At 68.2% G+C, this 57,671-nt stretch carries 45 protein-coding genes, 1 tRNA gene, 1 pseudogene and 2 riboswitches (1 of these 49 running past the window's edge); of the genes and pseudogenes, 24 read left to right on the top strand and 23 right to left on the bottom strand.

What is annotated here, in order from left to right; genetic code table 11:
- From motB to flhD, 4 genes are all read right to left on the bottom strand, one after another.
- Positions 1-830, bottom strand: partial view of a flagellar motor protein MotB gene (motB, locus tag U5771_RS28300; protein WP_322027030.1) — the 5' portion only. The gene continues 190 nt to the left of window position 1, outside the view; the window shows 830 of its 1,020 coding nt (coding positions 1-830); its start codon is at positions 828-830; the stop codon falls past the left edge of the window.
- Between the two features lie 13 nt (positions 831-843).
- Entirely contained in the window at positions 844-1,704 is an 861-nt protein-coding gene (gene motA, locus U5771_RS28295; protein ID WP_124486860.1) for a flagellar motor stator protein MotA, read from the bottom strand.
- Between the two features lie 178 nt (positions 1,705-1,882).
- Positions 1,883-2,437: a flagellar transcriptional regulator FlhC gene (gene flhC, locus U5771_RS28290; RefSeq protein WP_124500307.1), complete on the bottom strand. Its 555-nt coding sequence runs from the start codon at positions 2,435-2,437 to the stop codon at positions 1,883-1,885.
- 94 nt (positions 2,438-2,531) lie between these two features.
- Complete coding sequence (gene flhD / locus U5771_RS28285; RefSeq protein ID WP_322027029.1) at positions 2,532-2,852, bottom strand: flagellar transcriptional regulator FlhD; 321 nt, start codon at positions 2,850-2,852, stop codon at positions 2,532-2,534.
- Positions 2,853-3,539: 687 nt separating this feature from the next.
- Here flhD and U5771_RS28280 point away from each other — a divergent pair.
- On the top strand, positions 3,540-4,604 hold the full coding sequence (locus U5771_RS28280; protein ID WP_322027028.1) for a glycosyltransferase family 4 protein: 1,065 nt from the start codon (positions 3,540-3,542) through the stop codon (positions 4,602-4,604).
- A gap of 108 nt (positions 4,605-4,712) precedes the next feature.
- Here U5771_RS28280 and U5771_RS28275 read toward each other — a convergent pair whose 3' ends face one another.
- On the bottom strand, positions 4,713-5,009 hold the full coding sequence (locus U5771_RS28275) for an H-NS histone family protein (RefSeq protein WP_006489320.1): 297 nt from the start codon (positions 5,007-5,009) through the stop codon (positions 4,713-4,715).
- Positions 5,010-5,308: 299 nt separating this feature from the next.
- On the opposite strand from U5771_RS28275, the gene aqpZ reads away from it, so the two are divergent.
- Positions 5,309-6,049 carry an aquaporin Z gene (gene aqpZ, locus U5771_RS28270; RefSeq protein WP_322027027.1) on the top strand — a complete coding sequence of 247 codons (741 nt, stop codon included), beginning with the start codon at positions 5,309-5,311 and terminating at the stop codon, positions 6,047-6,049.
- A gap of 105 nt (positions 6,050-6,154) precedes the next feature.
- Here aqpZ and U5771_RS28265 read toward each other — a convergent pair whose 3' ends face one another.
- Both U5771_RS28265 and U5771_RS28260 read right to left on the bottom strand, forming a co-directional pair.
- Complete coding sequence (locus tag U5771_RS28265; RefSeq protein WP_322027026.1) at positions 6,155-6,988, bottom strand: Cof-type HAD-IIB family hydrolase; 834 nt, start codon at positions 6,986-6,988, stop codon at positions 6,155-6,157.
- Between the two features lie 307 nt (positions 6,989-7,295).
- Positions 7,296-8,177 carry a BadF/BadG/BcrA/BcrD ATPase family protein gene (locus tag U5771_RS28260; protein WP_322027025.1) on the bottom strand — a complete coding sequence of 294 codons (882 nt, stop codon included), beginning with the start codon at positions 8,175-8,177 and terminating at the stop codon, positions 7,296-7,298.
- A 141-nt stretch (positions 8,178-8,318) separates the two neighbouring features.
- On the opposite strand from U5771_RS28260, the gene U5771_RS28255 reads away from it, so the two are divergent.
- On the top strand, positions 8,319-8,924 hold the full coding sequence (locus U5771_RS28255) for a DNA-3-methyladenine glycosylase I (RefSeq protein WP_322027024.1): 606 nt from the start codon (positions 8,319-8,321) through the stop codon (positions 8,922-8,924).
- A 395-nt stretch (positions 8,925-9,319) separates the two neighbouring features.
- Here the strand turns inward: U5771_RS28255 and rpsU are convergent, their stop codons facing one another.
- Positions 9,320-9,532 carry a 30S ribosomal protein S21 gene (gene rpsU, locus U5771_RS28250; protein ID WP_006401410.1) on the bottom strand — a complete coding sequence of 71 codons (213 nt, stop codon included), beginning with the start codon at positions 9,530-9,532 and terminating at the stop codon, positions 9,320-9,322.
- 546 nt (positions 9,533-10,078) lie between these two features.
- Here rpsU and U5771_RS28245 point away from each other — a divergent pair.
- The 3 genes from U5771_RS28245 to U5771_RS28235 all read left to right on the top strand — a co-directional run bounded on the left by U5771_RS28245 (position 10,079) and on the right by U5771_RS28235 (position 12,840).
- The gene (locus tag U5771_RS28245) at positions 10,079-10,897 is read left to right on the top strand and encodes a flagellin domain-containing protein (RefSeq protein ID WP_322027043.1); all 819 of its coding nucleotides are present in this window, start codon (positions 10,079-10,081) and stop codon (positions 10,895-10,897) included.
- A gap of 194 nt (positions 10,898-11,091) precedes the next feature.
- Positions 11,092-12,510: a flagellar filament capping protein FliD gene (gene fliD, locus U5771_RS28240; RefSeq protein ID WP_322027023.1), complete on the top strand. Its 1,419-nt coding sequence runs from the start codon at positions 11,092-11,094 to the stop codon at positions 12,508-12,510.
- Between the two features lie 33 nt (positions 12,511-12,543).
- Positions 12,544-12,840 (top strand): flagellar protein FliT, encoded by a 297-nt coding sequence (locus U5771_RS28235; RefSeq protein WP_322027022.1) that lies wholly within the window; start codon positions 12,544-12,546, stop codon positions 12,838-12,840.
- Between the two features lie 219 nt (positions 12,841-13,059).
- Here U5771_RS28235 and U5771_RS28230 read toward each other — a convergent pair whose 3' ends face one another.
- The 4 genes and pseudogenes from U5771_RS28230 to U5771_RS28215 form a co-directional block, all read right to left on the bottom strand.
- Positions 13,060-15,546, bottom strand: a complete 2,487-nt coding sequence (locus U5771_RS28230; protein ID WP_322027021.1) for a tetratricopeptide repeat protein — start codon at positions 15,544-15,546, stop codon at positions 13,060-13,062.
- Positions 15,543-17,741, bottom strand: a complete 2,199-nt coding sequence (locus U5771_RS28225) for a tetratricopeptide repeat protein (RefSeq protein WP_322027020.1) — start codon at positions 17,739-17,741, stop codon at positions 15,543-15,545. Before U5771_RS28225 ends, U5771_RS28230 begins: the two co-directional genes overlap by 4 nt.
- A gap of 82 nt (positions 17,742-17,823) precedes the next feature.
- Positions 17,824-18,090: pseudogene (locus tag U5771_RS28220) on the bottom strand (NAD-dependent epimerase/dehydratase family protein); the annotation flags it as partial.
- On the bottom strand, positions 18,087-19,874 hold the full coding sequence (locus U5771_RS28215) for a tetratricopeptide repeat protein (protein ID WP_322027019.1): 1,788 nt from the start codon (positions 19,872-19,874) through the stop codon (positions 18,087-18,089). The pseudogene U5771_RS28220 and the gene U5771_RS28215, both read right to left, overlap by 4 nt.
- A gap of 549 nt (positions 19,875-20,423) precedes the next feature.
- Here U5771_RS28215 and U5771_RS28210 point away from each other — a divergent pair.
- The 6 genes from U5771_RS28210 to U5771_RS28185 are packed head-to-tail and all read left to right on the top strand — an operon-like array spanning position 20,424 to position 28,538.
- Positions 20,424-21,209: a TylF/MycF/NovP-related O-methyltransferase gene (locus U5771_RS28210; RefSeq protein ID WP_322027018.1), complete on the top strand. Its 786-nt coding sequence runs from the start codon at positions 20,424-20,426 to the stop codon at positions 21,207-21,209.
- Positions 21,206-22,591 carry an FAD-dependent oxidoreductase gene (locus U5771_RS28205; protein WP_322027017.1) on the top strand — a complete coding sequence of 462 codons (1,386 nt, stop codon included), beginning with the start codon at positions 21,206-21,208 and terminating at the stop codon, positions 22,589-22,591. Before U5771_RS28210 ends, U5771_RS28205 begins: the two co-directional genes overlap by 4 nt.
- Positions 22,588-23,310, top strand: coding sequence for a WbqC family protein (locus tag U5771_RS28200; protein WP_415859443.1), 723 nt, complete (start codon positions 22,588-22,590; stop codon positions 23,308-23,310). The genes U5771_RS28205 and U5771_RS28200 overlap by 4 nt, the downstream gene beginning before the upstream one ends.
- A 10-nt stretch (positions 23,311-23,320) precedes the next feature.
- Complete coding sequence (locus tag U5771_RS28195; RefSeq protein WP_322027015.1) at positions 23,321-23,968, top strand: class I SAM-dependent methyltransferase; 648 nt, start codon at positions 23,321-23,323, stop codon at positions 23,966-23,968.
- 47 nt (positions 23,969-24,015) lie between these two features.
- Positions 24,016-25,173, top strand: a complete 1,158-nt coding sequence (gene rffA, locus U5771_RS28190; RefSeq protein ID WP_322027014.1) for a dTDP-4-amino-4,6-dideoxygalactose transaminase — start codon at positions 24,016-24,018, stop codon at positions 25,171-25,173.
- A 2-nt stretch (positions 25,174-25,175) separates the two neighbouring features.
- Positions 25,176-28,538: a glycosyltransferase family protein gene (locus U5771_RS28185; protein WP_322027013.1), complete on the top strand. Its 3,363-nt coding sequence runs from the start codon at positions 25,176-25,178 to the stop codon at positions 28,536-28,538.
- Between the two features lie 793 nt (positions 28,539-29,331).
- On the opposite strand, the gene U5771_RS28180 is transcribed toward U5771_RS28185, so the two are convergent.
- Positions 29,332-29,407: transfer RNA gene (locus U5771_RS28180), tRNA-Arg, on the bottom strand.
- Positions 29,408-29,668: 261 nt separating this feature from the next.
- Between U5771_RS28180 and U5771_RS28175 the strand changes: the two genes are divergently transcribed.
- Positions 29,669-30,568: a c-type cytochrome gene (locus U5771_RS28175; protein WP_322027012.1), complete on the top strand. Its 900-nt coding sequence runs from the start codon at positions 29,669-29,671 to the stop codon at positions 30,566-30,568.
- 97 nt (positions 30,569-30,665) lie between these two features.
- On the opposite strand, the gene U5771_RS28170 is transcribed toward U5771_RS28175, so the two are convergent.
- Complete coding sequence (locus U5771_RS28170; RefSeq protein ID WP_322027011.1) at positions 30,666-32,753, bottom strand: UvrD-helicase domain-containing protein; 2,088 nt, start codon at positions 32,751-32,753, stop codon at positions 30,666-30,668.
- Between the two features lie 494 nt (positions 32,754-33,247).
- Here U5771_RS28170 and U5771_RS28165 point away from each other — a divergent pair, with 494 nt between their 5' ends.
- From U5771_RS28165 to U5771_RS28135, 7 genes are all read left to right on the top strand, one after another.
- Complete coding sequence (locus U5771_RS28165; RefSeq protein ID WP_322027010.1) at positions 33,248-34,300, top strand: oxidoreductase; 1,053 nt, start codon at positions 33,248-33,250, stop codon at positions 34,298-34,300.
- A 204-nt stretch (positions 34,301-34,504) separates the two neighbouring features.
- The gene (locus U5771_RS28160) at positions 34,505-34,873 is read left to right on the top strand and encodes a hypothetical protein (protein ID WP_059465055.1); all 369 of its coding nucleotides are present in this window, start codon (positions 34,505-34,507) and stop codon (positions 34,871-34,873) included.
- 111 nt (positions 34,874-34,984) lie between these two features.
- A riboswitch (glycine riboswitch) is annotated at positions 34,985-35,089 on the top strand.
- A gap of 31 nt (positions 35,090-35,120) precedes the next feature.
- Positions 35,121-35,254, top strand: a riboswitch (glycine riboswitch).
- 86 nt (positions 35,255-35,340) lie between these two features.
- Positions 35,341-36,459, top strand: a complete 1,119-nt coding sequence (gene gcvT, locus U5771_RS28155; RefSeq protein ID WP_322027009.1) for a glycine cleavage system aminomethyltransferase GcvT — start codon at positions 35,341-35,343, stop codon at positions 36,457-36,459.
- Between the two features lie 127 nt (positions 36,460-36,586).
- The gene (gene gcvH / locus U5771_RS28150) at positions 36,587-36,967 is read left to right on the top strand and encodes a glycine cleavage system protein GcvH (RefSeq protein ID WP_014895535.1); all 381 of its coding nucleotides are present in this window, start codon (positions 36,587-36,589) and stop codon (positions 36,965-36,967) included.
- A 62-nt stretch (positions 36,968-37,029) separates the two neighbouring features.
- Complete coding sequence (gene gcvP, locus U5771_RS28145) at positions 37,030-39,957, top strand: aminomethyl-transferring glycine dehydrogenase (protein ID WP_322027008.1); 2,928 nt, start codon at positions 37,030-37,032, stop codon at positions 39,955-39,957.
- A 152-nt stretch (positions 39,958-40,109) separates the two neighbouring features.
- On the top strand, positions 40,110-41,246 hold the full coding sequence (locus U5771_RS28140; RefSeq protein ID WP_322027007.1) for an alginate lyase family protein: 1,137 nt from the start codon (positions 40,110-40,112) through the stop codon (positions 41,244-41,246).
- Positions 41,247-41,276: 30 nt separating this feature from the next.
- Positions 41,277-42,665, top strand: coding sequence for an L-serine ammonia-lyase (locus U5771_RS28135; protein ID WP_322027006.1), 1,389 nt, complete (start codon positions 41,277-41,279; stop codon positions 42,663-42,665).
- A 67-nt stretch (positions 42,666-42,732) separates the two neighbouring features.
- Here the strand turns inward: U5771_RS28135 and U5771_RS28130 are convergent, their stop codons facing one another.
- Complete coding sequence (locus tag U5771_RS28130; protein WP_322027005.1) at positions 42,733-43,134, bottom strand: type II toxin-antitoxin system VapC family toxin; 402 nt, start codon at positions 43,132-43,134, stop codon at positions 42,733-42,735.
- Entirely contained in the window at positions 43,134-43,370 is a 237-nt protein-coding gene (vapB, locus tag U5771_RS28125) for a type II toxin-antitoxin system VapB family antitoxin (RefSeq protein ID WP_322027004.1), read from the bottom strand. The genes U5771_RS28130 and vapB overlap by 1 nt, the downstream gene beginning before the upstream one ends.
- Positions 43,371-43,791: 421 nt before the next feature.
- Here vapB and U5771_RS28120 point away from each other — a divergent pair, with 421 nt between their 5' ends.
- Positions 43,792-45,495, top strand: coding sequence for a thiamine pyrophosphate-binding protein (locus U5771_RS28120; protein WP_322027003.1), 1,704 nt, complete (start codon positions 43,792-43,794; stop codon positions 45,493-45,495).
- Positions 45,492-46,586 carry an ADP-heptose--LPS heptosyltransferase gene (locus U5771_RS28115; protein WP_322027002.1) on the top strand — a complete coding sequence of 365 codons (1,095 nt, stop codon included), beginning with the start codon at positions 45,492-45,494 and terminating at the stop codon, positions 46,584-46,586. Before U5771_RS28120 ends, U5771_RS28115 begins: the two co-directional genes overlap by 4 nt.
- A 69-nt stretch (positions 46,587-46,655) precedes the next feature.
- Here the strand turns inward: U5771_RS28115 and U5771_RS28110 are convergent, their stop codons facing one another.
- The 3 genes from U5771_RS28110 to U5771_RS28100 all read right to left on the bottom strand — a co-directional run bounded on the left by U5771_RS28110 (position 46,656) and on the right by U5771_RS28100 (position 50,305).
- Complete coding sequence (locus tag U5771_RS28110; RefSeq protein ID WP_322027001.1) at positions 46,656-47,690, bottom strand: helix-turn-helix domain-containing protein; 1,035 nt, start codon at positions 47,688-47,690, stop codon at positions 46,656-46,658.
- Positions 47,691-47,875: 185 nt separating this feature from the next.
- Positions 47,876-48,424 (bottom strand): pyridoxamine 5'-phosphate oxidase family protein, encoded by a 549-nt coding sequence (locus U5771_RS28105; RefSeq protein ID WP_322027000.1) that lies wholly within the window; start codon positions 48,422-48,424, stop codon positions 47,876-47,878.
- A 354-nt stretch (positions 48,425-48,778) separates the two neighbouring features.
- Complete coding sequence (locus U5771_RS28100) at positions 48,779-50,305, bottom strand: aldehyde dehydrogenase family protein (RefSeq protein WP_322026999.1); 1,527 nt, start codon at positions 50,303-50,305, stop codon at positions 48,779-48,781.
- 318 nt (positions 50,306-50,623) lie between these two features.
- On the opposite strand from U5771_RS28100, the gene U5771_RS28095 reads away from it, so the two are divergent.
- On the top strand, positions 50,624-51,052 hold the full coding sequence (locus tag U5771_RS28095; RefSeq protein ID WP_415859442.1) for a pyridoxamine 5'-phosphate oxidase family protein: 429 nt from the start codon (positions 50,624-50,626) through the stop codon (positions 51,050-51,052).
- Positions 51,053-51,140: 88 nt separating this feature from the next.
- On the opposite strand, the gene U5771_RS28090 is transcribed toward U5771_RS28095, so the two are convergent.
- Positions 51,141-52,748 (bottom strand): MFS transporter, encoded by a 1,608-nt coding sequence (locus U5771_RS28090; protein ID WP_322026998.1) that lies wholly within the window; start codon positions 52,746-52,748, stop codon positions 51,141-51,143.
- A gap of 150 nt (positions 52,749-52,898) precedes the next feature.
- On the opposite strand from U5771_RS28090, the gene U5771_RS28085 reads away from it, so the two are divergent.
- Positions 52,899-53,783, top strand: coding sequence for a LysR family transcriptional regulator (locus tag U5771_RS28085; RefSeq protein ID WP_322026997.1), 885 nt, complete (start codon positions 52,899-52,901; stop codon positions 53,781-53,783).
- 41 nt (positions 53,784-53,824) lie between these two features.
- Here the strand turns inward: U5771_RS28085 and eutC are convergent, their stop codons facing one another.
- The 3 genes from eutC to eat all read right to left on the bottom strand — a co-directional run bounded on the left by eutC (position 53,825) and on the right by eat (position 57,534).
- The gene (gene eutC / locus U5771_RS28080) at positions 53,825-54,616 is read right to left on the bottom strand and encodes an ethanolamine ammonia-lyase subunit EutC (RefSeq protein WP_322026996.1); all 792 of its coding nucleotides are present in this window, start codon (positions 54,614-54,616) and stop codon (positions 53,825-53,827) included.
- Positions 54,613-56,010, bottom strand: a complete 1,398-nt coding sequence (locus U5771_RS28075; RefSeq protein WP_322026995.1) for an ethanolamine ammonia-lyase subunit EutB — start codon at positions 56,008-56,010, stop codon at positions 54,613-54,615. The genes eutC and U5771_RS28075 overlap by 4 nt, the downstream gene beginning before the upstream one ends.
- A 111-nt stretch (positions 56,011-56,121) precedes the next feature.
- Positions 56,122-57,534, bottom strand: coding sequence for an ethanolamine permease (gene eat, locus U5771_RS28070; protein ID WP_322026994.1), 1,413 nt, complete (start codon positions 57,532-57,534; stop codon positions 56,122-56,124).
- Positions 57,535-57,671: the final 137 nt, after the last annotated feature.

Raw genomic sequence — 57,671 nt, 5'->3', positions numbered from 1 at the left:
TCCGGATCGAGCGGATCGGCCTTGTTCAGGTTCTGCGTCGACGCGAGGCCGAGCACGCGCAGCACCTTCGCCTCGTCCATGCCGCCCGCGATCAGCTCGCGGCGCGACGCGTTCGCGCGGTCGGCCGACAGCTCCCAGTTGCTGTAGCCGCCTTCGCCGCCCGCGTACGGCACCGCGTCGGTGTGGCCCTGGACGATGATCCGGTTCGGCACGTCGTTCAGCGTCTTGCCGATCTCGCGCAGGATGTCGCGCATGTACGGCTCGACGTGATCGCTCGACATCGCGAACATCGGCCGCTTCTGCGTATCGACGATCTCGATGCGCAGCCCCATCAGCGTCGAATCGATGCGGATCTGCTGCTTGAACTGGCGCAGCGTCGGATTCGCCTCGATCGCCGCCATCAGCTTGATCTGCAGGTCGTGCAGGCGCGCCTGCTCGAGCCGGTCCTGCGCACCCTGCGCCTGCGACCGGGAATTTTCGTCGCCCGCTTTCGCGAGGCGCTCGGCGAGTTGCGTCGTGCCGTCGGTGCGGCGCAGCGTGCCGGCGTCGACGCTCGACAGGTCGCGGCCGCCGCCGTTGATGATGCTGGAATCCTGCGAGCTGCGATCGCCGCTGCCGAACAGCGCGGCCTTCAGCGGCGTGTTGAAGTATTCGGCGATCCCCTTCAGCTGCACCGGCGTGACCGAGCTCAGCAGCCACATCAGCAGGAAGAACGCCATCATCGCGGTCATGAAGTCCGCATACGCGAGCTTCCATGCGCCGCCGTGGTGGCCCTTCTTTTGCGGGGCCACCCGTTTGACGACGATCGCGCGATCCTTGCTCTTGCTCATCGAATGCTCCGCGTCACTTCGCCTTCACGCGGCGCACATGCTCTTCGAGCTCGGTAAACGACGGCCGCTCGGTCGAGAACAGCACCTTGCGGCCGAACTCGACCGCGATCGCCGGCGCATAGCCGTTCAGGCTCGCGAGGATCGTCACCTTGATGCACTGGAACATCTTGGTCGACTCGGCGACGCGCTGCTCCGCGAGGCTCGCGAGCGGCCCGATCAGCCCGTACGACAGCAGGATCCCGAGGAACGTGCCGACCAGCGCCTGCGCGATCATCGCGCCGAGCACCGCGGGCGGCTTGTCGGCCGACGCCATCGTGTGCACGACGCCCATCACGGCCGCGACGATCCCGAATGCCGGCATCGCGTCGCCGACGCGCATCAGCGCGTGCGCGGGGCCTTCGCCTTCGGCGTGGTGCGTTTCGATCTCCTCGTCCATCAGGCTCTCGATCTCGAACGCGTTCATGTTGCCGCCCACCATCAGGCGCAGGTAATCGGTCAGGAATTCGACGATGTGACGATCGGCGAGGATCTTCGGGTATTGCGTGAAGATCGGGCTCTTGTCCGGATCGTCGATGTCGGCCTCGAGCGTCAGCGTGCCTTCCTTGCGCGCCTTCGCGAGCAGGACGTACAGGAGCGCCATCAGTTCCATATAGACGTCCTTGGTGTACTTCGAGCCCTTGAAGAGCGTCGGCAGCACGCGCAGCGTCGCCTTGATGGTCTTCATGCCGTTGCCGAGGATGAACGCGCCGACACCCGCGCCGGCGATCATCAGGATCTCGAGCGGCTGGACCAATGCGCCCAGATGCCCGCCTGCCAGCGCGTAACCGCCGAAGACGGACAACAGCGTCACGAGTGTTCCCACGATAATCAGCACTGCCTGTCCCTCACGAATGACCGGCGGAGAGACCGCCGTTAATCAGGTTTACGGCAGTCGGCAGGAAAACTTTCGCGGCCGCGCCGCGACGGCGCGGCGGTGTTTACCAGCAAGCCCCGGCCGGTTCGCGCGGCGCGCGGCAGCCGTCCGGCTCCCGCTCGGCCCCGCCCGGCGGCGCTCAGGCCGCGGCGGCCGCCAGCTCGGCGCGGGCGGCGGCGGCCTTGCGGGTCTTGCCCGCGCGCGACGGCGGCTGGCACAGGCCGCACACGAAACCTTGATGCGGATCATGCGCATGCGCGACGAAATGGCCGCCGCAGCGCGTGCACGGGGTCATCTGCAGCATCCCCGAGTCGAAGAAGCGCACCAGCGTCCACGCGCGCGTGAGACTCAGCGCGGCCTCGTCGCCGGACAGGTTCACATGCTCCAGATAGAGCCGGTACGCCTTCACGATCGACTGGATCGGCTCGCAGCGGCCGTGATCCTGCATGAACCGGTAGATGTTGTAGAACAGCGACGAGTGGATGTTCGGCTGCCACGTCATGAACCAGTCGGTCGAGAACGGCAGCATCCCCTTCGGCGGCGACGCGCCCTTCAGTTCCTTGTACAGCTTGATCAGGCGGTCGCGCGACAGGCTCGTCTCCGCCTCCAGCAGCTGCAGCCGGGCACCCAGTTCGATCAGTTCGATGGCGAGGGTGATTTCCTTCACCTCGATCACGACGCTTTTGCTTGCCATGGTGAATAACCGTCCGCTTGACGTTGTTCGGATGAGTGGCCAATACGACGCCTGCCGGCGCGGCGCGCCGGGACGAACGCAAGGCGGGGAAGGATCAGCGGACGCTTTCGACCGGCTGGCCGGCCATCAGGATGGCCGAGTGCGCGTGCGTGACGGCATCGCTGCGCCCCTTGTCGGCGAGCGACGACAGCAATGCGTGATCGTCGAAGCGGAAACGGCACAGCATCTGGTTCGACGCGGCGAGCTTCACGGTCTGGGCGAGCGTGAGGTTCGCGAGCACGTCGGCCAGCTCCTGGGAAACTCCCATGCGGAACATGCCCATCGCTTTGTCTTCCCGCAGCAGGCGCTGCGCGAGGAGGAGGTACGACAGGTTGACCTCTTTGATCTCACTGAGCATTTCGCTGGTGGCGCTCATGATTCCCCCGTTAAGAGCTTTTGCTTTGGCCTTTCATTATGAAAACGTTTGCTCGATCGGGCGCCTGCGGACGCGCTGTCGGCACGTTTATAGTCTTACAGGGCGAATTTTGGCCAAACGGCATTTATGCCGGTATCAGCGAAGTGGCGCATGCCACGCCGGATTTGTCTGTAAACCGTGTAGGAATTTTTCCGACAAGGCAGATTGAAAGGGAACAAACGGCGGGGGGAATGGGGCGCGAATGGGGCGCAAATGGGACGCGAATTCGTCGGCGATGCGGTCCCGCATGGGTCGAATCCGGCTGAAGGCCATCCGGCAAGGCTGCCGGAAAGTGAATCGGTAAAAATTATAGTGGTTTTTCACGATAGCGCAACAATAGTTGTGGCCATCTCGCTTTATGATTCCGCACCCTTTTTATCGGGGTTTTCGCGTATTTCATGGTGTAACAAGCCTTAAGTGTTTGAAAAAACACTCGAACCCCTGAAGGCGATATCGATAATGGACTCCAATGGGCAGCGGCAGGAGCCGCGCCGGCCCGCCCCGCAGCTTGCCGCCCGGGGTCCCGCGCATCGCGCCACGGACCCGGCCACGTACCGCAGACAGCGTACGTCGGCGAGTTCCGCAACCCTGCATCGGACCAGCATGCGCACACGAGCGCCCCCTGCTGGTCGACACCGGAGAACGCCCATGCGTATTGCCCAGATCGCGCCGCTTTACGAAGCCGTCCCGCCGAAACTCTACGGCGGCACCGAGCGTGTCGTGTCCTACCTCACCGAGGCGCTCGTCGAGCTCGGCCACGACGTGACGCTGTTCGCCAGCGGCGACTCCGTCACGTCCGCCCGTCTCGAGGCGGCATGGCCGCGCGCACTGCGGCTCGACCCGTCGATTCGCGACTCGATGGCGCCCCATATGCGCCTGATCGAGCAGGTCGCCCGGGTCGCGCACGAATTCGACGTGCTGCACTTCCACCTCGACTACCTGCCGTTCGCGCTGATGTCGCGCCTCGATACGCCTTACGTGACGACGCTGCACGGCCGCCTCGACCTGCCCGAGCTGCAGCCGGTGTTCGACGCATTCCCGGACGCGCCGGTCGTGTCGATCTCGAACAACCAGCGCAAGCCGTTGCCGCAGGCCGCCTGGGCCGGCACCGTGTATCACGGGCTGCCCGACACGCTGCTCACGCCGCAACCGGACGTGAAGCCCGAATATCTCGCGTTCCTCGGCCGGATCTGTCCCGAAAAGCGGGTCGACACCGCGATCCGGATCGCCGCGCAAAGCGGGCTGCCGCTGAAGATCGCCGCGAAGGTCGACAAGGCCGACGCCGACTACTTCAAGGAAGTGATCGAGCCGCTGCTCGGCGAGGCGCATGTCGAATTCATCGGCGAGATCAACGAGGCGCAGAAGCCGGCGTTCCTGTCCGGCGCGAAGGCGCTGCTGTTCCCGATCGACTGGCCGGAGCCGTTCGGCCTCGTGATGATCGAGGCGATGGCCTGCGGCACGCCGGTCGTCGCGTTCAACCGCGGCTCGGTGCCGGAAGTGATCGAGGACGGCGTGACCGGCTTCATCGTCGAGGACGTGCAGGGCGCCGTCGGCGCGCTGCACCGGATCGACAGCCTGTCGCGCGACGCGATCCGCGCACGTTTCGATACGCGCTTCAGCTCGAAAGCGATGGCGCGGCGTTATGTCGAAACTTACGAATCGCTTTGCACGACGGCGAAGCAGCCGACCTTGCGTCGAGTCGCGGGCGCCTGACGCCGAAATTCGTCAGGAAATATTCCGGAAAATCCGCGCCGAAATCGGCGCGCAAAACTCAAAGGCGCCAAAGAGCCGCAGTCGATGCGGCTCTTTCTTTTTGCGCGCTCATTCGATCAGGAAACGATCGCGGTTCTTCCCGACGATCCAATTCGGCGGCTTGCCGCGCCCGCTCCAGGTTGCACCCGACTTCGGATCGCGATATTTCGGGGGCAGCGGCGCCTTTTTCGGCGGACGGCCGCGCCGCGCTCGCTCCGCGAAGCCCAGGTCCTGGGCCGTCAGGCCATATTCGGCAATCATTCGCTGGACGTCGGCGATCACCGCCGCCACTTCCTGGCGACGCACGTCATCCGCCTGGGCCTGCAGATCGGCGATCTGCGCCTTGAGTTTCGCGTATTGAGACATTTTTCGACTCCCTTTTTCCATGATGCGGCTCCGGCGAGTCCGGCCGGGACGCCAACACCCGTTACGTCATCCGCACTGCCGCCCTGCCCTTCGAAATTAATACTGTCATCTTTAACCGAATCGGCTATATCGAGAATGCGGACTTATTCTAATAAAAGCCATTCGTCAGCCATTCAAATTTAACAATCGTTGACCCTCTCCAACCCGATTCATTTCCTATAATCCAGACCAATTCGGGGCGACGGAGTAAATCATCCGGTCGTCCGTATGTCTTCAACCCACTTGAACAAGGTCCTTACATGAATCTTTCTCAGCGTCTGGCTGCAGAGGTATTCGGCACGTTCTGGCTGGTGCTCGGCGGGTGCGGAAGCGCCGTGCTGGCCGCCGCCTTTCCGGGCCTCGGCATCGGCTTTGCCGGCGTCGCACTCGCATTCGGCCTGACCGTGCTGACGATGGCATTCGCGATCGGCCATATTTCGGGTTGCCACTTGAATCCGGCGGTAAGCGTGGGCCTGACGGTCGCCGGCCGCTTCCCGGCACGCGACCTCGTGCCGTACATCGTTGCGCAGGTGGTCGGCGCGACGCTCGGGGCGTTCGTGCTGTACCTGATCGCGACCGGCAAGCCGGGCTTCGACGTCGTCGGCAGCGGCTTTGCGACGAACGGCTTCGGCGAGCGCTCGCCCGGCCACTACTCGCTCGGCGCGGCGTTCATCTGCGAAGTCGTGATGACGGGCTTCTTCCTGTTCGTGATTCTCGGCGCCACCGACAAGCGTGCGCCGGCCGGCTTCGCGCCGATCGCGATCGGCCTGTGCCTGACGTTGATCCACCTGATCTCGATCCCGGTCACCAACACGTCGGTGAACCCGGCCCGCTCGACCGGCCCCGCGCTGTTCGTGGGCGGCGAGGCGATCGGCCAGCTGTGGCTGTTCTGGGTCGCGCCGATCATCGGCGCGGCAATCGCGGGGGTCATCTACCCGCTGATCGCGGGGCGCGACGATGCCGTCGGCCTGCTGCCCGCATCCGCTCGCACAAGCGAATAAAACACTACGGGGTCACGCGAGCAGAGCAGCGAGCCTCACGCTGTCGAACAACATCGAGGCAGGTAATTTGAACGGGCGCCGCTGGCGCCCGTTTTTCATTTCCGCTCAGGAAGCGGCGACGCCGTCGAGGGTATCCTCGAGCGCGAACAGCGTGCGCAGGTGGCGGGCGACGCCCGCGTCGAAGTTGTTGCCGATCCGCGGGATGTGCGGCAGGTGCGCGATCAGGTCGGGGTTCGCGTTGTTCATCATGAACGCGTGACCGGCCGTTTCGAGCAGGTCGATGTCGTTCATGTTGTCGCCGAACGCGATGCAGTGGCCGGTGTCGACGCCGAGCCGCGCGAGCACCGCACGCAGCGCGCGGCCCTTCGACACGTTGGCGGTCATCACTTCGAGGCAGTCGGGCAGCGAGTACGTGACGTACAGCGCATCGCCGAACCGCACGCGCATCTGCTCGGCGACCACCGCCAGATCGGCCGGCTCGCCGATGTACAGCACCTTCGCGATATCGGCGCCGTCATGCGCGGCCATGTCGATCACGTCGTACCGGAAGCCTGAATCCTGGTGGAATTCGAGCAGGTGCGGCGCGTCGCGGTCGATCAGCCAGCCGCGGTCGGTGAACAGGTTGACGATCACGCGCCCGTGCGCACCGGTCACGCCCGGCTGCACGAGGCCGCGGACGATCGCGGGATCGATGTCCTGCGCATGGATCGCCGTGTCGTCCGGCGCATGCACGCGCGCGCCGTTCGACGTGATCAGGTACGGCCGAATGCCCAGCACGTCGCGGATGCCCGCGACGTCCGCGTAGTGGCGCCCCGTCGCGATCACGAACTGCAGGCCGTCGCGGTCGAGCCGGCGGACGGTCTCGATCGTGTACGGATCGAGCTGGTGGTCACTGTTCAGCAGGGTGCCGTCGAGATCGGTGGCGATGACTTTGTACATGGGGACGGGTGAATGGCGCGCAGGACGCTGCGGAACCGCCATTTTAACGTCGTGCCCGGGGGTGCGCCGGGTGGTTGGGGAATGAGGGGCGGGTTTCAGGCCGTTCGGCCTTCGGCGCGTTGCCGGTTCGACCTGCTCGGTCTGCTCGGTCTGCTCGGTCTGCTCGGTCTGCTCAGTTCGCTCAGTTCGCTCAGTTCGGTTTCCCCGCTCAACCTGCCCGATCCGCTTTACCCGCTTTACCCGCTTTACCCGCTTTACCCGTTCACCCTGCTCAGCCCGCTCACCGCACGCCGCCCGCTGAAACCGCTCACCCCGCTTCAGCCGCCATCAGCGCCTGCAGCGCGAGCCGCAACGCGCCGTGCGCGGAATCGTCGAGCGGCGCGCGCAGCCGCGCCGCATGGCGCGCCGGCACAGCCGGCGCCAACGCGTCGGCCAGCCCGCCGCACAGCGCGACCGGCAGCGCCTGCTGCGGATCGAGCGCGTCGATCATCTTGCCGATCTCGTCGCCGGCCTGCGCGATCAGCGCCGCCGCATAAGGATGGTCGCGGTGCGCGAACACGATCGGCGCGAGGCGCGCGTAGATCGTCTGGTTCGCATCGCACGACCACTGGACGAGCGCGTCGCGATCGTGCGCGCCCGTTTCCGCGAGCAGCGCGCCGGCGAAGGCGTCGCGCGGCACGCGACCGTCGAGCGCCTGCTGCGCGTACGCAAGCGCGCGCACGCCGAGCCACGCGCCGCTCGCCTCGTCGCCGGACGGAAAACCGAAGCCGCCCGCGATACGGCAGTCGCCCGCCGCGTCGAGCGCCGCCGCGATGCTGCCCGTGCCGAGCGCGACGATGAGCCCCGGCGCACCGCCGTGCGCGCCGACGACGGTCGTATAGGCGTCGCTCTCGATCGCGAGCGCGTCGAGCGGCGCCTGCGCACGGAACGCGGCGAGCCACGCGGCATTGTTGACGCCCGCGAGCCCGCAGCCGAGCGCGCACTGCGACCAGTCGAACGCGAGCCCCGCCCGCGTGAATGCGTCGGCACAGGCCGCGCCGATCGATGCCCACGCGCGCTCGATGCCGAGGCCGAGCCCCGACGGGCCGCCGCGCCCCTGCGCGAGCTCGCGCCCGTGCCGGTCGGCGAGTACCGCGCGAGTGCCGGTGCCGCCGCCGTCGATGCCGATCGCAAAAAGGAATGCCGTCATGCGTTGATCCTGCTGATTCGAACAGGCGCCAAGCTTAACCGGATCGGCGCCGCGCGCCCATCTGCCGTTCGGCCAGCTATGCCGCGAATGGACCTTCCGCTATGCTGGCACGATCGAATCGACACTGGAACGAGGCTGGCGATGTCGCAGCGGTGCAACTGGGTAAAGACGGAAGCGGATGCTCACTATCACGATACCGAGTGGGGCGTGCCGTCGCATGACGATCGCCATCTGTTCGAAATGCTGATTCTGGAAGGTGCGCAGGCGGGGCTGTCGTGGTCGACGATCCTGAACAAGCGCGCCGGCTATCGCGAAGCGTTCGCCGACTTCGATGTCGACGCGGTCGCGCGCTTCACGCCGAAGCGCGTCGAGAAGCTGCTCGAGAACCCCGGCATCGTGCGCAATCGCGCGAAGGTGGAATCCGCGGTGACCAATGCACGGGCCGTGCAGCGCATTCGCGAAGATCACGGATCGCTCGCGCAATTCCTGTGGTCGTTCGTCGACCACACGCCGGTCCAGAACGCCTGGCAGTCGTATCGCGACGCGCCCGCGTCGACTGCCCAGTCGGATGCGCTCAGCAAGGCACTGAAGGAATACGGCTGCAAGTTCGTCGGCTCGACGATCTGCTATGCGCTGATGCAGGCAACCGGGATGGTCAACGACCACGAGACCAGTTGCCCGTGTCACGCCAAATGCGCGGCGCTCGGCGGCAAGCAGCAGCCGGCGCGGCACCGCAAAGCGGGTTGACGGCGACGAAACCCGGCCAGCCAGCTAGCCAGATTGCAGCATCGGCGCCCCGGCAGGGCGCCCCGCGCACGGCAAGCTCGAGCGCGGATGGCGATTTCCGCGTGTAGACACCGGCGGCCGAACTCGTTGGCCGCCGCCGGAACCGCCGCACAGACGGACCGCCGCCACCACCGCCGCCACCACCGCCGCAGCCACAGCCACAGCCGCCACTGCCATCGCCATCGCCATCGCCATCGCCACCGCCACCGCCACCGCCGTCCGCCGTCCGCCGTCCACCAACCGATCGACTCCCTTTCCGCCACGATCCACAACCTTTTCCAGCCCAGAAAAGCAAAACGGCGGAGCGGCTTCTTTCGAAGCACACTCCGCCGTTTCGCGGCGAACCGTAGACGCTCTTAGTGGAGCTTCTTCGGCAGCATCTGGCTGCGCAGGCGCTTGTGCAGGCGCTTGACGGCTGCTGCCTTCTTGCGCTTGCGGACTGCGGTCGGCTTTTCGTAGGACTGGCGTTCGCGCAGTTCAGCGATCAGGCCATTTTTTTCGATAGCACGGCGAAAGCGGCGAATCGCCACTTCGAACGGCTCGTTTTCTTTCAGAAGAATCGTCGTCATGTCGTTCCTAAATTGCTTAAACGGTCAAAAACGTAGCGGCCAAGCGCCACGCACCGGCCATCCGGGCGTCCCCACAACAGGCGAAACGAGCGGAAATACGGCCTCGGAGGCCGGAAAAGAGAGGCACAAAGCACCGCGAGTACGCTTCACAAGCCGCGTGCAGCGCCGCGTTTGACTGCCAGCAAGAATGCCGAGTCGGCACAGGCTTGACAGAAAATCTCAATTCAGCCCGCCATCATATCAGGAAATCACAGACAAAACTATCCTTTTGTCGACTCCGGTTCGCCGCCCCGTGCGGCGCGGCGCACACGCCGTCCATCGAGACCATCGCGCAACCCGGCTGAAATCGCTGCCGGCCATACCGGGCGCGGACTCCACGGCATCGGCATGCTTCCGTCCCGAATTTCCTCACACATCCCTCTAAAGTTTTCGCCGGGTGCCGCCGTCAACCAGGAAAGGCGGGCAGCGCCACTCGCGATAAAGCGCAACGCCGAAAACGAACCTGATCCTGTCTGTACTCAGGCATTTTCCAAAACGAGGAAGCAAATGCTGAACATCAACACCAACATCCTTTCGCTGACGACGCAGACGAACCTGTCGGGCTCGCAAAGCGCGCTGTCGCAAGCAATCAACCGCCTGTCGTCGGGCAAGCGCATCAACACCGCCGCTGACGACGCAGCAGGCCTGGCGATCGCGACGTCGCAAACGGCAGCGATCAACGCGCTGACGCAAGGCGTTGCAAACGCGAACAACGGCATCTCGATGATCCAGACCGCCAACGGCGCGCTGCAATCGACGATCGACAACCTGCAGCGTATCCGTACGCTGGCAGTTCAGTCGGGCGACGGCTCGCTGGATTCGAGCGCCCGCGCGAACCTGCAGGCTGAAGTCACGACGCGTATCGGCGAAATCGACCGTGTCGCAAACCAAACGACGTTCAACAGCCAGACCATCCTGGGCGGCGCAAGCACCGTCACATTCCAGATCGGCGCAGCAGCGAACCAGGTCGTCAGCGTCGACTTCGGCACGCAGAAGTGGGACAGCGCGGGCATGACCGTGAACAGCGTGAACGTCAGCACCCAGGCGGGCGCACAGTCGGCGATCACGGCAATCGACGCGGCACTGAAGAACGTCAACACGTTCCAGGCAACGCTGGGCGCAGCTCAGAACACGTTCCAGGCTGCGATCTCGACGACGCAAACCCAGGCAACCAACACGAGCGCTGCTCGCGCGCAGATCACCGACGCGGACTTCGCGACGGAAACGGCGAACCTGAGCAAGGCGCAAGTGCTGCAGCAAGCAGGCATCTCGGTTCTGGCGCAAGCGAACTCGCTGCCGCAGCAAGTCCTGAAGCTCCTCGGCTAATAGAGCAGCACGCGCGGCGGGCCACGCGCCCGCCCGCCTCCGGGCACGGCGGCGTCGCCCTCGGCATTTGCTACGACGCCGCCGCAACCGCCCAGATCAGAATCCACCAGGGAGGCACGCCTCCCTCTTTGCATTGAACCGCGGCGCCCCGCCGCATCGCGCTCGTTGATTGCGCGGACGACCGGAGCAACGGCATGGCCACCACAACCCCCGTCAGCACCACGGACATCAGCACCCTCCTGTCACAGGCCGGACAATCCATCATCAGCGGTGCGACCAATTCGTCGCTCGACGTCAATACGCTCGTAACGACGCTGGTGAACGCGAAGACGGCCGGGCAATTGCAGACGCTGCAGACCCGGCAGACGAACGACAACACGCAACTGTCCGCGATCGGTCAACTGAAGAGCGCGCTGTCCGCGCTGCAGACTGCGCTTACCGGCCTCTCGAACGGCAGCACGCTCAGCAGCCTGGCCGCGACGGCGAGCGGCACCGGTATCGCGACGACGATCGCGAGCGGCAGCGGCGCGGTGGCCGGTTCGTATTCGGTCAATGTCACCCAACTCGCGACTGCCAACAAGCTGTCGTCGGCCGGCGTGAAGTCTACGGACACGATCTCGGCCGGCTCGCTGAGCATCACCTTCGGCAGCAATCCCGCGTTCAACGTCAACGTGGCGGCCGGTGCATCGCTGTCCGACATCGCGTCGTCGATCAATTCCGCATCCGGCAATGCCGGCGTTACCGCGTCGGTCATCACCGGCTCGGACGGCCAGCATCTCGTGATGCAGTCGAACGCCACCGGCGCGGCCAACACGATCTCGATCACGGGCACGGGCGTCAATTCGAAACTGACGTCGGGCTACACGACGGTCATCCCGGCCGCCGATGCGCAGTTGACGATCGACGGTACGCCGGTGTCGAGCGCGTCGAACAACGTCTCGAGCGCACTGACGGGCGTCACCCTGGCGCTGTCGCAAGCCGCCGTCGGCACGACGCAAACCATCACGCTGTCGCAGGACACGGCTGCGGCGACGACCGCGATCAACAATTTCGCGACCGCCTACACCAGCTTCGTGAGCACGGCGAAATCGCTGTCGTCCTACGACTCGACGGCGAAGACCGCCGGCCCGCTGCTCGGCGACGCGATGCTGACCACGATCACGAATACGCTCGCGACGACGCTCAGCAGCGGCGTCACGACGGGCGGCACGACCTATGCGCTCGGGAGCATCGGCATCAACGTGTCGTCCACCGGCACGATGTCGGTCGACACCGCGGCCCTGACCACCGCGCTCAAGTCGAACGGTTCGGCGGTGGCAGCGATTTTCAACCAGACGAACGGCATCGCGCAGACGCTCAACTCGCAGATCAACACGTACACGCAGACGTCCGGCCTGATCGACCAGCGCACCAACGCGATCAACGCCGATCTGACGAGCGTGCAGAGTCAGGCGACGAAACTGCAGAGCTACTCGGACCAGCTGACGACCCAATACACCGCGCAGTTCACCGCGCTGAACTCGCTGATGGCGCAGATGGCGAACAACACGCGGTATCTGACCCAACTGTTCGGCGGCCAGAACAGCGCCGGCGCGATGGCGACCAACAAGTAAGCCGCAACTGCACCGCACCGACCGGACCTGACCATGACGACCGACACGCTGTCCCTCGCCTTCGACCTGACCCGTGCCATGCAGTCGGCGGCCGACGCTCGCGACTGGGTGCGCGTCGCGGTCCTCGCCGATGAACGCTCGCCACTGCTGATGAGCCTGTCCGGCGAGCAGACGTCTGACGCGCTGGACCGGGTGCGGCAGATCATGGCGATCGACGCGTCGATCACGAAGCACGCGCAAGCCGACCATGACCGTCTGGCTGACGAATTTGCGCAGTCCCAGGAGCGCATCAAGGCCGCGCGCCTGTACCAGAAGACGGGCATGCTGTAACCGCCGGGCGTCAAGTCCGCCGTGAGTTTCGAACCAGAAGACGCCGCCAGTCGAGCGGACCGTTGTCGCCGTACCGTCGAGCCGCTTCAATGCGGCTTTTTTTTCGCCGGTGGGTGGGGCGCGAGCCGGATCGCGCCGGCTACGCCCGCTCCGCTCGCTCGACCGCCGCGCCGATCGTCGGTGCAAACGCCGCTTCCGGCCGTGCGCGCCCCCCGCTCGTCACGCGTCCCCGGGCGCTGTCTCCCCGGCCGCGTAGCAGGCCCACATGCCGTGCAGCGCATCCTCGAGGTTGCGCGCGAAGCGCGACGCGTCGCACAGCGGCGACGCCAGCGTGCGCTCGCGCAGGGTGGCGCGCAGCGCCGCCAGCCGGTCGCAGTCGCGCGCGAACGCGACCGCCTTCGCGAGGTACGCCGCTTCGTCGTCCGCGATCCACTCCGACATTCCTGCCGCGTGCAGCATGCTCTCGCAGATGTGCGTGACGAACCTGCTGCCCTTCATCCCGAGCACCGGCACGCCCATCCACAGCGCTTCGGCGGTCGTCGTGCCGCCCGGGTACGGGAACGGGCTCAACGCGATATCGATGCGGTTGTATGCGTCGAAGTATTCCGCGCGCGGCGAGCCACCCTCGAGGATCAGCCGGTCCGCGCGAACGCCATGCCGGGCGAAGCGATCGAGCGTCGCCTGACCGAGGTCGCCGGCGCCAAGCTCATGGGCCTTCAGCAGCAGGCGCGCGTCCGGCAGTGCATGCAGGATGCGCGACCATAGCGCGACAACCTCGTCGCTGATCTTGACCATCTTGCCGAAGCAGCCGAACGTGAAGTTGCCATTGGCCGCCATCGGCAGCGGGCCGACCGCGACGTCGTACGCGGGCGGCGTGAAGCACAGCCAGCTGTCCGGCAGCCGCCACGGCCGTTCGGTGAAGTGATGCGCCTCGCCGGCCGGCAGCGTATGCGGGTCGCCGATGAAATAGTCGACCTCGCGGCAGCCGGTCGTCGCGAAGAAGCCGAGCCAGCTCGCCTGCACCGGCGCGGGCTTGTGCGCGAAGATAGGCAGGCCGCTCCAGTTGGTATGGCCGGCCATGTCGATCAGGATGTCGATGCCGTCGTCGCGAATCACCTCCGCGGACTCCTCGCGTCCCAGGCCGGTCAGCTTCTTCCAGCTCGCGAAATTCGGCTTGAGCCGTGCGGTCACGTCGTCCTCGACGACGAAGGTCACGTACGCATGCGGCTCGATGCGCGACCGGTCGATCCGCGCGAGCACGCTTTCCAGGAAGACGCCGACCGGGTGCTGCCGCAGGTCGCCCGATACGAAGCCGACGCGCAGCGGCCGCCCCTGCGCCTGCGCGACGCGCTGCGCGCGGACGTGCTCGAACGGCTGCGCGTCGCGCGACAGCTGTTCGCCGTAGCGGCGCGCTTCCGCGACCCATTCCTCAGGCTTGAATGCGGGCGAGCTCGACATGTTGAACATCATCCGCGAGTACGCACGATGCAGGTCGTGCGGGATCGCCGCGCGGAACGCGTCCAGGGCGCCGGCGAGATCTCCTTTCGCCCACAGGATGTCGCCGAGCGTCATCTGGAGCCGCAACGGATCGATGCCGAGTTCCCGCGCGATCTCGTAATGCTTCATCGCCTCGTCGAGCTTCTCGAGCCGAAACAGCACGGCGGCGAGGTTGTGATGCGCGTCGGCATCGTCGGGGTTCAGGTCGATCGCATGCCGGTGGCTCAGCTCCGAGGCGGCCAACAGGTTGAGGTTGTGATACGCGAAGCCGAGGAAGTTGTACGCGTCGGCCAGTTCGGGATCGAGCTCGATCGCGCGCCGGCACAGCTGCAGCGTTTTCACATATTCGCCCTGCTGACTGCGCAGCTCGCCGAGCCAGGCCCACGCCTGCGCATGCGCGGGGTCGATCGCGATCGCCCGCTCGAACAGCGCGAGCGCCTCGTCGAAATTGCTCATGCGCTGCAGCAGCCTTGCGAGCACGCAATGCGCGTTCGCGTCGCCCGGATCGAGTCCCTCGCGCGCATGTTCGATCGCGCCCAGCGGATCACCGGCCGCGAGCAGCGTCGCGCTCAGCCCCTGGTGCGCGACGCGGAACCCCGGTTGCAATGCGATGGCGCGGCGATAGGCATCCGCCGCGTCGTCATGTTTCTCCTGCATGCGCAGCGCGTTGCCGAGGTTGTTGTACGCGTCCGCGTACCGCGGATGGTGTTCGATCGCCTTGGCGTAGCTCGCGGCGGCTGCCGCGTGCTCGCCCAGGTCCAGCAGCGCGTTTCCGAGGTTGTTGTACGCCTCCGCGTAACCCGGGCGCAGCTCGATCGCGCGCGTGCAGCTGTGCATCGCGGCCGCCGGCTCGCGCGCGTCGCGCAACGCGTTGCCGAGGTTGTTGTGCGCCTCCGGATAGTCCGGCCGCAGCCCCACGGCCTGCCGGTAGTGCGCGATCGCGTCGTCGAGCCGCCCGCTTTCGCGCAGCATGTTGCCCAGGTTGTTGAAGTACGACGCGTCCGGCCGCTCGACGAGCGAACGCTCCATCAGCGCGATCCCCGCGTCGTATTGCTTGAGCTGGCACGCCAGCAGCCCGAGGAAATGCAGCGCGTCCGGCTGGCCCGGCTGCGCCGTGAGGATCGCGTCGTACAGCGTCTTCGCTTCCGCGAGACGCCCGGCCTGATGATGCGTCAGTGCGGACTGCAGCGTGGCGTGGATATCGTTCATGCTTCCTGTTCCGAGTTCGTATAGCGTTGCCACATGCCGAGGAACGCCGCTTCGAGATGCACCGCGAACCGGCGCGCGTCGCATAGCGGCGACGCGAGCAGCTGCGCGCGCAGCGCGGCGCGCAGCGCCGCCAGCCGGTCGCGGTCGAGCACCGCCGCGACCGCCTTCGCGACGTAGGCGTCCTCGCCGTCCGCGATCCAGTCGCCCATGCCCGCCGCGTGCAGCAGGCTTTCGCAAATGTGCGTGACGAACCGACTCCCCTTCATCCCGAGCACCGGCACGCCCATCCACAGCGCTTCGGCGGTGGTCGTGCCGCCGGGGTACGGGAACGGGCTCAGCGCGACGTCGATGCGGCGGTACGCGGTGAAATAGTCGGCGCGCGGCGTCGCGCCTTCGAATTCGAGCCGAGCCGCGTCAATGCCGTGCCGCGCGAAGCGCGCGGCGGTCGCGTCGCGCATGCTCGCGCGGTCGAGCTCGTGCGCCTTGAGCAGCAGCCGCGCGTCCGGCAGCGCGTGCAGGATGCGCGACCATGCGCGCACAACGTCGTCGCCGATCTTCACGAGCTTGCCGAAGCAGCCGAACGTCGGATGGCCGCCCGTCGCCATCGGCAGCGGGCCGACCGAGACGTCGTACGCCGGCGGCGTGAAGCACAGCCAGCTGTCCGGCAGCCGCCACGGTTTCTCGACGAAGTGATGCGCTTCGGCGTCCGGCAGCGTATGGGCATCGCCGATGAAATAGTCGATCGCGTCGCAGCCGGTCGACGCGAAGAAGCCGAGCCAGCTCGCCTGCACCGGCGCGGGCTTCCAGCCGAACACGGCCAGCCCGCTCGCCTGCGTATGGCCCGCGAGGTCGACGAGGACGTCGATCCCGTCGTCATGAATCATCCGCGCGGCCGCATCCGCGCCCAGCGCGGCGATCGAGCGCCAGCCGCCCGCGTGCGGCTTCAGTCTCGCGGTGATCGCGTCTTCTTCGTCCGAGGTCACGTACACGCGCAGGTCGATGCGCGTGCGGTCGAGGTGCGCGAGCACGCTTTCCAGGAAGATGCCGACCGGGTGCAGGCGCAGGTCGCCGGACACGAAGCCGACACGCAGCGGCCGCCCGCGCGCGCGCGCAGCCCGCTCGCGCGGATCGTGCACGTAGCGCGTGGAACGCGCGGCCAGGTGCCGGCCGTAGCGCCGCGCGGCGGCCAGGTAGTCGGTGGGGCTCATGCACGCGGACGCCGCCGCGCTGAACAGCAGCCGGTTCAGCACCTCTGCCGCATCGTCGTCCGCGTCGTCGCGCAGCAGCGCAAGCGCATCGCGATACGTGCGGACCGCCGCCGCGACGTTGCCCTGCGCGCGCAGGATGTCGCCGAGATTGACGTGCATCAGCGCGGTCGGCGCGCCGGCCTGCAACGCCTGCCGGCAATATGCGAGCGCCTCGTCGAGCCGGTGCAGCTTCAGCAACACGACGGACAGGTTGTGGCAGGCGCCGGCGTCCGCCGGATTCAGCGTGACGGCCAGGCGATAGCTGGCTTGCGCCGCGTCGAGCTGCTCCAGCGCGTGATATGCGTTGCCCGCGCTGTTGTGCGCGTCGCCGAGGTTCGGCGCAAGCCGGATCGCCCCCTGCGCATGCGCGAGCGCTTCGGCGTAGCGCATCTGCCGGCGGCACACGCAGCTGAGGTTCACGTGCGCGATCGCCATCGACGCGTCCAGCTCGATCGCGCGGCCATAGTGCGACGCGGCGCCATCGAGGTCGCCCAGGTCCAGCAGTGCGTTGCCGAGGTTGTTGTGCGCCTCCGCGTAGCCCGGGCGCAGCTCGATCGCGCGCGTGCAGCTGTGCATCGCGGCCGCCGGCTCGCGCGCGTCGCGCAATGCGTTGCCGAGATTGTTGTGCGCCTCCGGATAGTCCGGTCGCAGCCCCACCGCGCGCCGGTAGTGCGCGATCGCGTCGTCGAGCCGCCCGCTTTCGCGCAGCATGTTGCCCAGGTTGTTGAAGTACGACGCGTCCGGCCGCTCGACGAGCGAACGCTCCATCAGCGCGATCCCCGCGTCGTATTGCTTGAGCTGGCACGCCAGCAGCCCGAGGAAATGCAGCGCGTCCGGCTGGCCCGGCTGCGCCGTGAGGATCGCGTCGTACAACGTCTTCGCCTCCGCGAGACGCCCGGCCTGATGATGCGCGAGCGCCGCCTGCAATGCCTGTCCGGTTCCGTCCATCTCGTCTGCCTGCTCAATAGGGATGCGGGTCGCGTCCGAAATCGATCAGGCCGCCGCCGTGCTCGATCGTCACGGCCGACGCCGCGACCGGATCGCCCTGGTAATGGACCGGGCTCGCGGGGCACGCCATGTTGAACACGCGATCCGCCTCGACATACGGCGGCAGCCACACGTCGTGACGGGTCACGTCGAAATTGACGCGGCCGATCCGGTGCGCGACGTTCCGCTTGCTGCCGGTATGGAAGTTGTCCACGCACATCACGTCGTGACCGGCGTTCACGAGGCGCTCGCCCAGGTGCGAGCCGAGAAAGCCCGCGCCGCCGGTGATCAGGATCGAGGCACCGTTCACACCGATGCGTCCGGCGCGGCTTCGACGTGACGCGCCCACATCCCGTGCAGCGCGTCCTCGAAATGGCGCGCGAAGCGGGGCGCATCGCACAGCGGCGACGCGAGCAGCTGCGCGCGCAGCGTCTTGCGCAGCACCGCCAGTTCGGCGGGCTTGCCGACCTGCGCGACGGCCTTCGCGACATACGCGTCGTCGTCGTCCGCGATCCATTCGGGCAGCCGCGCTGCGTGCAACAGGCTCTCGGCAATGTGCGACAGGAAGCGATCGCCGCGCCGGCACAGCACGGGCACGCCCATCCACAGCGCTTCGGCGGTCGTCGTGCCGCCCGGATACGGAAACGGGCTCAGCATCATGTCGACGCGCCGGTGCGCGGCCAGGTACTCGGCGCGCGGCGAACGGCCTTCGAGAATCAGGCGCCGCGCATCGATGCCGTGCGCCGCGAAGCGCTCGGCGAGCGCCTGCTGTTCGCGCGGATCGTCGAGATTCGGCGCCTTCACGAACAGCTTCGCGCCCGCCACCGCCTGCAGCACGCGCGACCAGACCGCGACGACGCGATCGGTGATCTTCGCGAGCTTGCCGAAATAGCCGAACGTCGGATGACCGTTCGCGAGCATCGGGAGCGCGCCGACGTCGATCGGCTCGGCCGGCGGCGTGAAGCACAGATAGCTGTCCGGCAAATGCCAAGGCCGTTCGGTGAAATGTGCGGCCTCGGCGGCCGGCAGCACGTGGCGATCGCCGATCACGTAGTCCATCGCGCGCACGCCGGTGCTCGCGAAGTAGCCGGGCCAGCTCGCCTGCAGCGGCGCCGGCCTCCACGCGAACAGCGGCAGGCGGTTGTAGACCGTGTGGCCCGATGCGTCGAGCAGCACGTCGATGCGGTCCGCGCGAATCTGCGCGGCGGCCGCTTCGTCGCTCAGGCCGGCGAGGCAGGTCCACGTCGAGAAAAACGGCTTGATGCGGGCGGTGACGTCGTCCTCGACGGCGCGCGTCGGGTACGCATGCATCTCGACCCGGTTCGCGTCGAGATGCTTCAGCATGCTCTCGATGAAATAGCCGACCGGATGCGACTTCAGGTCGCCCGACACGATGCCGACCCTGAGCGACCGCCCGACGCGGGCGGTCAGGTCGACGAGCCAGTCCGTCCACGGCTTCGCGCGGGCCGTGACGAGCGCGTCGTAGCGTGCGGCCTCGGCGAGATACGCATCATGGTCGAACGTGTCGCCGTAGTGGCTCGCGAACAGCAGGTTGCTGCGCGGCTCCGGCAGTTCGGGGTGCAGCGCGACCGCGTGCCGATATGCCTCGAGCGCGGCCGGAATCTCGTTCAGGTCGAACAGCGCGTTCGCAAGGTTGTTGTAGGCTTGGGCGTTGTCCGCCTTCAGCGAGATGGCCTTGCAGAACGCATCGACGGCCGCGCGGGCGTCGCCCGCGAGCCGCTGCGCGTTGCCGAGGTTGTTGTATGCGTCGACGTAGTCGGGCCGCAGCTCGATCGCGAGGCGGAAGCACTCGGCCGCGGCGGCATGGCGGTCGTCCGCCTGCATCACGTTGCCGAGGTTGTAGTAGTACATCGCGTCGGGCCTGATCTCGATGGCCGCCATGATCAGGTTGGACGCCTCCTGATAGCGCCCGTACTGATGGCCGATCAGGCCGAGAAGGTGAAGCGCGTCCGCGTGCCGTGGTTCGGCGGCGAGGATCTGCCGGTACAACGTCTCGGCCTCTTCGAGCCGGTCAGCCTGATGGTGCGCCAGCGCGTGGTCGAGCGTGGCGGTGGCGGGGGAAATGGGCATCATGAGATCTGTCGTCCTGCTAGCCAATACGGGGTTCGAAACGCCGCGGCGCCGACGCGTCAGCCGCGCGGGGCGCGCTGGCGGAAATTGCGCGCGATCGACGCGTCGCAGCGGCCGTGCCGTGTTCGCGCCGTGTTCGGTACACGCCTGAATCCTCTCCAGTCGACGGGCGCAGGCGAGTCGGTCATGTCGGCGACGCGTCATCCGGTCGCGGTTCCGCAAGACCGGGCGTGCGACGCCGCGCACGGACAGTCTCCGACGTGTCCGAATTCTCTCCGCGCGCACCACGTTCCAATCCGGCGATCAGGTGCCGGAATTGGTCGTTATTCGCGTGACTGCAAGCCCTTCGAAATCCGCGCCCAACACCCGTGCATCGATCGAAATGCGGGGTGAAATGGGCCGCTAATCCGACATTCGATCCTGGCGACGGGTCGATAGACTTGATCGTAGAAAGATGTCCGACTTGCGACGTGCGGACCGCCGCGCATCCCGATGTCGCCGCGGCGCTCACGCGTTCGTCCGGTCTCACCCTTTGTGCCTGGAGCCTTGTGTATGCACGAATCAGCGATCATCACCAACGCAGACGGCGATCAGCTCGCGGCGCGCCGCGAACTGTTCGACCTGATGCAGACCTATCCTGCGACGCGCGAGGAACTGGAACGATCGCTCGGCCTGTTCGTGCGCGGCTCGCTCCTCGCGCGCATCCTGGCGACGTTCGAGGTGTACCGGCAGATCGTGCCGCTGCCGGGCGCGATCCTCGACATGGGCACGTGGCGCGGGCAAACCGCCGTGCTGTGCGAGAACTTCCGTGCAATTCTCGAGCCGCTGAACTTCCAGCGCCGCATTCACGCGTTCGATACGTTCACGGGCTACACGGGCTTTGCCGAGAACGACGCGCGCGACCGCAAGCTGTTCTCCGACGGCACGTACTCGCTGTCCGGCGAGTACGCCGACCTGCTGCGCAAGCTGCTGAACCTGCACGAGCGCAGCAACGCGATGGGGCATGTGCATGACAAGCACCGCGTGTGGGAAGGCGACTGCCGCGACACGCTGGCGGCATTCGACGAAGCGCATCCCGGCGAGATGGTCGCGCTCGCGTGGTTCGACCTGAACGTGATCGAGCCGACCCGGCATGCGTTCGACGCGGTGATGGAGCGGCTGGTGCCGGGCGGCATCGTTGCGTTCTGGCAGCTCACCCGCGGCGGCCAGTTGCCGGCCGAAGGCATCCATTACCTGCGCGACCTGCTCGGCAATCGCCCGCACCAGATCCACAAGGCGGCGGCGTATCCGTCGCTCTGCTACCTGTCGTTCCCCGAAGGCGGAGGCGCACGCAAATGAAAATCGCGATCCTCGGCAACGGCATTCTCGGCCTGATGACGGCCCGCGCATGGCAGCAGGCCGACCCGGGCGTCGAGCTCGTGATCGTCGGCCACGCGCATCGGCCCGGCTCGGCGACGCGCGCGGCGGCGGCGATGCTCAACTCCTTTACCGAGCTGGAAGGCGACTCGCTCGGCACGCCGATCGATCGCTTCAAGTTCGAGCTGAGCCGTGCGGCGACGGCGGCCTGGCCCGCCGTGTTCGCCGAGATCTGCACGCCGGAGCGCGCGGTTGCGCACGGCTTCGGCACCTTCGTGCTCAACAACGCGGCGACCGACGCGCTCGACGACGAGAACTTCGCGGCCGTGCAGCGGTTCTGCCTGGAATTCGAGGAACCCTGCGAGGCGGTCGATCCGTCAAGCATTCCGAACTATCACCCTGACCCGCGCTATCGCGCGCTGAAGGCGGTCTTCCTGAAGCGCGAAGGCTGGGCCAACCCGAAGCAGTTTCTCGATGCGCTGACGGCGTCCGTCGCGCAGGTCGGCAACGCGCGCTTCATCGACGCCGAAGTCGAGCGGCTCGACACCGCCGGCGGGCGCGTCGTCGCGGCGCGGCTGTCCGACGGCAGCGTGCTCGGCGCGGACCGCTTCATCCTCAGCAACGGCGCCAACCTGACGCGCGTGCTGCAGGCGAGCCTGCCCGAGCTGCCGGTGCAGCGGATGTTCTACGGCATCGGCATGTCGGTCGAGCTGCAGAGCTCGGAGAACGTGCATACGCAGTGCGTGCGCACGACCAACCGCGGCCTCGCGTGCGGTGTGTATTCGGCGCCGTACGGGCCGGACCGGACGCTGGTCGGCGCCAGCAACTACATCAGCCCGGTGCCGCACGAACACGGCCACGCCGGCAGCGCGTACACGCTGCTCAAGTCCGCGATGGACCAGATCAACACCCGCTTTTCGCGCGCGAACCTGGTCAACGTCAACGTCGGCTGGCGGCCGACGACGTCCGACCTGTATCCGCTGTTCGGCGAATCCAGCGTGCGGGACCTGTGGATTCTCGGCGGGACCAAGCGCGACGGCTTCCACCTGTCGCCGGTGCTGTGCCGCGACCTCGTCGCGGCCATGCGCGGCCAGCCGATCGACCCGCGCTACGCGGAACTCGCGCCCGAGCGAAAGCTGATCCGCAACATGACGCGCGAGGCCGCGATCGCGAAGACGGTGCGCCATCAGATCAATGCGGCCTACCAGCACGATTTCGTGCCGGCGAGAAACCGCATGGTCGAACAGCTCCAGAACGCGATGCGCGCGGACCTGGAAGCGCTGCACGACAGGCTGGGCGCGACCGACTGGGGCATTCCGCCCGAGCTCGTCGACATGTACCGGTACGGCCACATCCCGGCATGAGCGGCACGCCCATGAGCCGCGCCGCAAGGCGGGTGGCGATCGTCCAGTCCAACTACATCCCGTGGAAGGGCTACTTCGACCTGATCGCCGCCAGCGACGAGTTCATCCTCTACGACGACGCGCAGTACACGCGCCGCGACTGGCGCAACCGCAACCAGATCAAGACGCCGCAGGGCGTGCAATGGCTGAGCGTGCCGGTGAAGGTGAAGGGCAAGTATCACCAGTCGATCCGCGAAACGGAAATCGACGGTGCCGACTGGGCGCCGCTGCACTGGAAGCGACTGCAGCAGAACTACGCGCGCGCGCCGCACTTCGACCGCTACGCGGACGAGCTCGAGGCGCTTTATGTCGGTCGCACGTACGGCATGCTGAGCGAGCTGAACCTCGCGATGCTGACGTGGACCCTCCGGCAGCTGGAGATCGACACGCCCGTGTCGTCGTCTTCGGACTACGAACTGCACGGCGACCGCACCGGGAAGCTGCTGAACCTGTGCTTGCAGGCGGGTGCGACCGAGTACCTGTCGGGCCCGGCCGCGCGCAGCTACCTGGACGAGAGCCTGTTCGCCGACGCCGGGGTCGCGGTGCGCTGGTTCGACTACCCGGCCTATCCCGAGTATCCGCAGCAATGGGGCGACTTCGTCCACGGCGTGACGGTGCTCGACGTGCTGTTCAACTGCGGTCCCGACGCGCGCCGGTACGCGCTGACCTCGAAAGCGTGAGGTGATGCACATGAGCGAATCCCCGCATGCAAGCCTGCTGCAGGAAGTGGCCGCGTACTACAGCGCGCGGCTGGCGGAGCACGGCGCCACCGCGCGCGGCGTGGACTGGAACGGCGAGACCGGTCAGTTCCTGCGCTTCGAGCAACTGACGAAGATCCTGCCCGCGTCCGGCCGCCACTCGGTGAACGACATCGGCTGCGGCTACGGCGCGCTGGTCGATTTCCTGAAGGCGCGGGCGCTGCCGGACGGCTTCACGTATGCGGGCAACGACATCTCGTCCGACATGGTCGACGTCGCGCGGCAGCGCTACCGCGCCGACGCGAACGTCGCGTTTCACGTCGGCGCGACGCCGCAGGCCGCGTCGGACTACGGGATCGCATCCGGCATCTTCAACGTCCGGCGCGGCCACGGCGACGACGCGTGGCTCGACTACATCCACGCGACGCTCGACACGCTGCACGCGACGAGCCGCCGAGGCTTCTCGTTCAACTGCCTGACGTCGTATTCCGACCCGCCATTCATGCGTCCGGACCTCCTGTACTACGCCGACCCGTGCGCACTGTTCGATCGCTGCAAGCGCCGCTATTCGCGCCACGTCGCGCTGCTGCACGACTACGGCCTGTACGAATTCACGATCCTCGTCCGCAAGGACGTCTGAGCGACGTCGCGCGGCGATCGTCCCACCCCTTACCGCAGAGCCTGACCATGTTCGGCCCACCCAATCTCGACAGCATTCCGTTCGGTCGCCCGTTCGTGGTCGGCAAGGAGCTCTACTACATCGCGAAAGCGGTCGAGCAGGGCGGCCTCGCCGGCGACCAGGCGTTCACGAAGCTCTGCCACCGCTGGCTGGAAGCGCGCATCGGCTGCCGGCGCGCGCTGCTCACGCATTCGTGCACGGCCGCGCTGGAAATGGCCGCGATCCTCGCCGACGTGCAGCCCGGCGACGAAGTGATCATGCCGTCCTACACGTTCGTGTCGACCGCGAACGCGTTCGTGCTGCGCGGCGCGACGCCGGTGTTCGTCGACATTCGCCGCGACACGCTGAACCTCGACGAGACGCTCGTCGCCGCCGCGATCACCGAGCGCACGCGCGCGATCGTGCCGGTGCACTACGCGGGCGTCGCGTGCGACATGGACGTGATCGGGCAGCTCGCGGCGGACCACGGGCTGTGGGTGATCGAGGACGCCGCGCAGGCGCTCCAGTCGACGTGGAACGGCAAGCCGCTCGGCAGCCTCGGGCACCTCGCGTGCCTCAGCTTCCACGAGACCAAGAACGTGATTTCCGGCGAAGGCGGCGCGCTGCTGGTCAACGACCCGCGCCTCGTCGAGCGCGCGGAGATCATTCGCGAGAAGGGCACCAACCGCAGCCAGTTCTTCCGCGGGCAGGTCGACAAGTACACGTGGGTCGACGTCGGTTCGTCGTTCCTGCCGGGCGAGCTGATCGCGGCGTTCCTGTACGCGCAGTTCGAGCACGCGGACGTGATCACCGCGCAGCGGCGCGCGACCGTGCAGCGCTACCAGGACGCGCTGCAGCCGCTGCACGCCGACGGGCTGATCGAGCTGCCCGCGATTTCGCTCGCCGAGCACGGCAACGGCCACATGTTCTATTTCCTCGCGCGCAACCTCGCCGAGCGGAGCGAGCTGCTGCAGCAGATCCGCGCAGTGGGCGTGAACGCCGTGTTCCATTACGTGCCGCTGCACAGTTCGCCGGCCGGCCAGCGCTACGGGCGTTGCGGGTCCGAGCTGCCGGTGACGGAGCGCGTCGCCGACCGGCTCGTCCGGCTGCCGCTGTACCACGACATGACGGAAGCCGAACAGGACCGCATCCTCGACGTGGTCTTCAATTTCTACCGCACGCGATAACGATGACAATTCCGACACCTGGCCCGACGCACAGCGAGTCGCGCGTCTTTGCGCGCCTCGACCACCCGTACTACATCTTCGCGCCGAATTACCGGCAGACCTCCGGCGGGATCCGCGCGATGCACTACCTGTGCCACGTGCTGAACCTGCTCGGCCACGAAGCGTATATCTGCACGCCGGTCGTGAGTCCGGAACTGCGCACGCCGCCGCTGACCGACGACGTCGTGAAGGCGCACGCCCGCGCGAATCGCAGCCCGATCGTCGTCTACCCGGAAGTCGTCACCGACAATCCGTTCAACGCGCGCTGCGTCGTGCGCTACCTCCTGGCCGAGCCCGGTCGCATCCATGGCAAACCGATCGAACTGCAGCCGAACGACCTCGTCTTCACGTTCGGGCCGACGCTGGTGCCGGAAGGATGGCAGGCGGACCCGTTGCGCATGCCGCTGGTCGACACGCGCATCTTCAACAGTGACGGCGTCGACGATGCGCGCCGCAACGGCACGGCCGTCTTCATCAATCGCCACCTGCGGCGCGGCGGCAGCCTGCATCCGGTCACCGCCGAGTCGATCGAGATCTCGAACCGCGTGCCGGAACGCTCGGCGCGCGAACTCGCGGCGCTGTTCCGCCAGGTCGAGTGCGTGTACATGTACGAATGGTCGACCGCCGCGTTCGAGGCGCTGCTGTGCGGCTGCCCGGTCGTGTGCATCATGAATGATGCATCGCTGCCGGAAGCGACCCGGTGGGTGATGGACGGCAAGGGCATCGCATGGGGGCTCGACGAACAGGAGATCGCCCACGCGAAGGCCACCGTTCACGAAGCGCGCGGCGTCTACCTGAAGGACGAGGAGACGTTCTGGCAGCAGTTGCGGCACTTCGTCGACCGGACCCAGGCCCACGCGGACAAGCTGGATGCGGAGTCCGTCGCGACGGACTCCGGCGCGAGAGGCCAGCCCGCGTCCGCGCCGCGCACGCACATCTCGGTCGTCACTGCCGAGCCGGCCGACCAGGCGCGCGCCAGCCTGCGTTTCGTGCAGCCGTTCGCGCGGCTGGCGCGCGACTGGGCACTGACCTTCCCCGTCACGAGCGCCGGCATCGATCCGGACGCACTGCAGCGCTCGGACCTGATCGTGCTGCAGGGCGACACGCCGGGTCTGCTGTCCGCCGCCACGCTGGAACACCTGTTCTCGCTCGGCAAGCCGGTCGTCTACGAGATCGACACGCCGCTCGAAACGCTGCTCGCCGACGCGCCGGGCGCGGCCGACAATGCGCGCCGCAAGGCGGGCATCCGCTACGCCGTGCAGCGCGCGCACGCGCTCGTCGTGCCGTCGGAAGCGCTGGCGCGGCAGTACCGGCAAGTCAACGCATCGGTCCACGTGCTGCCGACCGACGTCGACCTCGAACGGCTGCACCGCGCGGCGCCCGGCGAGCGCGACCACGTGAACCTCGCGGTTTCCGGCGCCGGGCTCGACGGCGGCCGTCTCGAGCAAGTTCGCGGGGCGCTGGCCGAGCTCCGTCGCCGTTATCCGGGGAAGATCCGGGTGTCATTCATCGGAGCGGCGCTGCCGGCCGGCTGGGACCTCGAACCGGACGTCACGCTGATCGCGGAGACCGCTCCTTACGACAGCTTCGCCGACGCACTGAAGCGCGCGGACCTCGACATCGCGCTGGTCGCGTCGCCGGTCACGCTGCGCGACGACGCGCCGCCGCGCACGTGGCTCGAATGCTCGGCGGCCGGCGCGGCCACCGTGCTCGTCGCCGCGCCGGCGCAAGGCGGCGCGGTCGTCCATGGCCGCACGGGCTGGCTGGTCGCCGACGCCGCCGACGCATGGGTCGACGCGATCGCGCACCTGGTCGAGCATCCGCAAACCCGCGCGCAACTCGCCACGGCCGCGCAGGAGGCGATCCGTGCGCAGCACGACGTCGGCCGCAACGCGGCGCGTCACGGCGCGCTGTACGCGCGGCTGCTGGCGGAGAACCGGACGCTGGCGCCCGTCGCCGCGACCGCGGACGCCGTGCCGCATCGGAAGCGCTTGATCGTGTACTCGATCGAGCCGGAGGCGTGCGCGTCGACGCAGGTTCGCCTCATGCTGCCGTTCGGCCGGCTGAGCGACGAGTGGGAGCTCGTCCCGGGCATCCGGGACGGCCGGATCGACAGCAGCGCGCTGGCCACGGCCGACGCCATCCTGGTGCACCGGCTGACGCCCGGCATGCTGACGGGTGACGACCTCTATACGATCTTCAAGCATCAAAAGCCGGTGATCTACGAGACCGACGACCTGCTCACCGACCTGCCGGCCGCGCATCCGCTCGCCGCGCAAGGCGCGATGGCCCGCGCGGGGATCGAGCTCGTGCTGCGCAACGCGGACGCCGTGATCGTGTCGACGCCGTTCGTCGCCAGCCGCTACCGGCTGTCGCACCCGATCGTTCACGTGCTGCCCGACAGCGTGGACTTCGCCCGGTTCTACCGCCCCGTGACGGCGCGCGGCGACGACTGCGTGACGATCGGCATCGCCGACGCGGCGCTGCGCGGCGACAACTTCGCGCTCGTCGATGCGGCGCTGCAGGCAATCTGCGCGCGCCATCCCGGCAAGGTCAAGATGAGTTTCGTCGGCGCGGGCATCCCGCCGGGCTGGGCCGGCCACCCGGCCGCCGGGTTCGAGCCGGCGCCTCACGACTACGACGCGCACGCGCAACGCCTGCCGGAGCGGCGCTGGGACATCGCGCTGGTGCCGCTCGCCGACGACGATTACAACGCCGGCGCGAGCACGCTCCAATGGCAGGAATACGCGGCAGCCGGCGTCGTCACGCTCGTCAGCGACCGGCCCGCCTACCGCTTCGCGCTGAACGACGGCTGTGACGGCCTGCTGGTCGCGGACGAGCCGCAGGCATGGGTCGACGCGCTCGACAGGCTGATCGCCAATCCGGCGCTGCGCCGCGGGATCGCGCGCACCGCGCAGGCGAAGGTCCGCAAGCATCACGCGCTGCAGCAGGCGTTGCCGCGCTATCGCCACGTGTATCAGCAGTGCATCGACAAGGGCGTGAGCGGCGGCCAGCCCGGCCGGTCGGATGCGCCAATTCCCGGCGTGCTGATCCTCGACGCCTACGGCGATCTCGACAAGGTCCGGCTGAGCCTGCACGAAATCGCAATGCGGCCGGAGCAGGATCTGCTGGCGGTCGTGGTGACCACGTCGCAGGCGCCGTTGCCCGAGTGGACCGACAAGGTGCGCTACCTCGGTGCGGCCGCGCACGAATACGCGGCCACCGTCGAGCAGCTATGCGCGCTGCCGGCGTTCGACTGGACGCTGATCGTCGAGGCGGGTAACGGGGATGCGGCGCACACGCACGCGGATGCGGTGACGGCATAGGGCCTGCTCAAGGCGATCCGTCAGGACGCCGCCGGCGCCGCGCTCCGGCGACGGCCACGCGTTCGCCGTCGAGTCCGAGCCGCTCGCTCGCGAACGCGCCCTCGACCCGCTCGATCGTCCAGCGCATGGCAGCGCTGTCCAAACTTGCCCGAGCACGAGCCGCAGCCACGTCAGGCGTCGCGCAAGCATCGGCATCGCCAGCGCTTGCACGACCCGTTGCTGGTCCCGGTCGGTCGCGTCGAAGCGCAGGCACGCGTCGGCGCACGTTTCCACGGTGAGGTCGGCCTTGGTCAGGCACGAGAAGAGGTTCATCGGGCAGGCAGCCGTCCGCATGGCGGCGAACGGCATTCAAATGAGCGCGAGCGCGGAATCCGCGCCCCGCGTACCGGCCGGCATCGCGCGGCCGGCATCGCGGGGCCGCCTCCGGCGCGCCGCCGCCAGCGACACGATCGGATAACGCCCGAGCGACAGCTCAATGTTTTACCCATCCCGCATGTAGCGATACGCCCAGACCTTGCGAGTCGGCCGCGCAGGTACAACCCATTGCCATCAGGCAGTAAGTATTTCTTCGCGCAGTGCTCCGCGTTTTTTACTTTTAAATCAGTGAGTTGCCCGATGATTTTGCACCCCAAAAAGGCAAAACCTCGGCACAACCATTTTTGGGTACAAAATCTGGGACATGCAAACGCCGGATTCGCAGGAACTCACCGGCTTTCCGCGGACGCAAATATCCCGCAACGCCTTATCCGGCGCGGCTTTTCAGGACTTCAGGGGACTTTTGAGGAAAACCAGATGGCGCGCCCGGCTGGGATCGAACCAGCAACCCCTGCCTTCGGAGGGCAGTACTCTATCCATTGAGCTACGGGCGCATATGACAGTGACGACAGTGAAACGACCCCAATAAACCGGCCGCCCACCATTGGCAAGACGGCAAGGATACCCGGTTTCCCATGACGCGTCCACCTTGCCCGCCGAAACCCCGTCAGGCCCCCATTCGTGCGGGTAAACACGCGCCTTCGCGCCGCTCGCCGTGATGTAAACGTTCCGTCTATAATCGTCCGTGCTTCATTGGACTGCCATTTTGCCGTTGCACCGCGCTCACAATTCCTATTCACGGAGACGAGGCAAGCATGAGCGAAGCACCCCACGAATCTCCCGTCAAAACCCCCGGGCAGCTGATTGCTGTCGTCATCGCATCATTCGCGATTCCGATCGCCCTGATCGTCCTGTTTGCCACCTATGCCAACCATGCGTTCCGGTCAGGCGCAGGCACGGACGCGCTATCCGACGAACAGGTCGCCGCGCGGATCGCACCGCTCGCGAAGGTCGACGTGAAGGACGCGAATGCGCCCCGCACGTACAAGACCGGCGAGGAAGTCTACAAGGCCGTGTGCGTGACCTGTCACGGCACGGGCGCCGCCGGCGCGCCGAAGTTCGGCAACAAGGACGACTGGGCGCCGCGCATCTCGCAGGGCTTCGACACGCTGCTGAAGACGGCGCTGGCGGGCAAGGGCGCGATGCCGCCGCGCGGCGGCACGAGCCCCGACGACGTCAGCGACTATGAAATCGCGCGCACGATCGTCTACATGGCGAACAACGACGGCGCGAACTTCCCCGAACCGGCTGCCCCGGCCGCCAATGCGGCGCCGGCGGCGAACGGCGCGGCGGGTGCGGCAGGCGCTTCGGGCGCCGATGCATCGAACGCGCAGGCCGCCGCCGCAATGGCCGCGATCGCCGCGATTCCGAAGGCCGGCGAAAAGCCCGCGGCCGCGCCGACCAGCGCCGACGCCGCCTCCGCCGGCAAGGCGCTGTACACGCAGGTCTGCCAGGCGTGTCACGCGGCCGGCGTGCTCGGCGCGCCGAAGTTCGGCAACAAGGACGACTGGGCGCCGCGCCTGAAGGACTCGATGGATACCGTCTACAACTACGCGCTGCACGGCAAGGGCGCGATGCCGCCGAAGGGCGGGGCAACCGCGTCCGACGCCGACGTGAAGGCGGCCGTCGACTACATGGTCAACGCGTCGAAGTAACGCCTGCCGGCCGGAAAAAACCCCCGCGGTGCACGCGCATCGCGGGGGTTTTGTTTATCCGGATCGCCCGGGCATCAGCACGCCGCAACGCGCCGCATCACTTCTGCAGCAACGCCTTCAGGCTCGCGAGCCGGTCCTTCGGCGTCATCGGCGCTTCCTCCGGCGTCGGCGGCGGCGCTTCGTCGAGCCCCATCTCGGGAATGAAGCGCGACGGCTCGCACACGACCGTCTCGCGCGCCCGCTTGCGCTTCTTGCACCAGTTCAGGTGCAGGCTGCGCTGCGCACGCGTGATCGCGACGTACATCAGCCGGCGCTCCTCCTCGATCCGCTCGCTGTCGATCGGGCCGTCGTCCTCGCTGCCGCCGCGGTGCGGCATGATGCCCTCCTCGACGCCGACCAGGAACACGTGCGGATACTCGAGCCCCTTCGACGCATGGACGGTCGACAGCCGCACGGCGTCCGGATCCTCGTCCTTGCCTTCGAGCATCGACATCAGCGCGACGGTCTGGATCAGGCCCAGCAGGTTCTTGCCGGTGTCCGCGAGCCCGTCCGCGTTGTGGAAGCCTTCGGCCTCGCCATCGACGGCTTCCGTCTCGGGCTTGGTGCCCTTGCGCTTCAGCCATTCGAGGAATTCGAGCACGTTCTGCCACTTCGACTGCGCCTGCCGCTCGTCGAACGCGTCGTACAGGTAGGCCTCGTAGTGGATGGCCTCCATCATGTCGTCGAGCACGACGGTCGCGGGCTCCTTGTCCGCGCGATCGGTCAGGCGCTGGATGAAGTCGCAGAACATCCGCAGCGGCTCGACCTGCCGCGCGGACAGCCGCGCCTCGATCCCGCCCATGTACACGGCCTCGAACAGCGACACCTTCGCCTGGCCGGCGAACGAGCCGAGCGCCTCGAGGGTCGTGTTGCCGATCCCGCGGCGCGGCGTGGTGACCGCGCGGATGAACGCGGGATCGTCGTCGGCGTTCGCGATCAGGCGCAGGTATGCGCACAGATCCTTGATCTCGGCCTTGTCGAAGAACGACTGGCCGCCCGACAGCACGTACGGGATCCGCTCGCGCCGCAGCACCTGCTCGAAGATCCGCGCCTGGAAGTTGCCGCGATAGAGGATCGCGTAGTCGCGGAACTGCGCGCGCCGCTCGAACTTGTGCGCGGACAACCGGAACACGACCGATTCGGCTTCATGTTCCTCGTCATTGCACGGCGTGACGGTGATCGAGTCGCCCATCCCGTGCTCGGACCACAGCTTCTTCTCGAACAGCTTCGGGTTGTTCGCGATCACGTTGTTCGCGGCGGTCAGGATCCGCACCGTCGACCGGTAGTTCTGCTCGAGCTTGACCAGGTGCAGCTTCGGGAAATCCTTGCCGAGCTGCGCGAGGTTCTCGAGCGTCGCGCCGCGCCAGCCGTAGATCGCCTGGTCGTCGTCGCCCACCGCCGTGAACGCGGCGCGCGGGCCGGCGAGCAGCTTCAGCAGCTCGTACTGGCACGCGTTGGTGTCCTGGTATTCGTCGATCAGCAGATAGCGCAGCTTGTTCTGCCAGCGGTCGCGCACCTGCTCGTTCTTCTCGAACAGCTCGGCCGGCAGGCGGATCAGGTCGTCGAAGTCGACCGCCTGGTACGCATGCAGCGTCGCGACGTAGTTGCGATAGACCAGCGCCGCCTGGTGCTCGTCCTCGTTGGCCGCGATCGTCATCGCCTCGTCGGGCATGATCAGGCCGTTCTTCCACAGCGAGATCGTGCTCTGGATCTTGCGGATCAGGCCCTTGTCGGTGGTGCCGATCTGCTCCTGGATCATCCCGAAGCAGTCGTCCGAATCCATGATCGAGAACTGCGGCTTCAGGCCGACGTGCTCGGCCTCCTGGCGCAGGATCTGCACGCCGAGCGAGTGGAACGTACACACGGTGAGCTGGTTGACGGGCACCTTGCGGCCTTCCTTGCCGGGCGTGGTGAGCGTCTTGCCCTCCAGCAGCTTCGACACGCGCTCGCGCATTTCGGCGGCGGCCTTGTTCGTGAACGTGACGGCCGCGATGTGGCGCGGCTCGAAGCCTTTCGCTTCGATCAGGTGCGCGATCTTCTGCGTGATCACGCGGGTCTTGCCGCTGCCCGCGCCGGCGAGCACGAGGCAGGGACCGTCGAGGTAGCGCACCGCTTCGTTCTGAGCGGGGTTGAGGCCTGCGGACATGATGGCGGATGATGTTGCGGTTGACGGCGAACGCCGGGAGGATGCCGCGCACGGCAGGCCTGGAATGCAGGCGGACACGCGGGGCAGGACGCGCATGTTAACACGTCGGCGACGCGCTTTTCGGGAGCGCCGCCGGACGGGGCCGAGCCGGCAGGCTGTCGTTTTCGTCTCCCTGTTCGGTGCTTGATCCGGCCCTCGCTTCCTTGTCCGGACGGCCAATCCGGCCCCATCCACGGCCCGATCGGTCACAATGGGCGACCGTCGCGGCGGCAAGCGCCCGGCCCGCGCCCCGCAGCGCCGGCCGCCCCGCCCGCCGAGCGCAGCGCCTGCCCGTCCCGCGCCAAATGCCGGCTGCGGCCGTGCATGCGCCGCATCGTGCCGCGCGTCGTGCCGAACGCGCCGGTGCATGCCGCCGCGCCATGCCAGAATAGCCGGTCGTCCGCGCGCCTTCGCGGCGCGCCATCCTTTCGTTTCGTACGCAGCCAAGGATTGCCATGTCGTCATTGCTCAGGATTGGTTTGATGGGTTTCGGTTTCGCCGGCGCGACGTTCCACGCGCCCGTGATCGCCACGAGCGGCCGCACCGAGGTCGCCGCGATCGCGACGGGGCAGCCCGATCGTGCGCGCGCCGCGTATCCGGGCGCACGCATCGTCCCCGATCTCGATACGATGCTCGGCCTCGACGACATCGACTGCGTGGTGATCGCCACGCCGAACGACACGCACTTCACGCTCGCGCGCCAGGTGCTCGAAGCCGGCCGCCACGTGGTCGTCGACAAGCCCGTCACGCTCACCGCCGACGAAGCGCTCGCGCTGGCGCGGCTCGCGAACGCGCGCAGCCGCCTGTTCGCGCCGTTCCACAACCGCCGCTGGGACGGCGACTTCCTCACCGTGCGCCGCATAGTCGAATCCGGCGAACTCGGCCGGCTCACCTATTTCGCGTCGCACTTCGACCGCTTCCGGCCGACCCCGCGCACGCGCTGGCGCGAGGAGCCCGCACGCGGCGGCGGCCTGCTGCTCGACCTCGGCCCGCACCTGATCGACCAGGCGCTCGCGCTGTTTGGGCTGCCGGAAACGGTCGGCGCCACGGTCAAGACGCGCCGCGACAACGGCACGGCGCCCGATTTCGTGCACCTGCTGCTCGGCTATCCGGACAAGGACGTCGCGCTGCACGCGAGCGCGCTGTCGGCGATCGAGCCCGCGCGCTTCACGCTGCACGGCACGCGCGGCAGCTACCAGAAGTTCGGGCTCGACACGCAGGAAGACCAGTTGAAGGCCGGCCTCACGGCGGACGACGTCGAGTTCGGCGGCGGCAACCCGCCCGGCGTGCTGCGCGTGCTCGACGGCGAGGTCGAGGTCGAGCGGCCGGTGCCGACGCTCGACGGCCAGTACGCGGAGTTCTACCGCGCGCTCGCCGCGTCGGTCCACGACGGCGCGCCGTTCCCGGTCACGCCGCAGGACGCCGTCGACGTGATGACGATCATCGAGCTCGCCGCGCAGAGCGAGCACGAAGGCCGCCGCGTACCGTTCGTGCGCCGCCCCGTCTGACGGCCGCGGCCGGGTCGGTGCCGATCCGGCCGCGGCCGCCATCCCGTGCCGCACCGTTCCCCGGCCGCGGCCATGCGTCAGCCGCCACCGCGGCACGCTCCCGAACATTCCGTTACAAATGGTGCGGGAACGAAAGTCAGCGGTCGTCCGGTCTGACGCGTTTCTCATAAAGTCGATCCGACACCAAACCGTCAGGAGAATGTGATGCAACGGTTGATTCGCGCAGCGGCATGCTGCGTCCTGGTTTCCTCGCTCGCGGCCTGTATCGTGCAGCCGCAGCGGCCGGCCCGACAGGCGCCCCCGCCCCCGCCGCGGCCGAATCCGCAGGTCGTCGCGAACGATCGCCTGCAGGAGGTCCAGGGCCGGATCGACAACCTGCACCGCCGGGTCGACGCGCGCGTCAACGGCGGCTACTACCCGCCGCCGTACGGCGCGCAGCTGCACCACCGCCTCGACGTGATCCGCCAGGAAGCGAACGACATGTCGGCGCAGCACAACGGCGGCCTGTCCGGCGACGAGCAGCGCGTGCTGAACCAGGAACTCGACACGGCCGCGCGCGCGATCGGCGAGTAATACCGGCCATGCCGGGGCCGGCAAAAGCGGCGGCGCGCCATGCCGCCGCTTGTCGCGAAGCGACATCCTTTTGCTCAAATTGACAATGCCCACCCGCTCGCGTACAGTCGCCCGCACGCGTCGGGAGAGCGTGTGACCGCGTAGCTAGCAACGCCGGTCGCGCCGCCGAAGGGGCACACCCGCAAACTCTCAGGCAAAAGGACCGACCGCGTCGGGGAATCCCGTCCGCGCATTGCGCGGGCCGCACTCCCCGCACTCTGGAGAGCGGCAGTAGCCCGCTGCGCGATTGCAGCGCGGGCAGGCTGCCCACCGAAGGGGCGCGCGTTCGCCGGCTTGTCGCCGCGGCGCAATCTCTCAGGTATCGAGGACAGAGGGGCATGTACCGGATCGCTTCGCAGGCCCCAAGGCCGCGACGATCGGCACATGGCCGTTCTGACCCGCGCGCAAGCGCCTTGCCTGAGGCCTCGATGACTGCACTGAATCAAACCCCGCTCAACGCCGCGCACCGCGCGCTCAATGCCCGCATGGTCGACTTCGGCGGCTGGGACATGCCCGTCAACTACGGCTCGCAGATCGAAGAACACGAAGCCGTGCGCACCGACGCCGGCATGTTCGACGTGTCGCACATGTGCGTCGTCGATTTCACCGGCAGCCGCGTGCGCGCGTTCTTCGAACACGCGATCGCGAACAACGTCGGCAAGCTCAAGACCCCCGGCAAGGCGCTCTACTCGTGCCTGCTCAACCCGCAGGGCGGCGTCATCGACGACCTGATCGTCTATTACTTCACCGAAGACTTCTTCCGCGTCGTCGTCAACGCCGGCACGGCCGAGAAGGACATCGCGTGGTTCAACCAGCTCAACGAACAAGGCGGCTACGGCCTGACCATCGCGCCGCGCCGCGATTTCGCGATCGTCGCCGTTCAGGGCCCGAACGCCCGTGAAAAGGTCTGGACGACGGTGCCGGCCGCGCGCGCCGCGACCAGCGAACTGAAGCCGTTCAACGCCGCGCAGGTCGCCGGCACGCCGTTCGGCGATCTCACCGTCGCGCGCACCGGCTACACCGGCGAAGACGGTTTCGAAGTGATCGTCCCGGCCGTGCACGTCGAAGCGCTGTGGACCGCGCTGCAGCAAAACGGCGTGCGCCCGTGCGGGCTCGGCGCGCGCGACACGCTGCGCCTCGAGGCCGGCATGAACCTGTACGGCCAGGACATGGACGACAACGTGTCCCCGCTCGACGCGGGCCTCGCATGGACGGTCGACCTGTCGGCGCCGCGCGAGTTCGTCGGCCGCGCCGCGCTCGAGCGCGACGGCACGCGCGCCGCGTTCGTCGGCCTGATCCTGCTGAAGGAAAACGGCAAGGCGGGCGGCGTGCTGCGCGCGCACCAGAAGGTCGTCACGCCGCACGGCGAGGGCGAGATCACGAGCGGCACGTTCTCGCCGTCGATGCAGGAATCGATCGCGTTCGCGCGCGTGCCGGCGGCCGTCCAGGTCGGCGACACGATCCATGTGCAGATTCGAGACAAGCAACTTCCCGCGCGCGTGGTAAAACTGCCGTTCGTGCGCAACGGCAAGGTCCTCGCTGCGTAACGAGACCGAGAAGCGACCGGGAGGCCGCCTCCCGGGAAGCCGGGAAATGGCGCCCGGCGCAACCACATCCGGCGCGCCTCGGCGGCGCGCCAGCATAACGAACACACCTTTTATCCAGGAGCATCCGATGAGCAACGTCCCGGCCGATCTGAAGTACACCGACGAACACGAGTGGATCCGCACCGAAGCCGACGGCACGCTGACGGTCGGCATCACCGATCACGCGCAGAGCACGCTCGGCGACATCGTCTTCCTCGAACTGCCGCAAGTCGGCAAGTCGGTGAACGCGGGTGACGCCGTCGGCGTCGTCGAATCGGTGAAGGCGGCATCCGACATCTACTCGCCGGTGTCCGGCGAAGTCGTCGCCATCAACGAAGAAGCCGCCGACTCGCCGGAAGAAGTGAACAGCGACGCATACGGCGTGTGGCTCTTCAAGATCAAGCTCGCGGCCGGCGCCTCGACCGACAAGCTGATCGACGCTGACGCCTACAGCAAGCTGATCGACTAATTTTCCCTACCCGAACCGCGCGGGGCCGGCCAGCCGGCCCCGCGCGGGACCAGAGTCACGCCATGAAGCTCGAACACCCGGACCGCCTGATGAACCGCACGCCCCTCTCGCTCGCCGCGCTCGAAACGCACGACGCGTTCGCAGAACGCCACATCGGCCCCGATGCCGCCAGCCAGCAGGCCATGCTCGACACGCTCGGCTTCGCGTCGCGCGCCGCCCTGATCGACGCCGTGATCCCGGCCCCGATCCGCCGCGCCGAAACGCTGCCGCTCGGCCCGTTCGCGCAACCGAAGAGCGAGGCCGAAGCCCTCGCCGCGCTGCGTGCCCTCGCGGACAAGAACCAGGTGTTCCGCTCGTATATCGGCCAGGGTTATTACGACTCGCACACGCCGGCCGTGATCCTGCGCAACGTGCTCGAAAACCCGGCGTGGTACACGGCCTACACGCCGTACCAGCCCGAAATTTCCCAGGGTCGCCTCGAGGCGCTCCTGAACTTCCAGCAGATGGTCGCCGACCTCACGGGCCTCGCGATCTCGAACGCATCGCTGCTGGACGAAGCAACGGCTGCGGCCGAAGCGATGACGCTGCTGCAGCGCACCGGCAAGCCGACGTCGAACGTGTTCTACGTGGCCGACGACGTGCTGCCGCAGACGCTCGAAGTGATCCGCACGCGCGCGCTGCCGATCGGCATCGAAGTCAAGACGGGCCCGGCGGCCGATGCCGCGCAGGCCAACGCGTTCGGTGTGCTGCTCCAGTACCCGGGTGTATACGGCGACGTGCGCGACTACCGCGCGCTCACCGAAGCGATCCACGCAGCCGGCGGCCATGTCGTCGTCGCGGCCGATCTGCTCGCACTGACCGTGCTGACGCCGCCCGGCGAATGGGGCGCGGACGTCGCGGTCGGCAACACGCAGCGCTTCGGCGTGCCGATGGGCTTCGGCGGCCCGCACGCCGCGTATCTCGCGGTGCGTGACGAATTCAAGCGCCAGATGCCGGGCCGCCTGGTCGGCGTGACCGTCGACGCGCAGGGCAAGCCCGCGCTGCGCCTCGCGCTGCAGACGCGCGAACAGCACATCCGCCGCGAGAAGGCGACGTCGAACGTATGTACCGCGCAGGCGCTGCTCGCGATCATGGCGAGCATGTACGCGGTCTACCACGGCCCGCACGGCCTGAAGACGATTGCGCTGCGCGTGAACCGCATCGCGGCGCTGCTCGCCGCCGGCGTGAAGCAGCTCGGTTTCACGACCGTCAACGACACGTTCTTCGACACGCTGACGATCGACACCGGCACGCGCACCGCGCAGGTCCATGCATTCGCGAAGGCCCGGCGCATCAACCTGCGCCGCGTGAACGACACGCAAGTCGGCGTGTCGGTCGACGAAACGACGACCCGCGACGACCTCGCCGATCTCCTCGCCGTGTTCGCGCAGGCCGCGGGCGGCACCGCGCCGGCCGTGGACGCGCTGGACGCGGGCCTCGGCGGCGTCGCCGCACTGCCGGCCGGCCTCGAGCGCACGAGCGCGTACCTGACGCACCACGTGTTCAACCGCCACCATTCCGAAACCGAAATGCTGCGCTACCTGCGCAGCCTGTCGGACAAGGATCTCGCGCTCGACCGCTCGATGATCCCGCTCGGCTCGTGCACGATGAAGCTGAACGCGACGTCGGAAATGCTGCCGGTCACGTGGCCCGAATTCGGCCAGATCCACCCGTTCGCGCCGGCCGAGCAGACCGTCGGCTACCGCGAGATGATCGACCAGCTCGAGCAGATGCTCGTCGCGGCCACCGGCTACGCGGCCGTGTCGCTGCAGCCGAACGCCGGCTCGCAGGGCGAGTACGCGGGCCTGCTGATCATCCACGCTTACCACGCATCGCGCGGCGAAGCGCATCGCGACGTATGCCTGATCCCGGCCTCCGCGCACGGCACGAACCCGGCGTCCGCGCACATGGCCGGCATGAAGGTCGTGGTCGTCGCATGCGACGCGCAGGGCAACGTCGACATCGCCGATCTGAAGGCGAAGGCCGACGAGCATGCGAACGACCTCGCGGCGATCATGATCACGTATCCGTCGACGCACGGCGTGTTCGAGCAGAACGTCCGCGAGATCTGCGAGATCGTGCATGCGCACGGCGGCCAGGTGTACGTCGACGGCGCGAACATGAACGCGATGGTCGGCCTGACCGCGCCGGGCCAGTTCGGCGGCGACGTGTCGCACCTGAACCTGCACAAGACCTTCTGCATCCCGCACGGCGGCGGCGGCCCGGGCGTCGGCCCGGTCGCGGTCGGCGCGCACCTCGCGAAGTTCCTGCCGAACCAGCGTTCGACCGGCTACGCGCGTGCGGAAGACGGCATCGGCGCGGTGTCGGCCGCGCCGTACGGCTCGGCGTCGATCCTGCCGATCTCGTGGATGTACATCGCGATGATGGGCGCGAAGAACCTGACCGCCGCCACCGAAACCGCGATCCTCAACGCGAACTACATCGCGAAGCGCCTCGCGCCGCACTATCCGGTGCTGTATTCGGGCCCGGGCGGGCTGGTCGCGCACGAGTGCATTCTCGACCTGCGTCCGCTCAAGGAAACGAGCGGCATCAGCGTCGACGACGTCGCGAAGCGCCTGATGGACTACGGCTTCCACGCGCCGACGATGAGCTTCCCGGTGCCGGGCACGCTGATGGTCGAGCCGACCGAGTCGGAATCGCAGGAAGAACTCGACCGCTTCATCGCCGCGATGATCGCGATCCGCGAGGAAATCCGTGCGGTCGAGGAAGGCCGCGCCGACCGCGAGGACAACCCGCTGCGCCACGCGCCGCACACGGCGGCCGTCGTCACCGCGAACGAATGGCCGCACGCGTACTCGCGCGAGCAGGCGGCGTACCCGGTCGCATCGCTCGGCACGAACAAGTACTGGCCGCCGGTCGGCCGTGCGGACAACGCCTACGGCGACCGCAACCTGTTCTGCTCGTGCGTGCCGATGTCGGAATACGCATAACGCCCGCCGCGCTCCGGAGTCCGGCCGTGACCACACCGCACGCAACCCCCGGTTGCGTGCGGTTTTTACGTCCGCGGCCCGGCCAACCGGTTCACGCTTGCCCGCCAATCCGGCTAACATCACACGCGATCCAGCCAATCAAGGAGTTCCGCATGGTGCGTCCGATGTTTCCGGGCCATGGCGCAACGCAGGAGCGGCCGCGCACGCGCCGCTTCGTGCCGCTGCTCGTCGCGTCGCTGTCGTTTGCCGCCGCCGGCCTCGGCACGGCCGGCAGCGCGCGCGCGGCGATGAATTTCTGCGCGGCGCCCGCCTTGCAGGCGAGCGAGACGACGCAGGCCGAGCCGGGCGTGCAGGCATTGATCCGCAGCGTCGACGCGCGCATCGGCGAGCAGCCGAAGGCGATGGCGCGCGTGCACACCGAGGGCACGCTGCCGCACGAAGGCATCTACGACCAGAGCGCCGACGCGCTGAAGGACATGGAGTTGATGCGCGACGCCGCGCTCGCGTGGCGCGTGACGAATGCGCCGCGCTACCTGCAGCTCGTCGACCGCTTCCTGTCCGCGTGGGTGTCGACCTACCAGCCGAGCTTCAACCCGATCGACGAGACGCGCTTCGACAGCCTGATCGTCGCGTACGACATGACGGCGAGCGCGCTGCCGGTGAAGACGCGCAACGCAACGGCGGCGTTCATCGCGAAGCTCGGCGCCGGTTACGTCGCGCAGATCGACGCGCAGAAACGCCCGCTCACCGGCACCTGGCGCAACAACTGGCAAAGCCACCGGATCAAGCTGATCGCGCTGTCCGCGTTCACGCTCGGCGACCGCAGGATGATGAACGCCGCGCAGCGGCTGTTCGTCGAGCATCTCGCCGACAACATCGGCCCGGACGGCAAGACCTGGGATTTCGAGGAACGCGACGCGCTGCATTACGCGGTGTACGACCTGCAGCCGCTGGTGACGGCCGCGCTCGCCGCGCGCCGCTTCAACCGCAACTGGCTGCGCGAGCGCGGCGCGAACGGCGCGACGCTCGCGGCCGCGCTCGACTGGCTCGTCCCGTACACGCTCGGCGAGAAAACGCATGAGGAATTCGTGAATTCGCCGGTGCCGTTCGACGCGAAGCGCCGCGAGGCCGGTTTGCCGGGCTATACGGGGCAGTGGGACCCGAAAAACGCCACTGAACTCTTTCATCTGGCCGTGCGGCTCGACGGGCGCTATGCCCGCGTCGCGCGGCAGCTCTCCCCCATGCCGCCCGCATGGCTCGCCGCGTGCCTGCCATTGCAGGCGCGCTAGCATTATTCTTAAAGCAAGGCAGGTATCAAAATGGCAGTCAGCGTGTTTGACCTCTTCAAGATCGGCATCGGCCCGTCCAGTTCGCATACGGTCGGACCGATGCGCGCGGCGCTGATGTTCGTCCAGGGCCTCGAGCGCGACGGGCTGCTCGACGCGACGGCCAACGTGAAGGTCGAGCTGTACGGCTCGCTCGGCGCCACCGGCAAGGGCCACGGCACCGACCGCGGCGTGATGCTCGGCCTGCTCGGCGACGCGCCCGACACCGTCGATCCCGAAACGATCGACGCGCGGCTCGAAGACATCCGCAAGTCGAAAAAGCTCGCGCTGCTCGGCACGCACCCGGTGCCGTTCGTGCTGAAGGAGAACATCGCGTTCTACCGGCAGGCGCTGCCCGAGCACCCGAACGGCATGAAGCTGCGCGCGTCCGACGCGAACGGCGACGTGCTGGTCGAGCGCACCTATCTGTCGGTCGGCGGCGGCTTCGTCGTGACGGCCGGCGCGCCGAACACGAAGGTGCTGAGCGCGGCCGAGCAGATGACGCATCCGTTCCGCACCGGCGCCGAGCTGCTCGCGCTGACCGAGTCGACCGGCAAGTCGATCGCGCAGCTGATGTGGGAAAACGAGCGCGCGTGGCACACCGAGGAAGAGACGCGCGACGGGCTGCTGAAGATCTGGGCCGTGATGCAGTCGTGCGTGTCGCGCGGCTGCGGGATCGGCAACCCGGAAGCCGACGGCAACCTGCCCGGCCCGTTCCAGGTCAAGCGCCGTGCGCCGCAGCTGTATCGCGCGCTGACCGGCCACCCGGAGCGCGCGCTGCAGGATCCGCTGTCGATGGTCGACTGGATCAACCTGTATGCGATCGCGGTCAACGAGGAAAACGCGGCCGGCGGCCGCGTCGTCACCGCGCCGACCAACGGCGCGGCCGGCATCATCCCGGCCGTGCTGCACTACTACACGCGCTTCACGCCGGGCGCGAACGAACAGGGCGTGATCGACTTCCTGCTGACCGCCGCCGCGATCGGCATTCTGTACAAGCTCAACGCGTCGATTTCGGGCGCGGAAGTGGGTTGCCAGGGCGAAGTGGGCGTCGCGTGCTCGATGGCGGCCGGCGCGCTCGCGGCCGTGCTCGGCGGCACGCCGCGCCAGGTCGAGAACGCGGCCGAGATCGGGATGGAGCACAACCTCGGCCTCACCTGCGACCCGGTCGGCGGGATGGTGCAGATTCCGTGCATCGAGCGCAACGCAATGGCGTCGGTGAAGGCCGTCAACGCGGCGCGCATGGCGCTGCGCGGCGACGGCTCGCACTACGTGTCGCTCGACTCGGTGATCAAGACGATGCGCGAGACGGGCGCCGACATGAAGACGAAGTACAAGGAAACGTCGCGCGGCGGGCTGGCGGTGAATATCGTCGAGTGCTGATGCAGGGTCCGGCGCTCATGCGGGGTGGATCGGTATCCCGCATGACCGTCGGACGCAACCACCGCCATTAATCGTTCAGCCAGTTCTCCACTCGCAACCCCGGGTAGCTGACGAAGTCCCGCTCGTTGTTGGTCACGAGGACGACATCGAGCGACACCGCATGAGCGGCGATCAGTTTGTCGAGATGGTCCTTCTTCCGCTCGCGGGTTGCTTCGCGGACCGGACCATACGCCTGTGCAGCCGCGACGTCGAACGGTGCGACAGGAATATCGTCGATCAACGCGGCAAGATTGCGACGCTCCCGTGCAGGACTCGCGCACACGGTGACGCCGTACTCGAGCTCGGCGTACGTGATCGCCGACATCACGACGTCCCCTGTGTAGCACTGTGCAAATCGTCTCGCGACCTGCTCCGGCTGATTCCTCATCAAATAGATGCACATGTTGGTGTCGAGCATGAAGCGCGGCATCACAAACCCTCGCGTTCGGCCTGCTCATGGTCGCCGCGCCCTTCGGTCATGAAGTCCGGCCCGAATTTCGCGAATTTCTCGAGTACGTGGGTCAAAGGCCGCCGCATCGGCCGAATACGGATTTCGTCACCGACCCGCTCGATTTCCAGTTCGATATCGGTGCGCTCATAGGCAAGGTCGGCAGGAATGCGCACGGCCTGCGAGTTGCCGTTCCGAAATACCCTCGTGGTATGCATGTCGATCTCCGCCCGGATGTACAGTGGATGTACATTATCCGATGCGGCTTGCGATGTAAATCCATGTGTGTACATAACGCGCCTTCCCGTGGAAACCCGATCGATCCGCCAAGCTCGATTCGCCGGTCGATACCGGCACGCCCAATCAACCTCACCTTCCCGCCGCTGACGAGCCGGCGGTGAAAATCACCCATCACAGCGGCCGTCGCGCATGCAGCATCGAGACAGGCGCCCGGCACGCCATCCGTCGCACTACTTTTCACCGGCGGGCACGCACGCACAAGCTAGCCATTCGGCCAGTCGACACCCGGGCGTGCGCCCCGAACCGTTCGGCGTTCCGACACTTTTCACCGGCCGGTGTACCGGCGCCCCGGCAACGGGCGTAAGCTGTACGTCCCGCTACCCAGGGAGACGGCAGCCCATGTCGCATTCCAAGGATCTCGAGCCGCGCGCCACCACCGGCGCGCGACTGCTCGTCGATGCGTTGCTCGCCAATCACGTCGAACGCGTGTTCTGCGTGCCGGGCGAGAGCTTCCTCGCCGTACTCGATGCGCTGGCGGACGACACCGCGCGCATCCAGACGGTCGTCTGCCGCCACGAGGCGGCGGCCGCGAACATGGCGGAGGCGGTCGGCAAGCTGACCGGCCATCCCGGCATCGCGTTCGTCACGCGCGGGCCCGGCGCGACCCATGCGTCGATCGGCGTGCACACCGCGTTCCAGGATTCGACGCCGATGATCCTGTTCGTCGGCCAGTGCGCGCGCGAGCACCTCGACCGCGAAGCCTTCCAGGAAATCGACTACCGCCGGATGTTCGGCCAGATGGCGAAATGGGTCGCGCAGATCGACGATCCGCGCCGGATTCCCGAATACCTGAGCCATGCATTCCACGTCGCGACGTCCGGCCGGCCCGGCCCGGTCGTGCTCGCGCTGCCGGAGGACGTGCTGTCCGAAGCTTGCGCGCCGCAGCCCGTCGTGCCGGCCGCGAAACGCGTCGCGGCGTCGCCGTCGGCCGCGCAGATCGACGAGCTGCGCGAACGGCTCGCGCGCGCCGAGCGGCCGTTCGCGATCGTCGGCGGCAGCGGCTGGACGCCCGACGCGTGCGCGAACCTGCGCACCTTCGTCGAGCGCTGGCAACTGCCGGTCGCGTGCGCGTTCCGCTTCCAGGACACCGTCGACAACGCACAACCGAACTATGCGGGCGACGTCGGCCTCGGGATCAATCCCGCGCTCGGCAAGCGGATCCGCGATGCCGACCTGCTGCTGGTGCTCGGGCCACGCCTCGGCGAAGCGACAACGGGCGGCTACACGCTGCTCGACATCCCGAAGACGCGCCAGACGCTGATCCACGTGCACCAGGGCGCGGACGAGCTCGGTCGCGTGTATGCGGCCGACCTGCCGATCGTGTCCGGGATGCCGGAGATCGCGGCGCCGCTCGCCGCGCTCGAAGCGCCGGCGCAACCCGCGTGGGCCGGCACGGCCGCCGACGCGCACCGCGCGTACCGCGAATGGCACGCGCCGCTGCCGATGCCCGGCGACGTCCAGCTCGGCGACGTGATGGTGCAACTGCGCGAGCGTCTGCCGCACGACGCGATCCTGACCAACGGCGCCGGCAACTACGCGATCTGGCTGCATCGCCATTTCGCGTACCGGCACTTCCGCTCGCAGCTCGCGCCGACCAGCGGTGCGATGGGCTACGGGCTGCCCGCCGCGCTCGCCGCGAAGTCGCTGTATCCGGCGCGGGCCGTGGTCGCGCTCGCCGGCGACGGCTGCTTCATGATGGCCGGCAACGAACTCGCGACCGCGATGCAGTACGGACTGAACATCGTCACAATCGTCGTCAACAACGGGCATTTCGGCACGATCCGCATGCATCAGGAGCGTAACTATCCGGGCCGCGTGCACGGCACGGGGCTCACGAACCCCGATTTCGCCGCGTATGCACGCGCGTTCGGCGCGCATGGCGAGACGGTCGAGCGCACCGCCGACTTCGCGCCGGCACTGGAGCGCGCGCTGACCTGCGGGCTGCCGGCGCTGATCGAGATCCGCATCCCGCAGGACGCCAGCACGCCGGCCGCGACGCTCGAGCAGATCCGCGAGCAGGGCCGCCGCGCGCGCGGCGCATGACGATGGAGCAGCGCGTCGCGCCGGCCGGCCTCGCGCTGTCGCGCGACGACGCGCTCGCCCATCCCGGCACGCTGCTCGCCCCCGACGGCATGCTCGTCGCACCGTATGACCTCGAGCACGGCGGCGGCCCCGCGGAGGATCACGTGCCGGCCGCGCCGGCGCTCGGCCTGCTGCACGCCGCCCACCAGCCGTTCCGGCTCGACTACGACCGCACGACGGACGTGCACGTGATCAACGGCATGGGCGTCGCGCTCGGCGACTCGGTGATCGGGCTGACCGCGCTCGCCGCGCTGCGCACGCTGCACCCCGGCCTGCGCTTCACGCTGTACCGGCCGGCCCGCACGCCGCGCTACGTCGACGCGCTGTATGCGCTCGCGGCCGACGTCGTCGCGCCGTCGCGTGCGCTGCCGTACGCCGCCGATGCACTGCCCGCGCACATGCCCCGCATCGATCTCGGCAATCACCTGTACTGGCCCGCGTTCGCGCGGCAGCCGATGATCGACTTCTTCCTCGACGCGCTCGGCGCGGATCCGGCCACGGTGCCGGCCGCCGCGAAGCGCAATCGCTGGCTCGCGCGGCTGCGGCTGCCCGCGCTGCCGGCCGAGTGGGGGCAGCCGTACGTGCTGTTCTGCCCGACCGCGAGCACCGCGGTGCGCAGCGTGCCGCCGGCGTTGCGCGCGGCATTCGTCGAGCAACTCGCGCAGCGTTACGGGCTGCCGGTGGCCGGCTTCGGCCCCGTTGCGCATCCCGCCTACGTCGACGTGAGCCGCGATGCGCCCGATACCGCGCGCTTCATCGCCTGGGTCAAGGGGGCGAGCGTGCTGTTCGCGCCCGATACGGCCGCGCTGCATCTCGCCGACGGCTTCGACGTGCCGACGCTCGGCTGTTTCACGACGATCGGGCCGACGCTGCGCGTGCACGACTACCCGCACTGCGTGCCGGTCGCGCTCGACCTGCCGGCCGGATTGCACGGGCTGCATCGCAGCGAACGGCCGGACGATCTCGCGGCGGTCGAAGCCGCTTACCGGGCGATCGACTGGGATGCGTTGCCGTGGCCTGCGCCGCGCGAAGCGGCGGCTACGGGCGGATAGAGAGAGAAAAACGGGAGTCGCCCGAACGGCCGAACGCGCGGCGGCATCCCCGCGCCGCCGCGGCCCTCCTCATCCGGCCGCCACCGTCACCGCCCGATCGCGCAGCGTCTCCGACGGCCGCTTGCCGAACAGCCGCCGGTAGTCGGTCGCGAACTGGCTCAGGTGCCAGAAGCCCCACGCCTCCGCGACGTCCTGCACCGAACCGGCCGCCCGCCCGCACAGGTCGCGCCGCGCGCCGTTCAGCCGCAGCGTGCGCAGGTAGGTCGCGGGCGCCATGCCGAGCACGTCCTGGAAGCAGTACTGCAGCGTGCGCCGGCTCACGTGCAACTGCTCGCACAGCTCGGGCACGCCGACCGGGCGCGTGCGGTGGGCGAGCACGTACTCACGTGCCTGCTCGACGATCCAGCGCCGTGTCGACGGCGCACCGCCCGCGCCGTCGTCCGCCGGTTGCGCGCACGCGTCGAACAGCGCGGCCAGCACCTCGGCCTGCAGGTCGTCGCGCTGCGCGTCGGGCAACGGCCCGCCCACGGCCGCCGCGCCGTCGAGCCGGTGGCCGAGCAGCGCGCACAGGCGCGCGAGCCGCGTGTCGCCGACCTGGATCACGTGCTGCGTGAACAGCCGCTCGTCGAGCGCGCGGTGCTCGACCTCCTCCGCGTAGCGGCGCAGCACGTCGCCGCGCACGACCACGCCGTAGATCGAGAACTGCGCGGGTGTCAGCAATTCGAATTCGACGTTGCCGGGCCGGAACGCGAGCGCGCCGGGGCCGATGCGGCACGCATCGACCCGCGCGGTGCCGTCGCTCATCAGCGGGATGCCGAACCAGTACGCGTCGCCGCGCACCTCGCACGCCTGCCGCAGCAGGTGGCTGGTCGATTCGCGAAACAGCTTCATCGTGTCGAGCGGCAGCTCGGTCAGCGTGCCGACGAAGCGGCCGGCCGCGAGCTGGTCGTAGGTCTGCCGCCAGCCGATCAGATTGCGCGCCTGCTCGTCGGCGTCGTGCGCGACGCTGACCACGGCCTGGCCGGCCAGCGCGTCGTCGCCCTGCGCGCTGCGCCGCGTGTCCTCGGCCGTCGGCTCGGCCATGCACTCCACTCGTTGATCCATGGTGTTCTCCTCACCTGCCCGGGACCGCGTCCATCACGCAAGTCCCGTGCCGAACCGCGTTGTCCGGCGACAAGCCCGTCATTCCACGCCGTGCGGCCAACTCGCGCCATGCGGGCGCACCCGGAGACGGCACGGCGCGCACCGCGCGGGTGCGGCATGCGCGCCGCCGGCGGCGTGGCGACACGCTACGCGCCCGGCCTCAACCGCACGACCCGCGTGCCGCAATTGCCGTACGCCTGCGCGACCGCCAGCTCGACGATCGGACTGCCGGCCGGCCAGGGCGCCGCGTCCGCTTCCTGCAGATCGGCACGCAACGTCGCGCGGCCGTTGATCCGGTAGCGGATGCCGCGCACGAAATCGATGAACAGCAGCCCGACGCCGCTGCCGTCGCACGCGAGCGCATCGATCCGGTTGCCGTCGCCGTGCGTCGGCAGCGCGAAGCGCAGCGTCTTCGTGTCGATCACGCGCACGACCGGCCACAGATCGCCGTTCGCGTCGCGCACGCCCTGCACGATGTCGCAGGTCACGCGTGCCGGGGCCGGATCGCCGCGCGTCGTGCCGACGAACATGAACGGCTGCGATTCGACGAACTGGCGCACGCCGATGCTCAGCCGCGTCGTCACGACGTCGCTCATCCGCTCGGCTTCGTCGGCGACGCCGAACCGGTGATGCGCGTCGAGCTCGCCTGCGTGAAACACCGGGTGACGCGGAAACGATCGGGGCGGTTCTGCCATGCTGGTTTCGGTCGGGGCCATCGCTGCGCGAGGCGGCCGCGAACGCGCGACGGCCGGTGCGGTGACCGAAGCCGGCCGCCGGCGACGCGCAGCCGAGGCCGCGTATCGAATGTCGAAAGGCGAATATCGAAAGGCGAAAACGGCGAAGGGCCGGGCGAACGGTCGCCAGCGCATTGCCGCATCGCCGCGGACCCCGCCCGACGGCCGGACAGCCATCGCCCGACCGTCGAACCTTCCACGGAAATCCGGCGCCGGCCACCGAACCTTCCACGGAAATCCGGCGCCGGCCACCGAACCGGGCAGCGTTTCGCTGCCGCCCGGCCGGCCCCGGCACTTCGCCCCCTGCTGCTGCGATCAGAAGAACCCGAGCGCCTCGGCCTGGTAGCTGACCAGCAGGCACTTCGTCTGCTGATAGTTCGACAGCGCCATCTTGTGCGTCTCGCGACCGATGCCCGACTGCTTGTAGCCGCCGAACGCCGCGTGCGCGGGGTACAGGTGGTAGCAGTTGGTCCACACGCGGCCGGCCTCGACCTCGCGGCCCATCCGGTACGCGCGCGTGCCGTTGCGCGTCCACACGCCCGCGCCGAGCCCGTAGAACGTGTCGTTCGCGAGTTCGATCGCTTCCTGCTCGTCCTTGAACGTCATCACCGACGCGACCGGCCCGAAGATCTCTTCCTGGAACACGCGCATCTTGTTGTTGCCGAGCAGCATCGTCGGCTTCACGTAGTAGCCCGTGCCGAGCTCGGCGGCCGGTGCCGTGCGCTCGCCGCCCGTCAGGCATTGCGCGCCTTCGTCGCGGCCGATGTCGATGTACGACAGGATCTTGTCGAGCTGCTGCTGCGACGCCTGCGCGCCGATCATCGTCTGCAGGTCGAGCGGGTGGCCGCCCTTGATGCGCTCGACGCGCGCGACGGCCTTCTCGATGAAACGCTCGTAGATCGATTCCTGGATCAGGATCCGCGACGGGCACGTGCACACTTCGCCCTGGTTCAGCGCGAACATCGCGAGGCCTTCGAGCGCCTTGTCGAGGAATGCATCGTCCTGGTCGAGCACGTCCGCGAAGAAGATGTTCGGGCTCTTGCCGCCCAGTTCGACCGTCGACGGGATCAGGCTGTCGGCCGCCGCATGCAGGATGTGCTTGCCGACCGGCGTGGAACCGGTGAACGCGATCTTCGCGATCCGCTTGCTGGTCGCGAGCGCCTCGCCCGCTTCCTTGCCGAAGCCGCTGACGATGTTGATCGTGCCGGCCGGGAACAGGTCGCCGATCAGCTCCATCAGCACCATGACCGACGCGGGCGTCTGCTCGGCCGGCTTCATCACCACGCAGCAGCCGGCCGCGAGCGCCGGCGCGAGCTTCCACGCGGCCATCAGCAGCGGAAAGTTCCACGGGATGATCTGGCCGACGACGCCGAGCGGCTCGTGGAAGTGATACGCGACGGTGTTGTCGTCGATCTCGGAAATGCCGCCTTCCTGCGCGCGGATGCAGCCCGCGAAATAGCGGAAGTGGTCGATCGCGAGCGGCAGGTCGGCCGCCATCGTCTCGCGCAGCGGCTTGCCGTTGTCGATCGTCTCGGCCACGGCCAGCAGCTTCAGGTTCTTTTCCATCCGGTCGGCGGCGGCGAGCAGCAGGTTCGCGCGCTCGGCGACCGACGTCTTGCCCCACTTGCGGCGCGCGGCGTGCGCGGCATCGAGCGCGACCTCGATGTCGTCGGCGCTCGAGCGCGGCACGCGGCAGAACGGCTTGCCGTTGATCGGCGACACGTTCTCGAAATACTCGCCCTTCACCGGCGGAACCCACTTGCCGCCGATGTAGTTGTCGTACTGCTGACGATACGGATATTCGACGTCGAGGCCCAATTGTTTCAGGTCAAACGGGTTCATACATGTCTCCTGTTTCATCGTGCTTGTGTGAATACAGCGCCGGTTGGATCGCGCTGCACGGTTTACGCAACATGCGTGCCAAACCGGGCGAAAACGGAACAGGAGCGGTGCGTCCGGCCGCCCGCCGGGGGCGGTGCCGACGCACGGGAAACGGGTGTCACGATTCTGAACACCGCGACGGCACAGCGGCGAGGCGGGTGTTCTGAATTTCCACAGCACACCTGTGCACGCGCCGCGGCACGCCACGCTCGCCGCGTGGCATGTCGCTTGCGTGCGGAACGCGGATCCGCACGCATCGGCCACGCGCCGACCGACACCATGAACGACCCGGGCCCCCTCAGCGACGATGCCGTCGCGTTCATCCATGAACAGGTATTCCTGATCGTCGCGACCGCAAACGCGGCGGGCGACAGCGACTGCTCGTATCGCGGCCGGCAGCCGCGCGCGGACGGTTCGTTCGCCCCGCTCGTCGACCTGCCCGATCGCCGGACGCTCGTGCTGCCCGACTTCGCGGGCAACAACCTGTTCAACACGATCGGCAACCTGCTCGTGAATCCGGCGATCGCGCTGCTGTTCGTCGATTTCGTCCGGCAGACGACGTGGCTCGTGCAGGGGCGTGCGACGATTGACGAAGATGCGCGAAGCCACGCGCAGCTGTGGCCGGATGCGCGGCGTTATGTGGTCGTTGAAGTGGACAGCGCGCACGCGCGGGCCGATGCGGGGCTGCCGCCGCTCGTGCTCGCGTAATGCGGGAGCCCGGTCGTCGCTGCAAGGGGATGACGATCGCGACATGCAGCGCGCGCTTGCCGAAACGCCCGCCTGCGGCGACGCACGCTCACCGCCCGTTCGCCTCCGCGCAAGCCGGTTCGGTCCGGCGACGCGCCGGCGCTCCGGGATGCGCATGCTCGCCGTCATCGCCTCGCGTTTCGGCAACCGCCGGCCGCGCGCCAAGAAACGCGAACACCACGCCCGCACACAGCACCGTGACGACCGCGAGCCCGATCAGCAGCCGATCGAACGCGTGCGTATAGCTCGCGAGCAGCGCCGCACGCCCCACGCCCGGCAACACGGCCGCGGCACCGGCGAGATCGCCCGTCGCGAGCCGCGCGGCCGCCCGCAGCGCCGCGTCGGACGTCCCCGCCGCCGCCTGTCGCAAATCGGCGTGCGCGAGCGTCGCCAGCACCGCGCCGACGATCGCGAGCGCGATCCCCTCGCCCGCCACGCGCGTCGTGCTGAAGATCCCGGTCGCCATCCCCGCACGCTCCTTCGGCACGACGCTGACCGACAGCCCGTCCATCAGCCCCCACGGCATGCCGGCCCCGACGCCGATCGCGAGCATCGGCGCGATCGCCGCCGGCCCCGCGCCGCCGCGCAGCGCGACGCCCAGCCACACGAGGCCTGCCGCCGCGAGCAGGAGCCCGAGCCCCGCGATCACGCCCGCCGACAGCCAGCGCGTGAGCGTCGCCGCCATCAGCGGCACGACGAGCATCGGCGCGGAGATCGCGAGCATCAGCCAGCCCGCGTCGATTTCGCTGAAGCCGTCGATGCCGATGAAGCGCAGCGGCAGCACGACGAGCAGCACGATGTAGCAGCAGCAGGTCGACACCGGCAACACCTGCACGCCGACGAAGCGCGGAATCCGGAACAGCGACAGGTCGAGCATCGGCCGCGCGACGCGCGTCTCGATCGCGACGAATGCGCACGCGCCGAGCGCCGCGCCCGCGAGCAGCGCGACGACGAGCGGATGCGTCCAGCCGCGCGCGGGCGCCTCGATCACGCCGAACGTGAACAGCGTGAGCGCGGCGGTGAACGCGGCCGTGCCGGGCCAGTCGAGCCCCGTCGCGTGCGGATCGCGCGACTCGTGCATGCGCGGCAACCCGAACCCGAGCGACAGCGCGCCGGCCGCCGCGCCCGTGACGAAGATCGCGCGCCAGCCACCGTGCGCGATCAGCCAGCCGGCGAGCACCGGCCCGAACGCGAGCCCGATCCCGAACGTCGTGCCGAGCAGGCTGAATGCACGCGTGCGCGCCGCGCCGTCGAACTCTTGCGCAAGCATGGCCGTGCCGCCCGCGAGCGCCGCGGCCGCCGCGAGCCCTTGCGCGGCGCGCAGCAGGTCGACCGTGAGCATCGACGGCGCGAACGCGAGCGCGACCGACATCAGCGTGAAACCGCCGACGCCGATCGCGAACACCCGCTTGCGGCCGAACTGGTCGGCCAGCGCGCCCGCCGCCATCAGGAAACTGCCGAACGCGAGCATGAACGCGTTGGTGATCCAGTTCATCGCGACCGGGCCGCCGTGCAGGTCGCGGCCGATCGCGGGCGTCGCGACCGCGCCGCCCGAAAACGACAGCGGCAGCGCGACGGCGGCCAGGCAGACGGCGGCCAGCACCCACGCGCGCCGGCGTGCCGACGTGGCTGAATCGGCTGAAAACGGGTGATCCATCATCGCTCCTCGAAAAGCCGGCGCGGATGCGCCTCAAGCGCGATCAAAGATAATTCCGATTCAATCGTCGAAAAACCACGCAAGGCTCCGGATATAACGGACTAAAATTCCTCAATTCACCGCTTCGCGACCGCTCGCCTGCCTACGTCGATGGAAAACCTGAACGGCATCGCCGCCTTCGTCCGCACCGCCGAAGCGCTCAGCTTCGTCGCGGCCGGCCGCGCGCTCGGCATCTCGGCCTCCGCCGTCGGCAAGACGATCGCGCGGCTCGAGCAGTCGCTCGGCGTGCGCCTGTTCAACCGCACGACGCGGCGCGTCACGCTGACCGACGAAGGGCGTCATTTCTACGAACGCTGCCAGCGGATCCTCGAGGATTTTCGCGATGCGGAGGCGACCGTGACGGCCTCCGCGCAGCGCCCGCGCGGCAAGCTGCGCGTGAGCCTGCCCGTGATCGGCTACCGGTTCCTGCTGCCGGTGCTGCCCGAATTCAGGCAGCGCTATCCGGACGTCGAACTCGATCTGGATTTCAACGACCGGATGGTCGACGTCGTCGAAGGCGGGTTCGACGCGGTGATCCGCAGCGGCCCGCTGTCGGATTCGAGCCTGATGTCGCGGCGGCTCGGCCCGTTCGCGTTCGTGCTGTGCGCAACGCCCGCGTATCTCGCGCAGGCCGGCACGCCGCGGGCGCCGCGCGATCTCGAAGCGCACGATTGCGTGCGCTACTGCTTCCCGACCACCGGCAAGCTGCAGGACTGGGCGCTCGCCGCCGCCGACGGTACGCCGCTGAAGCTGCGCACCGCGATGACCTGCAACAACATGGAAGCGCTGCGCGGCGCGGTCACGGCGGGGCTCGGCATCGGCTACATGCCCGACTTTCTCGCGCGCGACGCGCTGGACACGGACACGCTCGTCACCGTGCTCGACGACTACCGGATCGCGCCGGGGCAGTTCTCGATCGTGTGGCCGTCCAGCCGGCAGTTGTCGCCGAAGCTGCGCGTGTTCGTCGATTTTCTGTGCGAGCGGCTGTTCACGTAGCGGAGCGGAGCGGTCGTGCCGACACTCCGCATCACTTCGCATCACTCCGCGCCGATCCGCTCCGCTTCCGCCTGCGGCAACAGCGCATCGCTGTCGTCCTTCAGCCCGACGCCCGTGAGGCCAAGCCGGCGCGCATGCGTCATCAGGTAATGCAGCTTGTGCGCGGCGGCGGCATGCGGCAGCCCTTCGGGCCGCACGTTCGAGATGCAGTTGCGCAGCGCGTCGTGGCAGCCGACCTTCGGCGCCCAGGTCAGGTACACGCCGAGGCTGTCCGGCGAGCTGAGCCCCGGCCGTTCGCCGATCAGCATCGCGACGACCTGCGCGCGCAGCAGCTCGCCGATCTCGTCGCCGAGCGCGACGCGCGCCTGCGTCGCGACCACCACCGGGCCGATCCGCCAGCCGTCCGCGGCGAGCCGCGGGCACACGGCCTGCAGCAGCGGCAGCGCCTGCTTTGCGGCCGCGAACGCCGACAGCCCGTCGCCGACCACGAACACGACCTCCGGCGCGTCGTCGAGCGCCGCGCCGTAGCCCGCCAGCAGCGCGCGTCCGTCGTCCGACAGCTTGCGGCCGAGGTCCGGCCGGCGCAGATAGTGCTGACGATCGGGCGCCGCGCTCTGCACGCCGAGCGTCGCGAAGCCGGCCGCGTCGATCTCGCGGCGCAGCGCGTCCGCGTCGAGCGGCTGGTGCACGGCGTCGCGCGCCTGCGCGTGCGACAGGTTGAACGCGAGCAGCGGCGCGGTCGGCAGGCTGCTGCCCGCGCGGCCGAGCGCGATCCGCGCGTTCGTGAACGACTTCAGCTGCGCCCACGGGTTCTTTTCGACGGCGTCGCTCATGCCGAAATCCCCATCCAGTCGTTCGCGCCCGCGAGCAGCGGCACGCGCGCGCTCGCGGCGCGCAGCGCACCGTGCGCGTCGGCGATCTCCATCGTCTCCAGCCACTCCTCGAACTCGGGCGCGCGGCGCAGGCCGAGCACCTCGCGCACGTAGAGCTGGTCGTGAAACGACGTGCTCTGGTAGTTCAGCATCACGTCGTCCGCGCCCGGAATCCCCATGATGAAGTTGATGCCGGCCGCCCCCAGCAGCGTCAGCAGCGTGTCCATGTCGTCCTGGTCGGCTTCCGCGTGATTCGTGTAGCAGATGTCGCAGCCCATCGGCACGCCGAGCAGCTTGCCGCAGAAGTGATCCTCGAGCCCCGCGCGGATGATCTGCTTGCCGTCGTACAGGTATTCGGGCCCGATGAAGCCGACCACCGTGTTCACGAGGAACGGATCGAACTTGCGCGCGACCGCATACGCGCGCACCTCGCAGGTCTGCTGGTCGACGCCGAAGTGCGCGTTCGCCGACAGCGCGCTGCCTTGCCCCGTCTCGAAATACATCAGGTTATCGCCGACGGTGCCGCGCTTGAGCGACAACGCGGCCTCGCGCGCCTCGCCGAGCAGCGCGAGCGAAATGCCGAAGCTCGCGTTCGCCTTCTCGGTGCCCGCGATCGACTGGAACACCAGGTCGACCGGCGCGCCCTTCTCGATCGCCGCGATCGTGTTGGTCACGTGGGTGAGCACGCACGACTGCGTCGGCACGCCGTAGCGTTCGCGGAACCCGTCGATCATCGCGAGCAGCTTCACGATCGCCGCGAGGCTGTCGGTGGCCGGATTGATGCCGATCATCGCGTCGCCGCAGCCGTACATCAGCCCGTCGAGCATCGACGCGGCGATGCCCTTCACGTCGTCGGTCGGATGGTTCGGCTGCAGCCGCACCGACATCCGGCCGGCCAGCCCGACCGTGTTGCGAAAGCGCGTGACGACGCGGCGCTTCCTCGCGGCCGCGATCAGGTCCTGGTTGCGCATCAGCTTCGACACGGCCGCGACCATCTCGGGCGTGAGGCCCGGCGCGATCCGTTCGAGCGCGGCGCCGTCGGCCGCCGGCGACAGCAGCCAGTTGCGGAAGTCACCGACGGTGAGGTGCGAGATTTCCGCGAACGCGGCCGCGTCGTGATCGTCGAGGATCAGGCGCGTGACCTCGTCGTGCTCGTACGGAATCACCGCTTCGTTCAGGAACGCCTTCAGCGGCACGCCCGCGAGCGCGATCTTCGCGGCGACGCGCTCCTCCTCGCTCGCCGCCGCGACGCCGGCGAGCTGGTCGCCGGAGCGCAGCGGGCTCGCCTTCGCGAGCAGCGTTTTCAGGTCCGCGAAGCGGTACGTGCGCGGGCCGATCGTCTCGGTATGGGACATCGTTCGAATCTCCTTGCCAGTCCTTGCCCATCCTGGCCGAATGCCGAAGGCGCGCCCGTTCGACGGGGCGCGCCGGATGCCGTCACGAACGGCCGTTCGGGTTCGCCATCCTCATTCCTCGAGCAGCACGTCGGCCGGCGCGCTCGCGCGCTGCGAACGGGTCGCGAGGAAGTACGCGTAGCCGAGCGCGAGGAACGCGACGAACACCATCGCCACCAGCCCGTTGAAATACACCATCGTCGCGAGGCAAATCAGGGCCGCAACGATCGCGAACGCCGGGAAGAACGGGTACAGCGGCGCGCGGAACGGCCGCGCCATGTTCGGCTGCGAACGGCGCAGCTTGAACAGCGCCGCCATGCTTACGATATACATCACGATCGCGCCGAACACCGACATCGTCACGATGTTCGCGGTGAGCGTCTGGCCGCCGAACTGGATCAGCTCGTCGCTGTAGATCGCGGCGATCCCGACCACGCCGCCCGCGAGAATCGCGCGATGCGGCGTCTTGAAGCGCGGATGCACCTTCCCGAGCCACTCCGGCAGATAGCCTTCGCGGGCCAGCGCGAAGATCTGGCGCGAATAGCCGAGGATGATCCCGTGGAACGACGCGACCAGCCCGAACAGCCCGAGCCACACGAGCATGTGCATCCAGCCGCTGTTCGCGCCGACGATGTACTTCATCGCCTGCGGCAGCGGGTCGTTGATGTTCGCGAGCTTGGTCCAGTCGCCCGCGCCGCCGGCGAACACCATCACGCCGATCGCGAGCGTGACGAGCGTCAGGATGCCGGCCACATAGGCGATCGGGATCGAGCGCTTCGGGTTCTTCGCCTCCTCGGCGGCCATCGCGACGCCTTCGATCGCGAGGAAGAACCAGATCGCGAACGGGATCGCCGCGAACATGCCGTGGAATGCGCCGACGCTGAAGTGATCGGCGCCCGACCAGCCGCCCTTCATGAAGTTGCTCCACGCGAAGCCCGGCGACACGACGCCCATGAACACCAGCAGCTCGAAGATCGCGAACAGCGTGACGACCAGCTCGAACGTCGCGGCGATCTGCACGCCGACGATGTTCAGCGCCATGAACACGAGATACGCGCCCATTGCCGCGTGTTTCGGTTCGAGACCCGGAAACTGCACGTGCAGGTACGCGCCGATCGCGAGCGCGATCGCGGGCGGCGCGAACACGAACTCGACGAGCGTCGCGGCGCCGGCAAGATAGCCGCCCGCCGGGCCGAACGCGCGGCGCGCATACGCGAACGGGCCGCCCGCGTGCGGGATCGACGTCGTCAGTTCGGTGAAGCTGAAGATGAAGGTGGTGTACATCGCCGCGACGAACATCGCGGTGACGACGAAACCCAGCGTGCCGGCGCTCGCCCAGCCGTAGCTCCAGCCGAAGTATTCGCCTGAAATCACGAGGCCGACCGCGATGCCCCACAGTTGCCAGGTCCCGAGCGTCTGCTGCAGCGCGGGCTGGCCGGACGACTTGGCGCCGGCGACGGGCCGGCCATTCGACTCTGCTTTCATCGGATTCTCCTGAAAGGCGCCGGCCTGCCGGCCCGCGCGACTGAGAATCGATGCTAGAGAGTCATTAAACGACGTGTTATCGAAATTCGGCAAAGATGGCGGCCGACGTTTCGCCGACGGCAACGCCGGGCGGTGGG

Origin of the sequence: Burkholderia sp. BCC1977 (assembly GCF_905339595.1) — a bacterium.
Taxonomy (GTDB): Bacteria; Pseudomonadota; Gammaproteobacteria; order Burkholderiales; family Burkholderiaceae; genus Burkholderia.
Note: the sequence above shows the minus strand (reverse complement) of the source record. Positions and strands in the feature narration are given on the sequence as shown.

Bases quoted from the DNA above. Each gene is read 5' to 3' on its own strand.
- flhC (WP_124500307.1), bottom strand. From the start codon at position 2,437: ATGGCAAGCAAAAGCGTCGTGATCGAGGTGAAGGAAATCACCCTCGCC.
- flhD (WP_322027029.1), bottom strand. From the start codon at position 2,852: ATGAGCGCCACCAGCGAAATGCTCAGTGAGATCAAAGAGGTCAACCTG.
- U5771_RS28280 (WP_322027028.1), top strand. From the start codon at position 3,540: ATGCGTATTGCCCAGATCGCGCCGCTTTACGAAGCCGTCCCGCCGAAA.
- U5771_RS28275 (WP_006489320.1), bottom strand. From the start codon at position 5,009: ATGTCTCAATACGCGAAACTCAAGGCGCAGATCGCCGATCTGCAGGCC.
- aqpZ (WP_322027027.1), top strand. From the start codon at position 5,309: ATGAATCTTTCTCAGCGTCTGGCTGCAGAGGTATTCGGCACGTTCTGG.
- U5771_RS28265 (WP_322027026.1), bottom strand. From the start codon at position 6,988: ATGTACAAAGTCATCGCCACCGATCTCGACGGCACCCTGCTGAACAGT.
- U5771_RS28260 (WP_322027025.1), bottom strand. From the start codon at position 8,177: ATGACGGCATTCCTTTTTGCGATCGGCATCGACGGCGGCGGCACCGGC.
- U5771_RS28255 (WP_322027024.1), top strand. From the start codon at position 8,319: ATGTCGCAGCGGTGCAACTGGGTAAAGACGGAAGCGGATGCTCACTAT.
- rpsU (WP_006401410.1), bottom strand. From the start codon at position 9,532: ATGACGACGATTCTTCTGAAAGAAAACGAGCCGTTCGAAGTGGCGATT.
- U5771_RS28245 (WP_322027043.1), top strand. From the start codon at position 10,079: ATGCTGAACATCAACACCAACATCCTTTCGCTGACGACGCAGACGAAC.
- fliD (WP_322027023.1), top strand. From the start codon at position 11,092: ATGGCCACCACAACCCCCGTCAGCACCACGGACATCAGCACCCTCCTG.
- U5771_RS28235 (WP_322027022.1), top strand. From the start codon at position 12,544: ATGACGACCGACACGCTGTCCCTCGCCTTCGACCTGACCCGTGCCATG.
- U5771_RS28230 (WP_322027021.1), bottom strand. From the start codon at position 15,546: ATGAACGATATCCACGCCACGCTGCAGTCCGCACTGACGCATCATCAG.
- U5771_RS28225 (WP_322027020.1), bottom strand. From the start codon at position 17,741: ATGGACGGAACCGGACAGGCATTGCAGGCGGCGCTCGCGCATCATCAG.
- U5771_RS28215 (WP_322027019.1), bottom strand. From the start codon at position 19,874: ATGATGCCCATTTCCCCCGCCACCGCCACGCTCGACCACGCGCTGGCG.
- U5771_RS28210 (WP_322027018.1), top strand. From the start codon at position 20,424: ATGCACGAATCAGCGATCATCACCAACGCAGACGGCGATCAGCTCGCG.
- U5771_RS28205 (WP_322027017.1), top strand. From the start codon at position 21,206: ATGAAAATCGCGATCCTCGGCAACGGCATTCTCGGCCTGATGACGGCC.
- U5771_RS28200 (WP_415859443.1), top strand. From the start codon at position 22,588: ATGAGCGGCACGCCCATGAGCCGCGCCGCAAGGCGGGTGGCGATCGTC.
- U5771_RS28195 (WP_322027015.1), top strand. From the start codon at position 23,321: ATGAGCGAATCCCCGCATGCAAGCCTGCTGCAGGAAGTGGCCGCGTAC.
- rffA (WP_322027014.1), top strand. From the start codon at position 24,016: ATGTTCGGCCCACCCAATCTCGACAGCATTCCGTTCGGTCGCCCGTTC.
- U5771_RS28185 (WP_322027013.1), top strand. From the start codon at position 25,176: ATGACAATTCCGACACCTGGCCCGACGCACAGCGAGTCGCGCGTCTTT.
- U5771_RS28175 (WP_322027012.1), top strand. From the start codon at position 29,669: ATGAGCGAAGCACCCCACGAATCTCCCGTCAAAACCCCCGGGCAGCTG.
- U5771_RS28170 (WP_322027011.1), bottom strand. From the start codon at position 32,753: ATGTCCGCAGGCCTCAACCCCGCTCAGAACGAAGCGGTGCGCTACCTC.
- U5771_RS28165 (WP_322027010.1), top strand. From the start codon at position 33,248: ATGTCGTCATTGCTCAGGATTGGTTTGATGGGTTTCGGTTTCGCCGGC.
- U5771_RS28160 (WP_059465055.1), top strand. From the start codon at position 34,505: ATGCAACGGTTGATTCGCGCAGCGGCATGCTGCGTCCTGGTTTCCTCG.
- gcvT (WP_322027009.1), top strand. From the start codon at position 35,341: ATGACTGCACTGAATCAAACCCCGCTCAACGCCGCGCACCGCGCGCTC.
- gcvH (WP_014895535.1), top strand. From the start codon at position 36,587: ATGAGCAACGTCCCGGCCGATCTGAAGTACACCGACGAACACGAGTGG.
- gcvP (WP_322027008.1), top strand. From the start codon at position 37,030: ATGAAGCTCGAACACCCGGACCGCCTGATGAACCGCACGCCCCTCTCG.
- U5771_RS28140 (WP_322027007.1), top strand. From the start codon at position 40,110: ATGGTGCGTCCGATGTTTCCGGGCCATGGCGCAACGCAGGAGCGGCCG.
- U5771_RS28135 (WP_322027006.1), top strand. From the start codon at position 41,277: ATGGCAGTCAGCGTGTTTGACCTCTTCAAGATCGGCATCGGCCCGTCC.
- U5771_RS28130 (WP_322027005.1), bottom strand. From the start codon at position 43,134: ATGCCGCGCTTCATGCTCGACACCAACATGTGCATCTATTTGATGAGG.
- vapB (WP_322027004.1), bottom strand. From the start codon at position 43,370: ATGCATACCACGAGGGTATTTCGGAACGGCAACTCGCAGGCCGTGCGC.
- U5771_RS28120 (WP_322027003.1), top strand. From the start codon at position 43,792: ATGTCGCATTCCAAGGATCTCGAGCCGCGCGCCACCACCGGCGCGCGA.
- U5771_RS28115 (WP_322027002.1), top strand. From the start codon at position 45,492: ATGACGATGGAGCAGCGCGTCGCGCCGGCCGGCCTCGCGCTGTCGCGC.
- U5771_RS28110 (WP_322027001.1), bottom strand. From the start codon at position 47,690: ATGGATCAACGAGTGGAGTGCATGGCCGAGCCGACGGCCGAGGACACG.
- U5771_RS28105 (WP_322027000.1), bottom strand. From the start codon at position 48,424: ATGGCAGAACCGCCCCGATCGTTTCCGCGTCACCCGGTGTTTCACGCA.
- U5771_RS28100 (WP_322026999.1), bottom strand. From the start codon at position 50,305: ATGAACCCGTTTGACCTGAAACAATTGGGCCTCGACGTCGAATATCCG.
- U5771_RS28095 (WP_415859442.1), top strand. From the start codon at position 50,624: ATGAACGACCCGGGCCCCCTCAGCGACGATGCCGTCGCGTTCATCCAT.
- U5771_RS28090 (WP_322026998.1), bottom strand. From the start codon at position 52,748: ATGGATCACCCGTTTTCAGCCGATTCAGCCACGTCGGCACGCCGGCGC.
- U5771_RS28085 (WP_322026997.1), top strand. From the start codon at position 52,899: ATGGAAAACCTGAACGGCATCGCCGCCTTCGTCCGCACCGCCGAAGCG.
- eutC (WP_322026996.1), bottom strand. From the start codon at position 54,616: ATGAGCGACGCCGTCGAAAAGAACCCGTGGGCGCAGCTGAAGTCGTTC.
- U5771_RS28075 (WP_322026995.1), bottom strand. From the start codon at position 56,010: ATGTCCCATACCGAGACGATCGGCCCGCGCACGTACCGCTTCGCGGAC.
- eat (WP_322026994.1), bottom strand. From the start codon at position 57,534: ATGAAAGCAGAGTCGAATGGCCGGCCCGTCGCCGGCGCCAAGTCGTCC.